Source organism: Gilliamella sp. B14448G11, assembly GCF_016101765.1.
Taxonomy (GTDB): Bacteria; Pseudomonadota; Gammaproteobacteria; order Enterobacterales; family Orbaceae; genus Gilliamella; species Gilliamella apicola_N.
Genome location: NZ_JACFPX010000019.1, coordinates 1 through 57,671, shown reverse-complemented (window position 1 = coordinate 57,671; position 57,671 = coordinate 1). Strand labels below are relative to the sequence as shown.

The 57,671-nt window shown below is 34.4% G+C and carries 47 protein-coding genes and 4 tRNA genes (1 of these 51 running past the window's edge); 14 read left to right on the top strand and 37 right to left on the bottom strand.

Going from position 1 to position 57,671, the window contains the following annotated elements:
• The 10 genes from H3S88_RS11270 to H3S88_RS11225 form a co-directional block, all read right to left on the bottom strand.
• A protein-coding gene (locus H3S88_RS11270) for an integrase arm-type DNA-binding domain-containing protein (protein ID WP_198228869.1) crosses the window boundary here: on the bottom strand, positions 1–42 show its beginning. Its footprint begins 381 nt before the window's first position; 42 of the gene's 423 nt are visible here — the first part of the coding sequence; the start codon lies at positions 40–42; its stop codon lies beyond the left edge, outside the window.
• A 183-nt stretch (positions 43–225) separates the two neighbouring features.
• Positions 226–301, bottom strand: a tRNA-Ala gene (locus H3S88_RS11265).
• Between the two features lie 125 nt (positions 302–426).
• Positions 427–1,425 carry a protein translocase subunit SecF gene (secF, locus tag H3S88_RS11260; RefSeq protein WP_198228906.1) on the bottom strand — a complete coding sequence of 333 codons (999 nt, stop codon included), beginning with the start codon at positions 1,423–1,425 and terminating at the stop codon, positions 427–429.
• A gap of 12 nt (positions 1,426–1,437) precedes the next feature.
• Positions 1,438–3,294 (bottom strand): protein translocase subunit SecD, encoded by a 1,857-nt coding sequence (secD, locus tag H3S88_RS11255; protein WP_198228870.1) that lies wholly within the window; start codon positions 3,292–3,294, stop codon positions 1,438–1,440.
• A 60-nt stretch (positions 3,295–3,354) separates the two neighbouring features.
• On the bottom strand, positions 3,355–3,687 hold the full coding sequence (gene yajC, locus H3S88_RS11250; RefSeq protein WP_065737824.1) for a preprotein translocase subunit YajC: 333 nt from the start codon (positions 3,685–3,687) through the stop codon (positions 3,355–3,357).
• 189 nt (positions 3,688–3,876) lie between these two features.
• Positions 3,877–5,808: an NADH-quinone oxidoreductase subunit N gene (locus H3S88_RS11245; protein ID WP_198228871.1), complete on the bottom strand. Its 1,932-nt coding sequence runs from the start codon at positions 5,806–5,808 to the stop codon at positions 3,877–3,879.
• A gap of 6 nt (positions 5,809–5,814) precedes the next feature.
• Entirely contained in the window at positions 5,815–7,359 is a 1,545-nt protein-coding gene (locus H3S88_RS11240) for a NuoM family protein (protein WP_198228872.1), read from the bottom strand.
• Between the two features lie 17 nt (positions 7,360–7,376).
• Positions 7,377–9,047 carry an NADH-quinone oxidoreductase subunit L gene (locus tag H3S88_RS11235; RefSeq protein WP_198237272.1) on the bottom strand — a complete coding sequence of 557 codons (1,671 nt, stop codon included), beginning with the start codon at positions 9,045–9,047 and terminating at the stop codon, positions 7,377–7,379.
• A 173-nt stretch (positions 9,048–9,220) separates the two neighbouring features.
• The gene (gene nuoK / locus H3S88_RS11230) at positions 9,221–9,523 is read right to left on the bottom strand and encodes an NADH-quinone oxidoreductase subunit NuoK (RefSeq protein ID WP_198228874.1); all 303 of its coding nucleotides are present in this window, start codon (positions 9,521–9,523) and stop codon (positions 9,221–9,223) included.
• Between the two features lies 1 nt (position 9,524).
• Entirely contained in the window at positions 9,525–10,016 is a 492-nt protein-coding gene (locus tag H3S88_RS11225; protein ID WP_065737829.1) for an NADH-quinone oxidoreductase subunit J, read from the bottom strand.
• Between the two features lie 351 nt (positions 10,017–10,367).
• Here H3S88_RS11225 and ppc point away from each other — a divergent pair, with 351 nt between their 5' ends.
• Positions 10,368–13,013 (top strand): phosphoenolpyruvate carboxylase, encoded by a 2,646-nt coding sequence (gene ppc, locus H3S88_RS11220; protein WP_198228875.1) that lies wholly within the window; start codon positions 10,368–10,370, stop codon positions 13,011–13,013.
• Positions 13,014–13,051: 38 nt separating this feature from the next.
• Here ppc and H3S88_RS11215 read toward each other — a convergent pair whose 3' ends face one another.
• The 5 genes from H3S88_RS11215 to aspS all read right to left on the bottom strand — a co-directional run bounded on the left by H3S88_RS11215 (position 13,052) and on the right by aspS (position 18,448).
• A complete protein-coding gene (locus tag H3S88_RS11215; protein ID WP_198228876.1) occupies positions 13,052–14,110 on the bottom strand; it encodes an SEL1-like repeat protein in 1,059 nt (352 codons plus the stop codon).
• 132 nt (positions 14,111–14,242) lie between these two features.
• A complete protein-coding gene (gene ubiD / locus H3S88_RS11210) occupies positions 14,243–15,709 on the bottom strand; it encodes a 4-hydroxy-3-polyprenylbenzoate decarboxylase (protein ID WP_198228877.1) in 1,467 nt (488 codons plus the stop codon).
• 91 nt (positions 15,710–15,800) lie between these two features.
• A complete protein-coding gene (locus tag H3S88_RS11205; protein WP_198228878.1) occupies positions 15,801–16,217 on the bottom strand; it encodes a hypothetical protein in 417 nt (138 codons plus the stop codon).
• Positions 16,218–16,227: 10 nt separating this feature from the next.
• The gene (gene nudB, locus H3S88_RS11200) at positions 16,228–16,680 is read right to left on the bottom strand and encodes a dihydroneopterin triphosphate diphosphatase (protein WP_198228879.1); all 453 of its coding nucleotides are present in this window, start codon (positions 16,678–16,680) and stop codon (positions 16,228–16,230) included.
• Positions 16,681–16,690: 10 nt separating this feature from the next.
• Positions 16,691–18,448, bottom strand: coding sequence for an aspartate--tRNA ligase (gene aspS, locus H3S88_RS11195; protein WP_198228880.1), 1,758 nt, complete (start codon positions 18,446–18,448; stop codon positions 16,691–16,693).
• 286 nt (positions 18,449–18,734) lie between these two features.
• Between aspS and H3S88_RS11190 the strand changes: the two genes are divergently transcribed.
• From H3S88_RS11190 to dusC, 6 genes are all read left to right on the top strand, one after another.
• Positions 18,735–19,280, top strand: a complete 546-nt coding sequence (locus tag H3S88_RS11190) for a cysteine hydrolase family protein (RefSeq protein WP_198228881.1) — start codon at positions 18,735–18,737, stop codon at positions 19,278–19,280.
• 34 nt (positions 19,281–19,314) lie between these two features.
• Complete coding sequence (locus H3S88_RS11185) at positions 19,315–20,091, top strand: DUF3100 domain-containing protein (RefSeq protein WP_198228882.1); 777 nt, start codon at positions 19,315–19,317, stop codon at positions 20,089–20,091.
• Between the two features lie 10 nt (positions 20,092–20,101).
• Positions 20,102–20,551 (top strand): hypothetical protein, encoded by a 450-nt coding sequence (locus H3S88_RS11180; RefSeq protein WP_198228883.1) that lies wholly within the window; start codon positions 20,102–20,104, stop codon positions 20,549–20,551.
• 20 nt (positions 20,552–20,571) lie between these two features.
• Positions 20,572–21,891 carry an amidohydrolase gene (locus H3S88_RS11175; protein ID WP_065737839.1) on the top strand — a complete coding sequence of 440 codons (1,320 nt, stop codon included), beginning with the start codon at positions 20,572–20,574 and terminating at the stop codon, positions 21,889–21,891.
• Positions 21,892–21,970: 79 nt separating this feature from the next.
• On the top strand, positions 21,971–22,735 hold the full coding sequence (locus H3S88_RS11170; RefSeq protein ID WP_039128088.1) for a molybdopterin-synthase adenylyltransferase MoeB: 765 nt from the start codon (positions 21,971–21,973) through the stop codon (positions 22,733–22,735).
• A gap of 5 nt (positions 22,736–22,740) precedes the next feature.
• Positions 22,741–23,706, top strand: coding sequence for a tRNA dihydrouridine(16) synthase DusC (dusC, locus tag H3S88_RS11165; RefSeq protein ID WP_198228884.1), 966 nt, complete (start codon positions 22,741–22,743; stop codon positions 23,704–23,706).
• Here dusC and H3S88_RS11160 read toward each other — a convergent pair.
• The 6 genes from H3S88_RS11160 to H3S88_RS11135 all read right to left on the bottom strand — a co-directional run bounded on the left by H3S88_RS11160 (position 23,701) and on the right by H3S88_RS11135 (position 29,542).
• Entirely contained in the window at positions 23,701–24,663 is a 963-nt protein-coding gene (locus tag H3S88_RS11160; protein ID WP_198228885.1) for a hypothetical protein, read from the bottom strand. The genes dusC and H3S88_RS11160 overlap by 6 nt on opposite strands.
• Positions 24,664–24,995: 332 nt before the next feature.
• Positions 24,996–25,889, bottom strand: coding sequence for an L-ribulose-5-phosphate 3-epimerase (locus H3S88_RS11155; protein WP_198228886.1), 894 nt, complete (start codon positions 25,887–25,889; stop codon positions 24,996–24,998).
• A gap of 67 nt (positions 25,890–25,956) precedes the next feature.
• On the bottom strand, positions 25,957–26,601 hold the full coding sequence (locus H3S88_RS11150; protein WP_198228887.1) for a 3-keto-L-gulonate-6-phosphate decarboxylase UlaD: 645 nt from the start codon (positions 26,599–26,601) through the stop codon (positions 25,957–25,959).
• Between the two features lie 21 nt (positions 26,602–26,622).
• Positions 26,623–27,315 (bottom strand): L-ribulose-5-phosphate 4-epimerase, encoded by a 693-nt coding sequence (locus H3S88_RS11145; protein WP_025316472.1) that lies wholly within the window; start codon positions 27,313–27,315, stop codon positions 26,623–26,625.
• A 4-nt stretch (positions 27,316–27,319) separates the two neighbouring features.
• Positions 27,320–27,793: a PTS sugar transporter subunit IIA gene (locus tag H3S88_RS11140; protein ID WP_039128080.1), complete on the bottom strand. Its 474-nt coding sequence runs from the start codon at positions 27,791–27,793 to the stop codon at positions 27,320–27,322.
• 27 nt (positions 27,794–27,820) lie between these two features.
• Positions 27,821–29,542 (bottom strand): PTS ascorbate-specific subunit IIBC, encoded by a 1,722-nt coding sequence (locus tag H3S88_RS11135; RefSeq protein ID WP_374190650.1) that lies wholly within the window; start codon positions 29,540–29,542, stop codon positions 27,821–27,823.
• 489 nt (positions 29,543–30,031) lie between these two features.
• Between H3S88_RS11135 and ulaR the strand changes: the two genes are divergently transcribed.
• Positions 30,032–30,793 carry an HTH-type transcriptional regulator UlaR gene (ulaR, locus tag H3S88_RS11130; RefSeq protein ID WP_198228889.1) on the top strand — a complete coding sequence of 254 codons (762 nt, stop codon included), beginning with the start codon at positions 30,032–30,034 and terminating at the stop codon, positions 30,791–30,793.
• A 26-nt stretch (positions 30,794–30,819) separates the two neighbouring features.
• Positions 30,820–31,887 carry an L-ascorbate 6-phosphate lactonase gene (ulaG, locus tag H3S88_RS11125; RefSeq protein ID WP_039128071.1) on the top strand — a complete coding sequence of 356 codons (1,068 nt, stop codon included), beginning with the start codon at positions 30,820–30,822 and terminating at the stop codon, positions 31,885–31,887.
• 296 nt (positions 31,888–32,183) lie between these two features.
• Here ulaG and murJ read toward each other — a convergent pair whose 3' ends face one another.
• The 4 genes from murJ to H3S88_RS11105 form a co-directional block, all read right to left on the bottom strand.
• Positions 32,184–33,722 (bottom strand): murein biosynthesis integral membrane protein MurJ, encoded by a 1,539-nt coding sequence (gene murJ, locus H3S88_RS11120; protein ID WP_198228890.1) that lies wholly within the window; start codon positions 33,720–33,722, stop codon positions 32,184–32,186.
• A 129-nt stretch (positions 33,723–33,851) separates the two neighbouring features.
• A complete protein-coding gene (locus H3S88_RS11115; RefSeq protein WP_198228891.1) occupies positions 33,852–35,207 on the bottom strand; it encodes a citrate/2-methylcitrate synthase in 1,356 nt (451 codons plus the stop codon).
• A gap of 19 nt (positions 35,208–35,226) precedes the next feature.
• Positions 35,227–36,489, bottom strand: coding sequence for an NADP-dependent isocitrate dehydrogenase (gene icd / locus H3S88_RS11110; protein ID WP_198228892.1), 1,263 nt, complete (start codon positions 36,487–36,489; stop codon positions 35,227–35,229).
• Between the two features lie 12 nt (positions 36,490–36,501).
• Positions 36,502–38,778, bottom strand: coding sequence for an aconitate hydratase (locus H3S88_RS11105; RefSeq protein WP_198228893.1), 2,277 nt, complete (start codon positions 38,776–38,778; stop codon positions 36,502–36,504).
• A 377-nt stretch (positions 38,779–39,155) separates the two neighbouring features.
• Here H3S88_RS11105 and H3S88_RS11100 point away from each other — a divergent pair, with 377 nt between their 5' ends.
• Positions 39,156–40,715, top strand: coding sequence for an AbgT family transporter (locus tag H3S88_RS11100; protein ID WP_198228894.1), 1,560 nt, complete (start codon positions 39,156–39,158; stop codon positions 40,713–40,715).
• A gap of 24 nt (positions 40,716–40,739) precedes the next feature.
• On the top strand, positions 40,740–41,969 hold the full coding sequence (pepT, locus tag H3S88_RS11095) for a peptidase T (RefSeq protein WP_198228895.1): 1,230 nt from the start codon (positions 40,740–40,742) through the stop codon (positions 41,967–41,969).
• Between the two features lie 125 nt (positions 41,970–42,094).
• Here the strand turns inward: pepT and H3S88_RS11090 are convergent, their stop codons facing one another.
• The 9 genes from H3S88_RS11090 to znuA form a co-directional block, all read right to left on the bottom strand.
• The gene (locus tag H3S88_RS11090; protein WP_198228896.1) at positions 42,095–44,212 is read right to left on the bottom strand and encodes a TonB-dependent siderophore receptor; all 2,118 of its coding nucleotides are present in this window, start codon (positions 44,210–44,212) and stop codon (positions 42,095–42,097) included.
• A gap of 379 nt (positions 44,213–44,591) precedes the next feature.
• Positions 44,592–44,667 (bottom strand) — tRNA-Lys (locus H3S88_RS11085).
• A 131-nt stretch (positions 44,668–44,798) separates the two neighbouring features.
• On the bottom strand, positions 44,799–45,572 hold the full coding sequence (ybgF, locus tag H3S88_RS11080) for a tol-pal system protein YbgF (protein WP_198228897.1): 774 nt from the start codon (positions 45,570–45,572) through the stop codon (positions 44,799–44,801).
• A 22-nt stretch (positions 45,573–45,594) separates the two neighbouring features.
• Positions 45,595–46,080: a peptidoglycan-associated lipoprotein Pal gene (gene pal, locus H3S88_RS11075; RefSeq protein ID WP_198228898.1), complete on the bottom strand. Its 486-nt coding sequence runs from the start codon at positions 46,078–46,080 to the stop codon at positions 45,595–45,597.
• A gap of 170 nt (positions 46,081–46,250) precedes the next feature.
• Entirely contained in the window at positions 46,251–47,546 is a 1,296-nt protein-coding gene (gene tolB / locus H3S88_RS11070) for a Tol-Pal system beta propeller repeat protein TolB (RefSeq protein ID WP_370528607.1), read from the bottom strand.
• 427 nt (positions 47,547–47,973) lie between these two features.
• Positions 47,974–48,783 (bottom strand): bifunctional DNA-formamidopyrimidine glycosylase/DNA-(apurinic or apyrimidinic site) lyase, encoded by an 810-nt coding sequence (mutM, locus tag H3S88_RS11065; protein ID WP_198228900.1) that lies wholly within the window; start codon positions 48,781–48,783, stop codon positions 47,974–47,976.
• Between the two features lie 10 nt (positions 48,784–48,793).
• A complete protein-coding gene (mrcB, locus tag H3S88_RS11060; RefSeq protein WP_198228901.1) occupies positions 48,794–51,127 on the bottom strand; it encodes a bifunctional glycosyl transferase/transpeptidase in 2,334 nt (777 codons plus the stop codon).
• 135 nt (positions 51,128–51,262) lie between these two features.
• Entirely contained in the window at positions 51,263–52,624 is a 1,362-nt protein-coding gene (gene mepM / locus H3S88_RS11055; RefSeq protein ID WP_198228902.1) for a murein DD-endopeptidase MepM, read from the bottom strand.
• A gap of 28 nt (positions 52,625–52,652) precedes the next feature.
• A complete protein-coding gene (znuA, locus tag H3S88_RS11050) occupies positions 52,653–53,612 on the bottom strand; it encodes a zinc ABC transporter substrate-binding protein ZnuA (RefSeq protein ID WP_198228903.1) in 960 nt (319 codons plus the stop codon).
• A 93-nt stretch (positions 53,613–53,705) separates the two neighbouring features.
• Here znuA and znuC point away from each other — a divergent pair, with 93 nt between their 5' ends.
• The 3 genes from znuC to H3S88_RS11035 all read left to right on the top strand — a co-directional run bounded on the left by znuC (position 53,706) and on the right by H3S88_RS11035 (position 56,927).
• A complete protein-coding gene (znuC, locus tag H3S88_RS11045; protein WP_086308806.1) occupies positions 53,706–54,452 on the top strand; it encodes a zinc ABC transporter ATP-binding protein ZnuC in 747 nt (248 codons plus the stop codon).
• Between the two features lie 31 nt (positions 54,453–54,483).
• A complete protein-coding gene (gene znuB / locus H3S88_RS11040; protein WP_198228904.1) occupies positions 54,484–55,284 on the top strand; it encodes a zinc ABC transporter permease subunit ZnuB in 801 nt (266 codons plus the stop codon).
• Positions 55,285–55,403: 119 nt separating this feature from the next.
• Positions 55,404–56,927: a YifB family Mg chelatase-like AAA ATPase gene (locus tag H3S88_RS11035; RefSeq protein ID WP_198228905.1), complete on the top strand. Its 1,524-nt coding sequence runs from the start codon at positions 55,404–55,406 to the stop codon at positions 56,925–56,927.
• A gap of 5 nt (positions 56,928–56,932) precedes the next feature.
• Here H3S88_RS11035 and H3S88_RS11030 read toward each other — a convergent pair whose 3' ends face one another.
• From H3S88_RS11030 to H3S88_RS11020, 3 genes are all read right to left on the bottom strand, one after another.
• Positions 56,933–57,271, bottom strand: coding sequence for a DUF413 domain-containing protein (locus H3S88_RS11030; RefSeq protein WP_039129930.1), 339 nt, complete (start codon positions 57,269–57,271; stop codon positions 56,933–56,935).
• A 132-nt stretch (positions 57,272–57,403) separates the two neighbouring features.
• Positions 57,404–57,479 (bottom strand) — tRNA-Trp (locus tag H3S88_RS11025).
• 8 nt (positions 57,480–57,487) lie between these two features.
• A tRNA-Asp gene (locus H3S88_RS11020) sits at positions 57,488–57,564 on the bottom strand.
• Between the last annotated feature and the right edge of the window lie 107 nt (positions 57,565–57,671).

Genomic DNA, 57,671 nt, shown 5'->3' with positions numbered 1-57,671 from the left:
TTTTATTTGGGTGTCTGTTAATGGATGTGTTTTCCTTGCCATAATTATTTTAGGTATACGGTTTTTAGATATATTGTATTTGTATACCTAAGCATATACCTAAAAATTATGGTTGTAAATGTACCTTACTGATACTTAATGGGCAATAAAATAGACTTTAAGGCTTGTTATTACTGGGTTTGGTGTACTTTGTAGGGTTTTAAAGAATGTTACTGTTTATTGAATTGGTGGAGCCAAGGGGGATCGAACCCCTGACCTCAACGCTGCCAGCGTTGCGCTCTCCCAGCTGAGCTATGGCCCCAATAGAAAGGTAGAAACTGCGGGTAATGATATGCAACTAAAGATTAAGTGTCAATCTATTTGATGTTATTTGTCTGATAATTAATCAAAAAATTTCTGCCACAATAAATGTGGCAGAATATGGGTTTAAGGTAATATTGAAGGTTGATCGGCGCCTTCAGCCTCTACTTTTGGAGGCATAAAGTGCTCACGTTTAACACCTAGTTTAAGTGACATGTACGCAGCCACATAAATCGATGAAATCGTACCAAGTACGATACCAACGCCTAATGTTTCTGAGAAGCCTTTCAACATAGAACCACCAAAAATATAAAGGATAACAACCACAGCAAGCGTTGTACCTGATGTCATTAAGGTTCGATGCAATGTCTGAGTTAAAGAGATGTTAATAACATCGTAAGGTGATGCTCGACGTATTTTTCTAAAGTTTTCACGAATTCGATCGAATACCACAATCGTATCATTAAGTGAATAACCTATTATTGATAGCATCGCCGCAATAATTGTTAGATCTAATTCACGTTCAAACAGTGATAAATACCCAGCAGTTATTACAACATCATGTGCTAATGCAACTACCGCACCAGTACCAAATCGCCATTCAAAACGAAATGCAATATAAATCAGAATACAAACTAATGCTGCACAAATTGCCAAAATACCATCTTGAGCAAGTTCTGCACCAACCGTTGGTCCAACAAATTCAATTCGTTTAATTTGTGCATCTTCATCAATTTCTTTATGTACTAAATTAGAAATTTTTGCACCCAATTCATTATCAATTACTGATGATATACCACCGTCCTCTTGTTTAGCGGAAGGTAATCGAATGATAATATCTTTACTGCTACCATAGTACTGCACAATCGGTTCATGATAACCCTCATTACGCAAACTATTACGTAGATCATCAAGATTAACGTCTTTGGTTACGGTTATTTCAACAGTCGTACCGCCTGTAAAATCTTGTCCAAGATTAAAACCTTTGACAAAGATAATAACAAACGATGCCACTACCAATAACATTGAGATAACAAAAGCAACAAAGCCAAATTTTAAAAAGTCGAGGACTCTGCGGCCATGATTCAATTCTCTTACATCATGATTTTCATTTTTATTAACAATCACAATAAACCTCTAAATTGATAACTTATTAACACGGCGACCGCCATAAATAAGATTGGCTAATGCACGAGTACCTACAATCGATGTAAACATTGATGTAATGATACCTATACCCAATGTTATAGCAAAACCTTTGATTGATCCTGTGCCGACGGCATAAAGGATAACCGCAGTAATTAATGTAGTTAGGTTAGCATCAAAAATACTACTCCAAGCGCCTGCATATCCTTCATTTATTGCATGTTGAACACCACGACCATTACTAAGCTCTTCTTTTATTCGCTCATTAATCAGAACATTGGCATCAACCGCCATACCGACCGTTAACACTATTCCTGCAATACCAGGCATACTTAATGTTGCTCCAGGCAATAGAGACATGATGCCGACAATTAAAATAAGATTAGCGATTAATGCAAGGCTCGCAAATACACCAAACAAACGATACATGATTAACATAAAGATGACAGAAACTAATAAGCCCCATACACAAGATTCTAAACCTTGTGTAATGTTCTCTTGTCCCATTGATGGTCCAACTGTACGTTCTTCAATAATTTGAATTGGTGCAATTAATGCCCCCGCTCTTAATAGTAGGGATAAGTTTCTAGCTTGATCAACGCTGCTTATACCCGTTACTTGGAATCGTTCACTAAAAATACCTTGAATTGTCGCAACGTTAATAACACGTTCTTGTTTTTCAAGAATCGGTTTATCATTTTCATCACGTTTGCCGGTATCTTTATATTCAACAAATAATGTAGCCATTGCTTTATGAATATTTTTTTGAGTGAAGTTTAACATTGCCTTACCGCCTGAACTATCAAGCGTAATGGAAACTTCTGGTTGACCATATTCATTAACTCTAAACGACGAGTCGGTAATATGATCACCCGTTAAAACGATGCGTTTATAGAGTAAAACAGGACGCCCATTTTCCATATATTTGATTTCAGATCCGTAAGGTACACGCATTTCACCTGCAAGCATGGCTGGTAAATTAGCCGTGTTTTCTTCATTTACTTGTCTAAATTCAAGGGTAGCAGTTGCACCTAAAATACTTTTAGCTAATGCTGTATCTTGAATACCAGGTAATTCGACGACAATTCGATCTGCACCCTGGCGTTGGACAATTGGTTCAGCTACACCTAATTGATTTACCCGATTACGTAAAATGGTCGTATTTTGTTGAACTGCATCATTTTTAGCTTGTTGTAATCGTTGTTCACTAACGCTTAAGGTAATACTGTTTTCAGTTTGAGAGATAAGTTTAAAATCTGGAATACCATTGATCTTAGTAATAGCTTTGTTACGATCTTCGGTATTATCAAATTGCATGACAATTTGTTGGTTACCGTCTTTATTAAGAGCTTTATATTTTAATTTACTATTATTAAATTCAAATCTTAAATTTTCAATGGATTGTTCTGTGAGTTTACTTAATGCAGTGGTCATATCAACTTCCATTAAGAAATGAACACCACCTCGTAAGTCTAAACCGAGTTTCATCGGCTCTGCACCTAATACAGTAAGCCATTTTGGTGTTGCTGGGGCCAAATTCAAAGCAACAATATAAGCGTCACCTAGCTCTTTGGAAATCAACTCTTTAGCTTTTAGCTGAGTATCATTATCACCAACACGGATTAAGATAGATTTATTTTCAAAAACAAATGATTTGGTTTCAATGTGATTATCTGCCAAAATTTTTCTGATTTTATCTTGCGTGGTAATATCAATATCAGAAGTATTTGAACCAGAAATCTGTATAGCAGGATCTTCACCATAAATATTTGGAAGTGCGTAAAGAAGGCCGACGCAAATCACGACGACCAACATAATGTACTTCCACAAAGGATAGCGATTTAACACGACGTATTCTCTTGTGGGATTAGGTAATTAACACAATGAACTATAATAGGAAACACACTATTATAGTGATTTCATTGTCCCTTTTGGTAAAACAGATGTGATAAAGTCACGTTTGATCACAACTTGAGTTGAATCATTTAATTCTAACGCAATATAACCATTTTCGTTAACTTTTGCTACTCGACCAATAAGTCCACCATTAGTTAATACTTCATCACCTTTGGAAATAGCAGCCATTAAGTCACGATGAGCTTTAGCACGTTTTTGTTGTGGGCGCATAATCATAAAATAGAAAAACAAACCAAATACAACTAGCATGATAGGTAAGAAATAAGGATTATTTTCAACTGTAGCGCCATCAGCAGCATAAGCATTAGAGATTAAAAAGTCCATACAGGTCCTCTTGATTCAAATATAATATTAAAGGTCAGAATTATAACACAAGAAACAAATCTGTTATTAACTATTTCTTGTCAAGAAGTTTCAGGTTCACTATACATTTAAGTATAAAAAATAGCGTTCTATATTGGATAATACTATGATAATTCCGCCAACATAATAATGAAGGCGGAAACGTATTTATTAGGTTGTTAAGTATTGCGCCATGCTTACCAAGTTGAATAACCATTTTGGATAAATGCCACAAATTAAAATTAATAGTGCAGATAAACCAATAATAAGTTCACTTGTTTTTATATCTTGCCATTTCAATTTAATTACTGGATTGTTTAGCAATTGATCATCGCGATAAGTCGGTCTGATATAAAGATTGATTATCAAACGTGCATAGAAATAGAGTCCTAATGCACTACCTATTACTACAGCGGCTATCAACCACCACAATTCCGCAGTGACGCCTAATAATACCAGTAAAAAACGACCTATAAAGCCTGCTGTAAGCGGAACCCCCGCTAATGATAATAAGCCAATTCCCATGGTTAATGCTAATATTGGTCTACGCCAAAATAGACCTGAGAGGTCAACTTCGTTTTCATGATCTTGTAGCTCGTTTGAATGAGACTCTAGACTAATAACACCCAAAATACAGATGTTTGCCAAAATATAACCGATTAAATAGACGCCAATGGTTTCTAAAGCAAGCACTTGATATTGAACAGAGATTAAAGCGATCAATAAATAACCGAAATGTGCAATTGAGGAGTAAGCAAGCAACCGTTTCAAACTAGTTTGCATTAACGCGACTAAATTACCCCATAAAATAGACAAAAAGGCCATCATGACCAAAATCATACGAATAGTTTCATTATTAACAATCGGTGCCAATAAAAACAATCTTGCAATAGCACAGAATAATGCAACTTTACCAACAGTTGATAATAGTAAAGCCACAACAGTAGGCGCGCCTTGATAAACATCAGGTAACCAAAGCTGAAATGGAACCAATGATAGTTTAAAGCCTATGCCAACGAGTATTAAACAAACTCCCATTAGTAATAAATTACTTGGATAAGACATCGTTGAGAGTTGATAACTTAAACCACTAAAAGTAAGCTCTCCTGTTGATGCATAATAAAAAGCAATTCCCATTAATAAAAATGCACTCGCCACAGCCGATAAAATCATATATTTAACGGCGGCTTCTAAAGAGTGCGTTTGTATATATTGATATCCTATTAATCCGACAAAAGGTATTGAAAGCAATTCAATACCAATAAAAAATGCAATTAAATGGCTAGCATACACAAGCGTTATACCACCTAAGGTCATGAACAATAGAATGACGTAAAAAAGACCATGAGGTAAATGCTCTTGTACAAACCAACGATAAGCCAAACAAGATACGGTAATGGCAATAATTAAAATTAAGCTAGTATATAATAATCCATAACCATCACAGGTAAAAAGCGCAGTGATCTGACGAGCTTTCCAATATTCTACAGAAGAATCTATTTTTGGATTGATATCACTTTTATTGCTATCAACCGTCATAGCCGTCGCATCAATATTAGTATTGCTTCCAGCTGGAGTACTCACTTCAGTATTAGTGTTGGTTCCTGAATTAGTATTAGTTTCTCCATTAGTATTAGTACTAGTTTCAGTATTAGTGTTGGTCCCTGAATTAGTATTAGTTTCGCTATTAATGTTAGTACTAGGTCCAGTATTTGTATTGGTTTCTGAATTAGTATTAATTTCAGTATTATTACCTTCGGTATTGGTATCAATTTGTGTATTAACACTATTTTCATTAGGCGAAACAACAGTTTCAGTTGGAACAGCATCTACGGCAATAGTTTCCTCGTTTGAAGGCACAGCGTCTTGAATCGATGCATCAGAATTGTCTGACATTTGCATATTATCATTACTAATATTAGTAATCATTTGGGTGCTAGATGAAATATTGTATCCAATGATGACGGCACAAGCTAACGCACATCCTAAACCACATATGGTTGTCAAGGCGCATATTTTTGTATTTATTTTTAAGAAAGCTAATAAGATAAGCAAAACAATGATAGTCAAGCTTATTACAAATATAGGCGATAATGCTATCATAAGTTATTACTCTCCTACTCGTTCTGCAGTTATATTTTGCTGTGTTTGATTCACCACAGAATAAGACATATCTAAAACTATTTGCGGATATAAGCCAATAAAGACAAGTACAATAAATACACTAGCAAGTAGCAAAAGATCTCTTTTACCAAGTTGATGTTTTGTTACACAGCTTTTTTCAACAATGCCATAAAATATAGGTTGCATCCGAATAATAAAAGAAATAGACAATAGTAATAAACCAACAACAAGCAAAATTGTATAAGATGAAAAAGATGAATAACTGCCAAGCAACATCATATAATTTCCAACAAAATTAGCTGTGCCCGGGATACCTAAAATTGCTAACATAAAAAATAAGGTAAAAGAAGAGATATAACGTACTTGTTGCTTAAGCCCCGTAAATTGATTAATGTTGCGTGTTGAATAACATTCTACTAACAAGCCACTAATCATGAACATGCCAACGATAACTAAATTAATAGCAATCATTTGTATTACAATGCCTTGATAAGCAATAACAGAACCACTATAGATAATTGCAGTTACAAATCCCATCAAAGCGATATGTACATAAGCAATTAATTTTTTAATGTCGGTTTGAATAAACGTCAGTAATGCTGAGTAGATAACCGTGAGTAATGCCATTATCATAATTAACGGCATAATCATAATTGAAGCATTAGGAAAGAGCGGAATAACAATACGTAACAAACCGAATGTCGAGGTTGTGAGTAATAATCCGCTTATCATCATTGAACCTGTAGTTGATGATTCAATGTGCGCATCAATAAACCAGCTATGAAAAGGTACAAACGGAATACGTATAATAAAGGCAGCTAAAAAACCTAACATTAACATAAATTCAGTGTAACTTGAAATAGGTGTTTTGGTTAGTTCTTGGTAATCAAATGTCCAATGACCAGATAAAGTCCAATTAATTAAAGCTAATGAGACAATTGAAATTAACATCAGTAAACTACTAATTTGTGTATAAATTAAAAATTTACTTGCTCCATTAAAACGTAGTTGAGAATTTGAGTCTCGCCTTCCCCATAAAGAAATTAGGAAATAGATCGGGATTGCCACTGCTTCCCAAAAAAAGAACATTAAAAATAGATCGGTTATGACAAATAACATCATAATGGCAGATGTCATAAATAAAATGCATAAATAAAATAAACCAAAATTATTAGGGCTTTCTTTGCTTGAATAACCAATCGTTAGTAACACAATAAATAGAGTTGAGGTAATTAAAACTAATGATAAGCCATCTAAGACTAGATGAAAGTGAATATTAAGCAAAGGAATCCACTCAATATTAACTTCTTTTTTCCAATTATTGCCTTGTTGTAAAACCGTTATCCCCTCTTGCCATAAACTAAATGATAACAATAAAGTTATAAAAATAGTTATGAAAGCAATAATCATCGGTAATTGATACCAACGCGATACCATTCGAGAGGATCTTACAATCCGCAATAAAAATACATGGCATAACCAACTAATAAATCCACCTATAACAGGTAAAAAAACAAGCCATAACAACATGAATGATTACACCTTTATTAAATAAAAACCAGTAACATTAATATAATAATGCTACCTATAACAATAGATACCATATACCATCGAATATGCCCATTTTCTAAGCTGACAATATATGAGTTTATTTTTTTTATGCCCAACATAATCCAATTGTCCCAAATTCCTAATGGATCTTTTTTAAGCATGTTAGCTAAATACACATAAGGTTTAACAAAAATGATATTCAGTAAATAATCAAATCGCCAATCGCAATTACATAATCTTGCGATAAATTTAACTATTGGCGTATTTAACACCTCTTGTACTTCACTATTTGGGTGAGCATAAAAAATATAAGCAATAACAAAGCTTAATATAGTTACTGCTGCTAACAATAATTGAAACGATAGCAGACTATTAGTATCCAGTTTGGCAATTGGAATAATATTTTGAGACAGTATAGGAAAATAGATAAAAATGGCCGTCGTAAATATCAGTAAGATAAAAATTGGACAATAACTAATCCATTTAGTTTTCGCAAATTCAGCAATTTTTGGTTTATGATAAAAGACCATAAAAATTAGGCGCCAAATACTTAAACTGGATAACAAAATACCTAATAAACCTATCGTTCCTGCCATTAAATGATCTTTTATCATTAATCCCCAAATAATATCACCCTTAATATAAAATGAAGCTGAAATCCAAGGAATCGCACTTAACGATAACATAATAATCAAAAATATGGCATAAAGAACTGGAAATGATTTTGCAAGTCCACCGAGTTTATTAATATTTCGCTCACCTTGACATTTTTTGAGTAATATTGCCGATGCTAAAATTAATAAAGTACTAGTTATAACATAATTAATTAAGCAATTAAGCGATAACCACCAACTTTGAGTTGCAAAAGCATAAAACAAATAACTAATTTGAGCTAAATTAATATAAGTTACAATTCGTTTAACATCACTTTGAACTAAGGCGATTGAGCTTGCAAATAAGATTGTTAGCGAAGCGAAAATAGTCATGATGTCTAACGTATCATTAGACATCATAAACAAGTTACTTAATCTTAAAATTAAGTATACACCAGATAATATGACAGTAGATGATTGCATTAAAGCTACCGCAGGCATTGGCGCTAATGTTGTTTCGACAAACCAAGATTGCATTGGAAAAAGAGCAGACTTACTAATAGCACCTAAAAATAGCATTAATGTGATCCAAAAGATAATATCGGAATCAATCGCTAAATTATCATGAGCTTGGGTTAAAATATCCCCTATATTTAAAGTACCTAAGGTTTGATAAAGTAAAAATACACCAATGATTAAAAAGATATCCGTTAAATGCATAAGCACAAAAGCCTTAACGGCAGCATAACCATTGCGCAATTGTTTATAATAGATGCCAATAAGTAAGTAAGTACTTATACTTACACCCTCCCAACCTATTAACATAACTAATAGATTATCAACCAATATAATGGTTAACATACTAGCGATTAATAAATTACTATAGGCATAAAAAGTATAAACATCTTTTTTTGATGTTAAATAACTTGCTGCAAAGAAATAAATTAGTAATCCCAAAAAAGCAATTATAACTAAAAAAGTTAACGATAAACCGTCTAATGTTAATGATAAAGGTACGACAAAATCCCCAACTGAAAACCAAGTCCATAATGGTCTGGTATACACTAACAACATATCCGGTACTGTGTTTTTTATAAAATCTATACAGGTAAACATAGTAATAAGATTTATTATTAGCATTGTACTAAAACCGATAATCATGACATTAATCGGCCGAAGATGCCTACCCAAGCAAACTAGCAATAGAAAAGACAGCAAGGGAATAATAATAGTTAAGTAAAGTAAATTCATCCTTTCATTTCACTCAGTGAATCAATGTTAAAGATTTTACGGCGATAAATTAATTTCGTAAGCAACGCAAGTCCTACACAAGCTTGAGCTAATACAGTAATCACCGCTAAAATAGCAAGGAGTTCTCCTTCCGATTGTTGCCAATAGCTACCTGCAGAAACTAATGCAACAATAGCACCATTATTCATAATCATAAGGCTTAATAACAAAAAATAGAGATTACGTCGAATCATTACCCCTAATAAACCTATCACAAATAAAATTGAGGCAAGAATAAGACTATATATAAGAGGAATCATATTACTTCTCCGACAAGAGTCGATGCATAAAATGATAAGAGATCACAATTGCACCTAATAATAAAAAGCCAGCGAGTTCAGATATCAAAATGTAAGCATATACTGACATTTCGTGCATCAATTCATGCGATTCGTTGATCTGTGAATAGTCAGTACTAACTACACCATAAATAAGAACAACGAGTAAAATAAATGCTAAAACTAAAGGCCCTAACCAAATTTTAGGGCTGATACCCCTTTTTCTATTTTCAACATTATCTATACGAATTCGCAATACAATGGCAACAGATAGAAACAAAGTCACTGTGCCAGCAATAAATAATAGAATGTATAAAACAACAGAAAAATATGCATCAAGCAAAATAAATATTAAGGCCGAAGAAAAAAGTGAAACCATAAAGTACAAAAGAGCCTTATCAACACGTAAGCAACTAATTGCTTTTATACCGGCAAACACCGCAATAATCGACGCAATATAGAAAACAATAAGCATCAAATAATAATCCAATATGCATTTATAGTTTTGTTAGTATATACCCAAATCATATCAAGATACAGTTTACTGACATTTTGTTAACAGAAAACAAACATAAAAAAATGAAATTTGGTTAAAAAATGATAGAAAATTTTGTTTTTATCAATCAATAAAGTATAACAAATATAATTAAAACCTTAAAAAAAATAAAAATTATAAAATTTTATGATTTAAATTCAATACAGTATTGTTATAAAGTGTATAAGTTAAACACATTAACTAACATTTATCCCAACACCTTTAAATTGTCATGCTCATTAGGCAGCTTAAAGTTTGTTTTGACTTAATAAAGATAAAAACGAGAAGATAATGAACAGTGAATATTCCTCTATGCGAAGCAACGTCAATATGCTAGGTACTTTACTAGGTGATGCAATTAAACGGGCAGCAGGCAATGATACTTTTGATTTAGTTGAACAAATCAGACAATTATCAAAATCAGCTCAACAAGGTAATAAGCAAGCTCATAATAAATTACTTAAACTAATTGAAAATCTTAACGATGAAGATTTATTACATGTGGCTCGTGCATTTAATCAGTTTTTGAATTTAGTTAACACCGCGGCAGAATATTATGGAATATCCCCACATGGTGAAGCATCAAGCAGTCCCAAAAAAATGACAGAACTGTTTAGTACGTTAAAAAATCTTAACTTCTCAAATCAGACGATTACTCAAGCCATTAATGACCTTTCGATTGAACTTGTGTTAACTGCCCACCCTACAGAGATCAATCGTCGAACCATGATAAATACTTATACTGCGATTAATAACTGTTTATCGCAACTTGATCATGACGATTTAGCTGATTATGAAATAGAGCGAATTATGCGCCGTTTAAAACAGTTAGTTTGTCAAGCATGGTACACCGATGAGATTCGTAAAAAAAGACCAACACCACTTGATGAAGCTAAATGGGGCTTTTCGGTTATTGAAGATAGTCTTTGGGAAGGTGTACCGCTTTTCTTGCGTGAATTTAACGATCAGTTAGTCGATGCATTTAATGAACAATTATCTGTTGAGCACGTTCCAATTAAATTTACTTCGTGGATGGGTGGTGATCGCGATGGCAACCCTAATGTAACAGCAAAAGTGACTGAAAAAGTCATGTTGCAAGCCAGATTAAAAGCAATTGAGCTTTTTTTAGCAGATATTCAAATTCTGGTTCGTGAATTATCCATGACTGAGTGCAGTCAATCTGTCATCAATCTATTAGATGAAAATAATAAAACAGCAACTGAACCTTATCGCGCGGTAATGAAACAATTGCGCGCACGTTTAGTAAAAACCCACAGTTTTATAGTGTCATTATTAAATAACGAACAAGTATTACCTCCAGCGGATATTTTAATTAAAAACGAACAATTGTGGATGCCACTCTATACGTGTTATGAATCATTAATCGAAAATGGCATGTCAACGATTGCACACGGACCATTGCTTGATACTTTACGGCGTATAAAAAGTTTCGGTCTGCAACTGGTTAGATTAGACATTCGTCAAGATAGTTCAGTGCACACTGAAGCACTGGATGCATTAACCAAAGAACTTAACTTAGGCAGTTATGCCGAGTGGTCAGAAGAAGAAAAACAAGCTTTTTTGTTAACTGAACTTCAATCAAATCGCCCATTGTTACCTTACCATTGGCAACCAAATGAAATGGTTCAAGAAGTTTTGGATACTTGTCGAGTTATTAAAAAAGCAGGTGAAGAATCCATTGCTTCATATGTGATCTCAATGGCCAAAGCGCCTTCAGATATCTTGGCTGTTTACTTACTATTAAAAATAGTTGACTGCCAAAAAATAATTCCTGTAGCACCATTATTTGAAACCTTAGACGATTTAAATAATGCCAAGACAGTTATGCAAAAACTGCTTGATATTCCATGGTATCGCGAAAAGATTCATGGTAAGCAGATGGTCATGATCGGCTACTCTGATTCAGCTAAAGACGCTGGAACGCTTGCTGCATCATGGGCTCAGTATCGTTCACAAGAAGAGTTAGTCAAATTATTCGAAAAATATAATATTAATTTAGTTTTATTTCATGGTCGTGGTGGCTCAATTGGTCGTGGAGGTGCTCCTGCACATGCTGCATTGCTATCACAACCACCAGGATCATTAAAAGGAGGACTTCGAGTCACTGAACAAGGTGAAATGATTCGTTTTAAACTCGGTTTGCCCGAAGTGGCACTCAGTAGTTTGATGTTATACGCATCAGCCATTTTGCAAGCAAATTTATTACCACCACCTGAACCTAAACAAAACTGGCGAGATATTATGGACGAAATGTCTGATATCTCTTGTCGTTGTTATCGTAGTTACATTCGTGAACGTTCTGAATTTGTCGATTATTTTAGAGCAGTAACGCCAGAAGCTGAATTGGGTAGGTTACCACTCGGTTCTCGTCCACAAAAAAGACGAACAGGTGGCGGTATTGAAAGTTTAAGAGCTATTCCATGGATTTTTGCTTGGACACAAAATCGTTTAATGGTTCCCTCTTGGCTTGGTGCTGGAACAGCACTTAAACAAATTATCGAAGAAGGTAACAAAAATCTACTTAAAGATATGTATCATAATTGGCCTTTCTTTAATGCACGTTTAGGTATGCTCGAAATGGTGTATGCTAAAGCAGCACCAAATATCCATGAATATTATGAACAAAGACTTGTCGATCCAGCCTTGTGGCCGTTGGGAGAAGAGTTAAGAAACTTATTAACTCAAGATATCAATACGGTACTCACTATAACCGATGATATCAGTTTGATGGCTGATCTACCATGGATTGCAGAATCTGTTGCATTACGTAATACCTACATTGAACCTCTAAATCTATTACAGGCTGAATTATTAAGTCGTTCGCGTAATCGAAATGAAGATGAAAATAGTAACGTTGAACAAGGATTAATGATCACTATTTCTGGTATTGCTGCAGGTATGCGTAACTCAGGATAGTTAAAAGCAGGAAAAAATAAAAAGAGCAATTGCTCTTTTTATTTTTCTAATAATTCATCTAAATAAGCTTTAGCATCTTGGTCACCTTGCTCACTCGCTTTAGTAAACCAATATATCGCTTTATTAATATTTTTTTCTGTTCCTTCGCCATCTAAATATTTAATAGCGAGATTATATTGAGCATCAACACTACCCTGTTCAGCCGCTTTGATATACCATTCAATGGCTTTTGTAATATCTTTTGAAACGCCTCCACCTACATCATACATAACCCCAATATTATATTGAGCATCAGCGTTACCTGCTTCAGCAGCTTTAGTAAACCAATTTGCAGCCTGTACATTATCAGGTTTAGTACCCGTCCCCGTTGCGTACATAATACCTAAATTATACATAGCAAGCACATGACCTTGTGTAGCTGCTTGAGTATAAAAATAGATAGCCGCGACATAATCTTTAGTCAACCCATCACCATGCTCTGACATCAATCCCAAATAGTATTGGGCCTCTGGATTGCTTTCTGTCGCAGCTTTACTGAACCAATCTGCAGCCAACATACGATCTTGTTCGACACCATCACCAAAAAAATACATAATACCTAGATTTAGATAAGCATCTAAAACACCTTGGTTACCCGCCTCAACAAAGTAGTTAACCGCACTTGATGGATTTTTGTCGGCACCTTCACCATTTTTATACATTAAGGCTAAATTATATTTGGCCAATGCATAATCTTGATCTGCAGCAAGTTTGTAATATTTGAACGCTTCATAGGGATCAGCAACGATCCCCAAACCTTTTTGATACATATATGCCAAATTATTTTGTGCTTTCGCTAAACCTTGCTCTGCGGCTTTTTTATACCAGAATAGTGCTCTAATATCGCTAATTTCAACACCTAATCCTTGTTTATAAATTGTACCCAGAGAATATTGTGCCTCAGCATTCCCGTTTTCAGCAGATACACGCAAAGAAGGAATCAATGCCCCTGGTTCGGCAACTTGCAAATCCATATCTGATTGCACTTTAGTTTCATTTGCCAAAGCACCATAAGAGATGGATAAAACTAGTACTAATAAGATTTGAAATTTTTTCATAATTTTTTATTACCATACCATGGTCGATAATTATACATAACCATCTTAAAAAAAATAGTTTTTATTTTATTGATTCATTTATCTACAGTACCTAATTTTAACTATAATTATTTTTCACTTGCAATATTTAATTCATAATATTCCAAGTTTGTCCCAAATTTCATCAATACGAGCAACAATTTTGGGATCTTTTTTTATTATTTTCCCCCATTCTCGACTGGTTTCACCTACCCATTTATTGGTTGCATCTAACCCCATTTTAGAACCCAACCCAGAAATAGGTGAAGCAAAATCTAAATAATCAATGGGAGTATTGTCGATAAAAGTCGTATCACGATGTGGATCCATACGTGTTGAAATCGCCCACATGACATCTTTCCAATCTCGTGCATTAATATCATCATCACAGACAATCACAAATTTAGTGTACATAAATTGACGCAAATAAGACCATACCCCCATCATGACACGCTTGGCATGCCCTGGATATTGCTTTCTTATAGTGACAATAGCAATACGATATGAGCATCCTTCCGGTGGCAAATAGAAATCTACAATTTCAGGAAATTGTTTTTGCAAAATTGGAATAAACACTTCATTTAATGCAAGTCCCATGACTGCAGGTTCATCAGGTGGTCGCCCAGTATAAGTTGAATGATAAATCGCATCTTTACGATGTGTTATATGAGTTACAGTAAAGACGGGAAATTGTTCAATTTCATTATAATAACCAGTATGATCACCATAAGGACCTTCCTGTGCTAACTCATTAGGGTCAATGTAACCTTCAAGAATAATTTCAGCCGTTGCTGGTACATCCAAATCGTTGGATAATGATTTAACTACTTCTGTTCGTTTACCCCGTAACAATCCTGCAAAAGCATATTCAGGTAAAGTATCGGGTACTGGTGTAACTGCTGCTAAAATGGTCGCAGGATCAGCGCCAATGGCAACGCTAACTGGAAATTTTTCATTAGGATGTGATTGTTGCCACTCGGCAAAATCCAGCGCACCGCCACGATGTGATAACCAACGCATAATTAATTTATTATTACCTAAGAGCTGTAAGCGATAAATACCGACATTTTGTCGATCTTTATAAGGACCTTTGGTAATAGTCAATCCCCAAGATAATAAAGGTGCGACATCTTCGGGCCAACAGTGCATAATGGGTAAACGCGTTAAATCAACTTCATCATTTTCAAAGACCACCTCTTGACAGGGCGCTGAAGATCGTTGTTTAACTGGCATATTTAAGACTTGTTTATATTTAGGTAATACATTAAAAAATTGGCGAATGCCTTTAGGTGGTTCTGGCTCGCGTAAAAACGCTAACAATTCCCCAATTTCACGCAAAGCCGAAATGTCTTCGCGTCCCATCCCCATAGCTACGCGTTTAGCCGTACCGAATAAATTACACAAGACTGGTATATCATAACCAATCGGATTTTCAAACAATAAGGCTGGCCCTTCATTACGTAATACCCGATCGGCAATTTCTGTCATTTCAAGATAAGGATTAACAGGATAAGTAATTCTTTTTAATTCGCCTTGTTGTTCAAGATAATCTAAAAATTCACGAAAATCAGGAAAGTTCATTTATTATCACTCTCTATTACTTATTGATCTTTTGTAGATCATATCCAAAGGTATCTTTTAATCCTTAAAGTGGTTATCTTTTTAATCGCAATTAGTCTTCATCAAAATTTTCACTGTAAATGGGTGTTTGTTGATTTTGATTACACTCTACAATTTTAGGTAGTAAAGCTTCAAATTGGTTTTTATCAATTTCGATAAATGTGTCGGGTTCAACTTGGTAAAATAGATATTGTTGAGTCTGATCATCAAATTGGAAAGAAGCTAACCAATAATTACGATCATCACTATTTTCATTCGCAAATATTTTGATAATACTACTTTCTCGCTTTTCCGGTTGGTTATGTAGTTTATAATCAATTATTTTTTCAGCAATTTGAGAATCATATTCATCAAAAATAATATAATCACTATCATTTGTTTTACATTTTTCAATTTTAATTTCCGCATAACTACACGTTATTGAAAAAAATAAACAAAAAAATACAATGATATACTGGCTTAATTTCATTTTTTACCTCTTAACTCAATTTAAGAAAGTTGTTAATTTTACAAATAGCCTGACTATTATTAGGCGACGCAGTTAGGTTAACTGCATCTCCCATAGCCAGCCATTGATAAGCTAAGTGCTCGGTTAGAACTGGAATTACTTCTTTAGCAAGAGGCAAATAAAACCAATGTTCTTTATTTATCTTAACTTCTGGCGAATATCTATGTCGAAACTGTGGGAAAATCTCAAATTCAACCGTGTAGTTAGCATCAATTAGTTCAAGATTTTCCTTTATAATATCAATGCCTGTTTCTTCCAAAACTTCACGAATTGCGGTTTGACGTGGCAATTCATCTGTCTCCATGCTACCTGTTACTGATTGCCAAAATAATGGATCATCTTTGCGTTGTAACATAAGGTAACGATTGGTTGTCTGGCAGTAAATCACCACCAGTACCGACTCAGGTTTTTTATATTCTTGCATCAAAATATCGTTATTTTCTAGCTACTTCAATACCAAGTTCTACTAATGCAGCAGAATTTGCTGGACTTGGCGCATCAGTAAGCAAACACGTCGCCGCTGTTGTTTTAGGAAATGCAATCACATCGCGAATATTATCTGTTCCTGTGAGCAACATACTTAATCTATCTAACCCAAAAGCTAAACCTGCATGAGGTGGTGTACCATATTTTAATGCATCGAGTAAGAAACCAAATTTTTCACGTTGATCTTGTTCACCAATTCCTAATATTGAAAATACCGCTTGTTGCATTTCACTGCGATGAATACGTACCGATCCTCCACCGACTTCATAGCCATTGATTACCATATCATAAGCATTCGCCACAGCATTTTGAGGATTGTTAATTAACTCTTCAGGTGTGTAATCTTTTGGTGATGTGAACGGATGATGCATAGCACTTAAACCTTCATCTGTTTCTTCAAACATTGGAAAATCAACAACCCAAAGTACCGCCCATTTGTTTTCATCGGTAAGGCCTAAATCCTTTCCAACTTTCAAACGTAATGCACCTAATGCATCGCTAACAACTTTATAACTATCAGCACCAAATAACAAAATATCACCGTCTTTTGCATTAGCACGGTTTAGCAATGCTTCCATTTGTGACTCATTAAAGAATTTAGAGATTGGGCTTTGTACACCCTCTAAACCTTTGCTGCGTTCATTGACTTTGATCCAAGCCATGCCTTTTGCACCATAAACAGAAATAAACTGCGTATATTCGTCTAACTGTTTACGTGTTAATTGAGTACCATTTGGCACGCAAAGCAACGCTACCCGGCCTTTAGGATCATTTGCTGGAGTTGAAAATACTTTAAAATCGACATCTTTAACCAAATCAGCCACATCAATAATTTCAAGTGGATTACGTAGATCAGGCTTATCACTACCATAACGACGCATTGCCTCGCTAAAAGACATAATCGGGAATTTGCCTAAATCAACATTTTTAACATGCAACCAAAGTTCGCGTATCATTTTTTCCATGATTTCACGCACTTGTTCGGCTGTCATAAATGAAGTTTCAACATCTATCTGTGTAAATTCTGGCTGACGATCGGCTCTTAAATCTTCATCACGAAAACATTTAACAATTTGATAATAACGATCAAACCCAGACATCATAAGCAATTGCTTAAATAATTGTGGTGATTGTGGCAATGCATAAAATTCACCTTTATGGATTCTACTCGGTACCAAATAGTCGCGAGCACCCTCTGGCGTAGCCTTGGTCAACATAGGAGTTTCAATATCTAAAAAACCATTTTCATTCATAAATGAACGAACAAATGCGGTAATTTGTGCACGAGTTTTAAAGATTGAGGTCATTTCTGGACGGCGTAAATCTATATATCGATATTTTAACCGCTGTTCTTCACTATTATTTTGATTAAAATCCAGAGGTAATACATCACTACGATTGAAAATAGTAAGTTCGGTCGCTAAAATTTCAACCTCACCGGTTGCCATATCTTTATTAATTTGACCTTCAGGTCTGGCTCTTACCTTTCCTTTAATTTGAATACAAAATTCATTACGTAAATCGCCAGCTAATTGATATGCTTGCGGATAATCAGGATCAAAAAAAACTTGCACAATTCCTTCACGATCACGCATATCAATAAAAATCATTCCGCCTAAGTCTCGGCGTTTATTAACCCATCCACATAGTGTAACTTCTTGATTAACATAACTTGCGTTTAATTGTCCGCAATAAATTGTTCTCATTAAATATATCCTGTGTACAATTGTCGAAAAATAATAATTATTATAGAGCAATTTATCAGGGTATAAAGACTATGTTTTAAAATAATCGCTATTTATTTTATTTATACTAAGTTTATGATAATAATTTTACTTTATATGTCTTTTTATAATTTCATTTAAATTCAATAAGATAATTAACCTAAACTCGAATTATTTAGTTGCACTTGAAAAATGTTTGTTTTATTAACTTGTAATATCAAATATTTATTAATAAGCTTAAGTATTATTTAAATATTATTAACTTGATATGAAAGCTTTAATTTCAATTGACTACACGAATGATTTTATTGCGGATGATGGCGCTTTAACTACAGGCTCAGCCGGTCAACAAATTGAATCAGAAATGTTAAACATAACTAACTCATTTATTAAAAATAATCAATTTATCGTTTTTGCAATTGATGCCCACGATCCGACGGATGAATATCACCCTGAAAATTCACTTTTTCCTTCTCATAATATTGTTGGAACTGTTGGACAACAATTATTTGGTGACTTACATCAACTTTATCAAAGGCATCAAAATTCAACCAATATATACTGGATCAACAAACGCCACTATTCAGCATTTTGTGGTACTGATCTCGATCTACGTTTACGCGAAAGACATATTACCGAAATCCATTTAATTGGTGTTTGTACGGATATTTGCATTTTACATACAGCCGTAGATGCCTATAACTTAGGTTATAAAATAGTGATTCATCAAAATGCAGTTGCAAGTTTTGATCCTATTGGCCATCAATGGGCTTTAAAACACTTTAAAAATACCTTAGGGGCAACGTTAAGTTAATATAAAAAGATAACAATTAAAAAAAGGAGCAGGAATGGAAGTTTTACGAGACTTTAAATTGCATATAATTGCACTTTTAGTAGTAGTTAGTTGTGAACTTATCGGCAAGCAATCGATATGGATTATTGCCGTTTACCCAATGTTATATGCGATGGTTTTTGGCGGAATCATTAGTTTGCCAAAGCTTAAAATACTTACCAATAAAAATATGCAAAATGCAAGTATCGTTATGATGGTTACATTAATGTTACTTGTTGCAAAACTTGGTGTAGCGGTAGGTCCCCAAATTGATATGATTTTAGAAGATGCTAAATTAGCTCTAATTTTTCAAGAATTAGGTCATTTTGCTGGAACAATTTTACTCGGGTTACCATTAGCAATGCTATTAGGTATGAAACGAGAGGCTGTTGGGGCTACCTATTCCGTTGCTCGCGAACCCAATATAGCCATTGTAGCAGATAAATATGGTTTAGATTCACCAGAAGGCCGTGGTGTAATGGCTATGTATATATGTGGCACTCTCTATGGTGCAATTTGGATGAGTATTCTTGCTAGTCTAATGGCACATTTGAATATTCTTCATCCTTATGCTTTAGCTATGGGGGCAGGCGTAGGAAGTGGAAGTATGATGGCGGCATCACTTGCCCCGATAAGTGATTTATATCCAGATTTATCAGAAAATATTAACGCTTATGCATCAACAGCAAATTTAATGTCTAGTATGGTTGGTATATATATTTATACGCTCTTTTCTTTACCTTTTGCTTCTTTTATGTATAACACGTTAGCCCGTCTTCGACGCAATAAATAAGGATCCAATAATGAAGATTTTAGAAACAATTTTTGTGCTTATTTTAGTCGCCATTATTATGGCTGCTGGAAACAGTGTGGGTTATAAAATTGATATTATTTCATCGTTTGAAGCATTAGCTGTGCTAGCTGTTATCTCTATTGTAGGATTTTTACTAAGTAAGTTACCCGGACTTAAAAAATTTCCAGTGATTTTATGGGTATCGGTTGTTGCAGCCGTAGTTTCCTCACCAATATTTCCATACCATACAGAATTGGTTGCAATTACAGATCAAGTTTCTCTACTTGCAGTCTGTACACCAGTACTTGCTTATGCAGGACTCGCCATAGGTAAAGATCTTGCACTATTCAAAAATATCTCTTGGCGCATTATTCCCGTATCTTTGGCTGTGTTTTCGGGTACGTTTATTTTTGCAGCCTTAATTGCTCAAGTCACTTTACATTGGGAAGGCGTGATCTAATTTAGATAAGGGTTTAATTTATGACTAAAGAAGAACTAAAGAAAAAAGTTTGTGATGCGATTGCAAACCGAAAAGCAGACATCAAGTCGATTGCTGAAGCGATTTGGTCCGAACCAGAGCTTGGCTATAAAGAACACAAAACGGCTAAAAAAGTAGAAGATGCTTTTGAAAAATTGGGTGTTCCTTTTAAAAATAAATTAGCACTCACAGGGGTTAAAGGTCGTCTTAAAGGTGGTAAAGGAAGTAAATACAGCATCGCAGTTATTGGAGAACTTGATGCAATTATTTGTGCCGACCACCCTGCTGCGGATGAGACATCTGGAGCTGCTCACTGTTGTGGTCATAATGCACAAATCGCTAATATGATGGCGGTTACTATGGGATTAATTGACTCAGGTGCAATGCAATTTTTAGCCGGTGATGTGGTACCATTTGCTGTCCCAGCAGAAGAATATGTTGAAATAACCTATCGCAATCGATTAATTGAAGAAGGTAAAATCAAATACATTGGCGGTAAACCAGAATTAATTTCACGTGGTGATTTTGATGATGTTGATATGGCGTTACAGATACATTTAACGAGTGTACCAAATGAACGCCAAGACGGTTTTATAGAAATTTCAACAACAAGTAATGGCTTTATCGGTAAATTAATTAAATATAAAGGTGAAGCAGCCCATGCTGCAGCAGCTCCTCACGCAGGAGTAAATGCTTTAAATGCAGCAATGATGGGAATGATGGGCGTTCATGCTATTCGTGAAACATTTCAAGAAAAAGATTACATTCGATTCCATCCAATTATTACCCAAGGCGGTGATTTGGTGAATGTTGTACCAAGCGATGTAAGAATGGAAAGCTATGTACGAGCGGGCAATGTTCCAGCCATGATTGATGCCAATGAAAGAATTAATCAAGCATTAAAAGCTGGCGCAATGGCTGTTGGCGCAACTTGTGAAATTAAAGATTTACCAGGTTATTTACCGTTACATAATAATTCAACCCTTAATGATCTTTTAAAGCAAAACGCTGAAAATTTAATTGGTGAAGAAAACGTTTCAATCGCACCGCATATGACTGGAAGTACAGATACGGGTGATCTATCACATATTATGCCAGTAAGTCATCCTTGGATTGGTTCGGTTAGAGGGATTTTACATGGTAAAGATTACACCGTATTTGATGAAGAGATGGCTTATATACGCCCCGCTCAAATGATGGCTTGTACTATTATTGATCTACTATATGATGACGCTCAAACCGCTCAAACACTCATGACAAATTACAAACCGCTTATGACAAAAGAGGAATATTTAAAATTCCTATCTGGTTTTGACAAATAAAATTTAAAACTTGGCACAACCTTGTGCCAAGTTTTTGTTATACTACCCACTTCATTATCAACAACAATAATCACTTCATATGTTAACGCTTACCGATCAAGAATTATTTCGTTATGACAGGCAAATAACTTTGCAGGGTTTCGACATTGAAAAGCAGCAAATTTTAAAAAATAGTGCAGTATTAATTATTGGATTAGGGGGATTAGGTTGTTCAGTTTCTCTATATTTAGCTGCATCTGGCATTGGTAAGTTAACTTTAAATGATTTTGATACCATATCGGCTTCAAATTTAAACCGTCAGATTTTATATACCCATAAATCAATTAATCAAAATAAAGTTGATGTGGCTAAACACGCTTTAACCAATATAAATCCCAATATAGTGATTGAAACGGTTAATCAGCAACTAAAGGACAGCGATCTTATTTCACTCATTAAGCAACATAATATTGTTATTGACTGTACAGATAACTTAGTTACCCGTGAACAGATTAATCGCTGTTGTTTTCAAGAAAAGAAACCTTTAGTTTCAGGCGCTGCAATACGAATGGAAGGTTTGCTAAGTGTATTTACTTACCAACCTAACGAACCATGTTATCACTGTTTAAGTCGTCTATTTGGGAATGATCAGCTTACTTGTGTTGAAACCGGTGTTATGGCGCCTTTAGTTGGTATGTTTGGCTCAATGCAAGCCATAGAAGCAATAAAAATCCTTACTCATTATGGTCGCCCGTTATCAGGTCGATTATTGATGATTGATACAATGAACATGCAATTTAATCAATTTACTATATCTAAGCAGGCAAATTGCCCTGTCTGTGGTAATCACCAAACTGACCAATAAACAGTATGAAACAAAATAACCGAATTATTTTAGCTCCAATGGAGGGGGTACTTGATTATCAAGTGAGACAAATTCTAACTGAGATTAATCAATTTGATTATTGTGTAACAGAATTTGTGCGAGTCACGCATCATCAATTATCCAATCGCACCTTTTATCGCCTTTGTCCAGAACTCCATAATGGAGGCAAGACTACTTCAGGTACCCCTATTCGAGTGCAAATTCTTGGTCAATCACCACAATGGATGGCAGAAAATGCAGTAAAAGCGATTGAACTTGGTTCATTTGGTATTGATATTAATTTTGGTTGCCCCGCTAAAACCGTAGTTGGCAGTCAAGGAGGAGCTTATTTATTACAATATCCTGAACAAATTTTTAATATCGTTAGTCAAGTTCGACAAGCTATTGGTCGCTCGGAAATATTATCCGTTAAGATTCGCTTAGGTTGGTCAGATAAATCTCATTGCTATGAAATCGCCAATGCAATTGAATGTGCTGGAGCTAATGAAATTGCAATTCATGGCAGAACCAAAGAGGATGGCTATAAAGCGGATAAAATTGATTGGCAAACAATAGCAAAAATCAAACAAAACCTAACAATTCCTGTAATTGCCAATGGTGAAATTTTCTCTATTGAAGATGCACAAACATGCATTGCTCAAAGTCAAACGCAAGACATTATGTTGGGACGTGGGATTTTAACTATCCCCAATCTAGCCAATATGATCCGCAACAAACAACCAGCCTTAAGTTGGCCGCAAGTATTGGAAATTTTAATCCGCTATGCAAGTTCTTCTATTGATGATGTAAAACCGCTTTATCATTCTGCTCGCATTAAACAATGGCTTACTTATTTAAGGCACTATTATGTAGAAGCATCTGAGATGTTACAAAATATTAGAACACTAAAATCACAACAAGAGATATATACATTCTTAAAACAACAACAAAAGTTAAAACAAATACTATAAATTAATCTGATATTTAACTGATGGATAAAAATAATATTTAGTTAATTTTCGAATCATTAAGCATGATAGAATAAATGATGTAGAGCCTAACAATATGATCACTATGGATGTTAGGGCTGTATTTTGTAATAACGCATGATTAATTAACCAATTGGCCACTCTCCATAAAATAAAATTTAAAATAAAAATAATGATATTTAAGGAGACGGCACACTTAATTATTCTATCCGTTTGTAATACAACAAATATTTGGGTAAACATATTTTTACTAACCAAAATAACAACTAATAAACTAAATAAATAACAAAAAATTGGTAAGAAAATATGCTTCCCAAATGAAATAAAATAGTAACTGTTGTGTACTAAGACATCTAAAATAAAAGAAGGAAAAGCAATTAAAATAAAAAAGAAAAATACTAAAAACAAAATAAAATGAATTTTAGTACTGTTGATTATAGTCAGTTCGAAAGTCTGTTTATTTTTATCAAAATGGTTATTTAATACTTTGATATAGAAATAGGTAAATAATCCTGCAAATAAGTAAAATAGACAGCTGGGGATAATACATAAGACTAAAATAAATAACCATGAAGCCACATTAATCATGTTGATTAATACATTATCAAAAATAGCTTCAGCTATCGCATTGATAAAATAGCTAATTGTACAAACAATAATGACATTACAAATTAACAATGTAATATTTTTAAATGTCACTCGATGAACATTAACTCGATATAAACTGATCGCTGAGATACCGAATAACAATAAACATTCAGGGATTGAACGTAGTAATTGATATGGAGCAAGTTTATATAATATACCCCATAAGAATTTATAATCATGAAAAGTTGATATAAAGGTAATACCAAATTTAATAATAGAAATAAAAGCACTACAGAAAAAAAATAGTACAATAAAAATAAAAGGTAGCTTAAAAAAAGCTAATTTTTCCATTTTGATACTCAAAATCAGTCAATTCTCTCTTTTAAAAAAAACAATTTGATAACAACAAAAATTAAACTCAACGGCAATGTCCTATTGAGCCATTAAAAGGTCATATTGAGCTAAAATATGTTCACAATAATACCAAAGACTTTTTTAATCAACAATGATCATCAGAACTTATATTATTGATAATTAGTATAATACATTATATTTTTTAGATGATTACCTTAATAAGCAGCGCTATTTTTCGACGAATTATTATGTAAAACAGGATTAATGCTTCATCATTTAAAGTATGATGAAGCAAATTATAAGATAAGAATTTATTTGTATGCTTCAATCTAAGCGTTAAAGAGTGGAAAATCGGCTTGACCAGCAATGGATTTTAAACGTTGTTGGGCAGTAATAATATTTTCTCTCCACTGATTATCTTTTGCCCACATTTCAATCACTAATGGCGCACAATAATCAATAGATTTAAGTGTTCTAAATACTGCTGAAAAATCAACTTCACCCTCACCAATCACCAAATCTCTAAACTGTCCTGCATAATTAGGTTTTACTTTATAGGTATCTTTCAAATGAATTTGAACAATATGGTTACGGCTTAACAATAGCTCAGTACTAACATCATAATTCCAACCGGATATGTTTCCCACATCAGGATAGGCCATAAAATAAGGTGAATTTATCTCGGCTTTTAAAATTTCAAACTTACTCAGTGAATTTAGATAGTTAGTATCCATAATTTCAACAGCTAACATAACACCTGCTTTTTCTGCCTGTTTTGCACACCATTGCATACCGGCAATAAAGCGTTGATGGGTTTGTAAGTTAGCTGGCTCATAATAAACATCATACCCAGCAAGTTGAATCACTCTAACACCAAGTTTATAAGCAAGGGTAATAGCCTTACACATAATACTTTTAGCGTGTTCTCTGATCGTTGCATCAGCAGAACCAAACGGATATTTGCGATGTGCACTAAGACATATTGAGTGAAAAAAAACGCCATTTTCTTCACATAGATGACGCAATGTATAGATTTCTTCATCAGACCAATCAAGCCTAGCTTGACGTTCATCAGACTCATCAATAGAAAGTTCGATAAAATCAAATCCTAAAGATTTTGCCTCTAGCATTTTTTGTTGCCAAGAAAGTGTATTAGGTAGTGCCTTTTCATAAATACCCATACATGGAGTTTGTCTGGTTATATTGATTGTATTATTTGTCATAATTTAGATCCGATAATATTAAGGTAAAAAAACTAACAGCCGATTTCCCGACTGTTAGTGCGCACCCCTACCAATATTTAGCAATCTGCTCTCTTAAGTCTTGAGCAGTTTTTTGACCATTTTCATTGGCTAAAGCTCGTCCAGCAATAAAAGCTTTCGTTTTAATACCCGCAAACAGATGAATATCTTCAGGGACAATACCGCCTGTTATTGATAGTTCCAAACCTAAATCAGAAAGTTGTCGCATTTTAGTTAAATCTTCTTCACCCCAACCAACACCAGCTAATTCAGCATCACGAGATCGATGATAAATTGCCTGTTTGATACCCAGTTTTCGCCATGCTTTTGCATCATCAAAAGTCCAACGTCCATAAAGTTCGATTTGAATTTCACGCCCAAATTCATCAGCCACTTTTTTACAAGCTTCAATTGTTGCAATGTGAGCGGCAGCTGAAACAGTTAACCAATCAGCACCTGCCGAAAAAGCCATTTTTGCTAAAATAGCACCTCCATCAGTGGTTTTTAAATCACAAACTAAAATATGGTTTGGATACTTTTCTCTTAAAGTTTTTACGCCATTAATACCTGCGCCAAAGGCAAGAATGGTTCCAACTTCAATAATATCTACAAATCCAGCTACGTTCTTGGCTACTGCTAAAGCTGGATCTAATTCTGTTTGATCTAATGCAATTTGTAATTTTGGTTTTGTCATTTTATTTCTCCCTTATAAATACTATTTTTGTCCGTAATAAGCATTTGCTCCATGCTTACGAAAATAGTGTTTATCAGATAAAGTTTGTTGAATTTTAATTGTTTTATTAAGTTGTCTGGTTGATATTGCCATCATGGCTACTTCTTCAAGAACCACAGCATTATGTACAGCATCCGAAGCGTTTTTTCCCCAACAAAATGGAGCGTGTCCAGAAATAACGGCTGCCGGCATCGCTGTAGGATCAATGCCTCTTCGTTTAAACTCTTCAATGATGACCAAACCAGTGTTTTTTTCGTAATCAGTATTGATTTCGCTATCAGTTAAACGACGAGTACAAGGAACATCACCATAAAAATAGTCGGCATGAGTCGTACCCAAAGCTGGAACATCTAATTCAGCTTGCGCCCAAACTGTTGCGTAGCGAGAATGTGTATGAACAATACCACCAATATTTTCAAAGGCTTTATAAAGTTCTATATGGGTTGCAGTATCACTAGACGGATTTAATTTACCTTCAACAATTTCACCCGTTAATGACACGACCACAATATCGTCAATTTTCATGTTGTTGTATTCAACGCCTGAAGGTTTGATAGCAATAACACCTTTAGCGCGGTCGATTTCAGAAACATTACCCCAAGTAAAAGTGACTAAATGGTATTTAGGTAAGGTTAAGTTAGCCTGTAATACTCTTTCTTTTAATGCTTGATACATAACATTAGTCTCCTAATAAAGCCTTATCAATAACAGCATAAACATCTTCTTTGCTATTACATGCTCTCAACTTATCAAGATCGATACCTGTTGGGCTGTCTTCGTCATCTAATATTTGCGTGACTTCCATTAAGCCTTGCATATGCTCATCTGAGGTACTGCCTGCTAAGGTAACTAACACATCAACAGGTTGCTCTTCACCTTCAAAATAGACTGGAGAATTTAATGTCACTAAAGCAAAAGCAGTGCGATTTACACCATCTTCCGGTCTGGCATGAGGCATCGCAAAATTTGGTGCAATAATAATGTAAGGCCCCATTGTTTTTACACAGTTAATAATCGCATCATAATAAGAAGGGTTAATCGCTTTGGAAGCAACAAGCATATCTGTACCTAATTTGATCGCCTCTTGCCAAGTTGATGCATCCGCTTTTAGTAAAATAGAGTTATTTTCAATTAATGATTCTTTCAATGCCATTGTTGTACTCCTTTTTTAATCAATTCGTTATTGAGCAAGCACTTTTTTAATAAGTTCAATAAGTTCTTCACCAAATGTATTTGGATTTAACATATTTTGGACACCTAAAGCATGTTGTCCTTCATTAACTTCAATCTCGTTAATTAAATGTTTAGACGCCACAATAATGTCAATATTAGGTAACCGTGATTTGTAATCTGTCACCGCGCAAGAATCCATGACATTAGCAATGCCTTTCTTATCTAAATAATTAGCTATTTTCATTTTCATCATCATAGAAGAGCCTTGTCCGCTACCACATACAGCTAAGATTCGCACTGCTCGCCCTTCGCTTATTGCCACTTCATCCAATTTTTCAACAACATTTTCATTAACATCTTGATGAATATTATTTTGTTTTGGTTCAATTTTTGCGTTTGCTTCCTCTTGGCGTAATTGTTTAGCGGCAAAGAACATATACACTAAAGCCAATGCAATAATCAGATAGATAAATAAGTGGGAGTAAGATAAACCTTGTATAATAGGTGGGAATAATATCGCCCAGTCAGCCATCCCCATCCAAGAGTCAATTGGAGTGCCATTTTTTGCAAAGATATGAATGACCCAAGCTGAACCAAATACCTCAATCATTCCCATAACAAAACAGATTTTCATAACGGCTTTCCAACCACCAAAGTGATTAGCAAATACCCCAATTGTTGCGTTAGAGAAAAACATTGGTATAAAACCAGGAATGATCATAATTGGTGATTTAAATATAAGTAACAAGGCAATTGCTAAAAATTGTCCTAATGCCCCCCAAATAAAACCAAATACCATTGCATTTGGTGAAAAAGCATAAATTGCAGCACAATCAATGGCTAATACTGCATTAGGAATTAATTTTTCAGAAATACCTTTAAACGCTTCAGACAATTCAGCCACAAACATTCTGACCCCACCGACGATGACTTGTATTGCGACAGCGAATTTAAGACCTGTTTCTAAAATGTAAATTGTCCAATGGGTTGACCCTGCCATGGTTTGCAAATTATCCAAACCAAATGAAAGAAGGATGATGCCAAAAAAGAATGTCATCACAATCGCTGTTGCAGCGATACTATCGTGAAAAATATGTAACCATTTAGGTAATTTAAGATTATCAACTGAGTCATTTTTATCGCCCAATTTAGGTGCTAATTTAACAGCGATCCAAGACCCCAATTGTTGTTGATGACCAATTGAAAAACCCGCTCCTCCAGTAACAGCTTCTGTAGATTTAAACATCATATTAGAAAATATTCCCCAATATAATGCAGTAATAATGGCGGAGTAGATTATTGTTTCCCACATACTGTAACCAAACAGAAAATAAAACAGGGCAATTAATCCCACTTGTTGGAACATAATATGACCTGTTAGCATAATGGTGCGAATACCTGTGATACGGCGAAAAATGACCAAAAGGATATTGATAGCCAATGCGAGTAATACGGCATAGCCTACCCAAGAATATTTATCACCCATATTATGTTCTACAGTCATCATAGAAGCATAAACATCAATAATCGATCCATTAATACCGTGATACTCAGCCAATTTGGCAATCACTGGCCTAAATGTTGAAACCAGTACACCAGAACCAACTTGTAACAACATAAAACCAACAATGGTTTTGATTGTTCCTTTCAAAATTGTAGTGATATCTTTGCGTAAAAGACAATAACCTAACATTGTTACTAAGCCGAGTAACAATGGTGCTTTAGTCATGACTTGACTATAAAAAATATAAAATACGTTATAGATTACTTCCATATGCCCCTCTCATTGGTTATGGGCTTTTTTAAATTTGAAGTTTATATCGTGCTTACAAAGCGATAATAAAACTTATCCTAATGCCCTTTTTATATAGTTGTTCACTGTCGAGTGAATCTTTGAGCTAAATTAACCCTATACTTTGTTAATCAAATTAAGATTGCTTGATTAACGCTTGTTATATTCTATAATCAAAATAAATCACACAATGATTATTTGTGATTATTTTGATGAAGATCACTTTTCTTTAAAATCAGAAACCATATCTGTGATCAACTTCACATAATAATGAAAAAAAACTACATCAATTTAAACCTATATTTATAATTATCAATAAATTAAATGAATATTGACAAATAAAAACAATAAGATAATTGACAATTTCAATAATGAAAATTATTATCAAAATAATCAAAAATGCTCAAATTGAAATAAGGGATTTTAATGAATGAATTAACGCGACATAACGAGATCGTCGCTTTGGTTAACGAGAAAGGTGAATTAAAAGTGACCGAATTAATCAGTCATTTTTCAATATCACCCGCTACTGCTCGAAGAGATATCACAAAATTAGATCAAGATGGTCGTGTCAAAAAAGTACGTAATGGCATTATACGTCTTGAAGAACAGAAACCAATTTGGGTCCCAATAGGTAATAACAATACTGATCACTATCACGAAAAGGCACGGATTGCGATTCGAGCAGCTAAGTTATGCGGTAGCGATGAAAATATAGTGATTAATTGTGGTTCAACGGCATTTTTATTAGGGCGAGAACTTTGTGGGAAAAAGGTATCAATCATCACTAATTATTTTCCTTTAGCGTGTTATTTGATTGAACATGACCATGAAAATGTGATCATTATGGGTGGATTATATAATAAAACACAAAATATCATACTCAATCCTATTGCAAGTATCACCGATTCTTATGCCGCAAAATGGATGTTTACCAGTGGAAAAACATTAACATCAACAGGTCTTTATAAAAGTGAAATTTTAAGTGCTGTTGCTGAACAACAGATATTAGAAAAAGCAGAAAAATTAGTCGTAGTGGTTGATAGCTCAAAGATCGATACCAAAGCAAACTCTGGCATGCTTTTTTGCCCAGTAAATAAAATTGATATTTTGATTACTGGGGCGCAAGCAAATAAGGAAGTAATTGAATGCATTAAAAAGCAAGGAGTTGAAGTGATATTAGTCTAACTATTAAATAAAAAAAGGAACATAGTATGAGTAAAGTAAATGAAATTACCCGAGATTCTTGGATTTTGAACACTTTTCCTGAATGGGGAACTTGGTTAAATGAAGAGATTGAAAACACCGTTGTGAAACCAAATACTTTCACCATGTGGTGGTTAGCTTGTACCGGGATTTGGTTAAAATCAGCAGGTAATACTAATATCTCTGTCGATTTTTGGTGCGGTACAGGAAAAAAAACACATGCTAACCCATTAATGAACAAACAGCATCAAATGATGCGCATGGGTGGCGTTCGTGAATTGCAACCTAATTTAAGAACCAGTCCATTTGTATTAGATCCATTTGCGATTAAGGAAATTGATGCAGTAATGGCAACCCATGATCATGCCGATCATATTGATGTCAACGTCGCTGCTGCTGTAATTCAAAATTGCTCTCCAAAAGTTAAATTCATTGGTCCAAAAGCTTGTGTTGAATTGTGGAAAAGTTGGGGAGTTCCAGAAGATCGTTGTATCGTTGCTAAAGTTGGCGAAACAATTGAAGTAGGTGATATTACAATTCGCGTTTTAGATTCTTTTGATAGAACATCATTGGTTACTTTACCAAAAGGTGTATCTTCGACCGATAAATCGATTCTAGATGGTATGAATGATCGTGCGGTTAACTATTTATTTGAAACTTCAGGAGGATCACTTTACCATTCAGGGGATTCACATTACTCTAACTACTATGCCAAACATGGTAATGATTATAAAATTGATGTGGCTTTACTTTCTTATGGCGAAAATCCTCGTGGTGTTACCGATAAAATGACTTCGTCAGACATTTTACGTGCGGCTGAATCGCTTAATACCAAAGTGGTGATTCCATTCCATCATGATATATGGTCAAATTTCCAAAGTGATCCTCGTGAAATTGAAGTTCTTTGGGAAATGAAAAAAGATCGTCTTGAATATCAATTTAGACCATTTTTCTGGCAAGTTGGGGGTAAATATACATATCCTACTGATCAACATAAAATGCATTATCAGCATTATCGAGGATTTAGAGATATCTTTACGGATGAACCAGAATTGCCATATCGTTCATTCTTGTAAAAAGAATAGGAGTTATTTAAACCTATCTATTTGATTGAACAATATAATATATCAATTTAAAAAAAATTTTAATAGATTGTTTTCATAAGTAGCTGGACCGATAATTGTATCGGTCCATGATAATTAAATTAGATATTTATAAGAAAATAAAAACTAACATCTAAAATCATAAACGTCTAATTATTCAATAATGTTGAAATACCAAACCTAATCTCTAATTTGATTACATTTTTTACTGAAACGTTATGTTAACCTGAAACTTTTTGACAAAATTTTGTTAACTGTAATAGTTGTTATCAATCAATACGTTTAATAAAATGTTTTATCTTAAAGCCCATTGCGATTAATGATGCAAAATAGATAATAATACCAGCTATGACTAACACCAGTAGTCGCCCAATACGCATTAACATCGATCCCGTTGACCAATCAGGTAATAGTTGCGCGCCAACCCATAAAACAACGGACATTAAAATAACAGCAATAATTACTTTAGCTAAAAAGTTATACCATCCTGGCTGTGGTTGATATAATTGTTTTTTGCGTAATTGCCAGAATAATAACGCTGCATTAAAACAAGCCGCAAGACCAATTGAGAGTGAAAGTCCGGCATGCTGTAATGGACCAATAAAAACAAGATTCATCAGTTGCGTTAAAATTAAGGTAACAATTGCAATTTTGACGGGAGTTTTAATATCTTGTCGTGAATAAAAAGCAGGGGCTAATACTTTAATCAAAATCATACCAAGTAAACCAACAGAATAAGCAACCAATGCTCGCTGAGTCATTAAGGCATCATTTAAGGTAAATTGCCCATATTCAAATAAGGTTGATATAAGTGGACGAGATATAACACCTAAAGCGACAGTACTTGGTAATGCTAAAAGAAAACAGAGTCGCAATCCCCAATCTAGCAACTCTGAATATTGTTTATAATCACCTTTAGAAAAGCTTTTGGATAGTGAAGGTAATAGAATAGTGCCCAGTGCAACCCCTAGTACGCCAGCAGGAAATTCCATAAGTCGGTCGGCATAATACATCCACGATACAGAACCAGAAATAAGAAATGAAGCAAAAATCGTATTAATAATTAACGAAATTTGTCCAACTGATACCCCTAAAATAGCAGGTGCCATCTGTTTTAATACTCGCCAAACGCCACTATCTTTAAAGTTAATTCTTGGTAAAACCAACATTCCAATTTTTTTTAAATAAGGAAGCTGATAAAGTAATTGTAAAATGCCTCCTACCCCAACTGATGCCGCGAGTGCTAATACTGGTGGATTAAAGTAAGGTGTCAAAAATAGCGTAAACGTAATCATGCTAATATTTAACAAGGTTGGAACAAAAGCTGGGACAGAAAAACGATTCCAAGTATTTAATATTGCTCCAACCAATGATGCAAGTGAAATAAAAAAGATATAAGGAAAGGTAATACGCAACATCGTTGTGGCAAGATCAAATTTTTCACTAGATTCTTGCATAAATCCTGGCGCGGTTATCATAATAATAAAAGGAGCACACACTACGCCAATTAAGGTAACAATAGCTAATACTAAAGTTAATAAACCAGCAACATAAGCGACAAAAGTCCGCGTTGCTTCTATTCCTTGTTGATTCTTATATTCAGCTAAAATTGGTACAAAGGCTTGTGAAAATGCACCCTCAGCAAAAATACGCCGCAATAAATTAGGAAGTTTAAAGGCAACAAAAAAGGCATCGGTAGCCATACCGGCACCAAAAAAGCGAGCAATGATAGCATCACGCACAAAACCTAATACGCGAGATACCATGGTCATGGAACTTACTGTAGCTAAAGATTTTAAAAGATTCATTTATATAATACAGAGTCAAAAACCGACAATGTGGGATAGTCTACAAACTATTGCTTTAAATCACCATGCTTTTTTTAATAAAATAAGCTTTTGTGCAAACCGTCAGAATCAAACTGACGGATGATAATTTTAACGATCTTTTAATGGAATAAACGGCATAAGCTCACCAATATTTTTATAGGCCGGTCGAATTATGCGTCGATCATCAAAATTAAGTTCTTCAATTCGATGTGCACACCATCCAACGATTCGAGACATAGCAAATAGTGGTGTATAAACTTCTCTAGGTAAACCAATCATGTCATAAACAAAGCCTGAATAAAAATCAACATTGGCACATACTAGTTTTTTTGTTCTGGCATTTTTTCGATTAACAACCGCATTAATTGCCCTTTCTTCAAGCAGATTTAAGAAGTTATATTCTTTTTCTCGTCCTTTTTCTTTTGCTAGTTCATGTGCCATCTCTTTAAGTAATACGGCTCGAGGATCCGATACAGTATAAACTGCATGGCCGATACCATAAATCAACCCTTTTTTATCGAATACTTCTTTATTCAATATTCGCTGTAGATAGTTGTCAATTTCGTTTACATCCGCCCAGTTTTTTATTTGTTCTGCGAGATGTTTTAACATTTTACCAACTTGCAAATTAGCGCCGCCATGTAACGGTCCTTTTAATGAGCCAATACCTGCTGCAATTGATGAATAGGTATCAGTACCTGTTGAACTCGTGACACGAACGGTAAATGTTGAATTATTACCACCGCCATGTTCAGCATGAATAATCATAGCTAAATCAAGCACACGCACATCTAGTTCAGTATATCCATCCGAGCCTTTCATCATATATAAAAAGTTTTCTGCTATTGAAAAATGTTCATGAGGATGGCGAATGTGCAATGATTTACCTTTAGCACTATGGCTCAACATATTGTAAGCATAAGCAATAATTGCAGGGAATTTAGCAATAAGGTCGATAGATTGACGCATAAGATTATCACGCGAGGTATCATCCGCTTGTGAATCATAAGTGTACATTTCTAGAACCGTTCTGGCCAAAATATTCATTATATCGTGGCCTTCGAGCTCCATAATAGCTATCTTTGTCTGTTTTTCCAATGCCATTGATTCACCAAGTAATCTAGAAAAGTCACAGAGTTCTTCTGCATCCGGTAACCGTCCTGATAAAAGTAGATAGATGGTTTCTTCAAAACCTGTGCGTTGTTCTTCTTGAGCATTGTGAACCAGATCTTCAATATCTATGCCTCGATATAATAATTTCCCTGGTATTGGTTCTAATGTGCCATCATCCAAATGTTGATAACCCAATACATCACCAATTTTAGTTAAGCCGACTAGGACGCCAGTGTGATCGGCATTGCGTAATCCACGTTTTACATTAAATTTTTCAAATAATTGTGATTGAATCTTACTGGTATTTTTGACAGTTTCAGATAGCTTATAAACTAAAAATTTTTCTTTCATTTGTAATTACTCCTTAATTTTATAAGTTATCTATTACTGCTTGAGTAAATTGAGTGGTTGATAAGGATTGTCCATTTTGCATAAAACGAGCTAAATCGTTTGTAGCTTTTCCTTGTTGAAATAAAGTTTCCATGGCTTTAGTGATCAGTTGACCAACTTCATGCCAGCCAAGATAATCAAACATCATAACACCAGAAAGTAATAGCGATGAGGGATTTGCTTGGTTCTGACCCGCTATATTAGGGGCTGTGCCATGTGTTGCTTCAAAAATGGCATGTCCAGTTAAATAATTAATGTTTGCACCGGGCGCTATACCAATACCACCAACCATGGCCGCCAGTTGATCTGATACATAATCACCGTTTAGATTTAATGTAGCGACGACTGAATAGTCTTGCGGATTTAATAAGGTATTTTGTAAAAATGCGTCACAAATCACGTCTTTTACAATCAATTTAGATGCTGATATAGCATCATTTAAAGCTTTATCTGCTGTGGCTTTTCCAACTGCTTTTTGTATCTTCGCATATTGATTCATTGTAAAAACCGCATCAGTAAATTCTTTTTCAGCAAGTTCATATCCCCATTGTTTAAATCCTCCTTCGGTAAACTTCATAATATTCCCTTTATGAACTAAGGTAATTGAAGGCAGATTATGTTGTAATGCGTAGTTTATTGCGGATCTTATTAATCGTTCAGAGCCCTCTATTGAAACAGGTTTAACACCAAAAGATGAAGTTTTAGGGAAACGCACTTTTTTTACCCCCATTTGCTCAGATAAAAACTGATAAAATTTTTCAGCTTCTGGTGTTCCTTGCATCCATTCGATGCCAGCATAAATATCTTCAGTATTTTCTCGAAAAATAGTCATGTTAACTTTTTCTGGATATTTTATAGGTGATTCAACACCTTTAAACCAGCGAACGGGTCGTAAGCATACATAAAGATCTAACTCTTGGCGAAGTGCAACATTAAGAGAACGAATGCCCCCACCAACGGGGGTTGTTAATGGCCCTTTTATGCCAATCAAATATTTTTTAAAAGCATTCATAGTCTCATCGGGCAGCCAATTACCATTCAAATTAAATGATTTTTCACCTGCAAGTACTTCGTGCCATTCAACTTTACGGTTACCTTGATAGGCTTTTTCTATCGCTTTATCAAAGATCTTATTCGCTGCCGCCCAAATTTCTTTACCAATACCATCACCTTCAATAAAAGGAATTATCGGGTTATCAGGTACAATGAGTTGTCCATTTTCAATCAAAACTTGCTGATTCATTTTATATTCCTCTTATTTGTGGTTTTCATTAAATTGTTCTTTCATTTTATTTAGGGCACTACCCGCTTTAAACCAATCTATTTGAGATTGATTATAAGTATGAGCAACAGCAAAAGAGTCAGTTGTACCATCATGATGATGAAGCGTTAATGTTAGATGTTTTTCAGGCACAAAATCAGTTAAACCAGTAATGCTAATCTGATCATCTTCGCGAATTTTGTCATAATCAGACTTATCAACAAATGTCAGTGCTAACATTCCTTGTTTTTTAAGATTGGTTTCATGAATTCGAGCAAATGATTTAACAACTATCGCTTTAACATTCAAGAAACGTGGCTCCATCGCAGCATGTTCTCGCGATGAACCTTCACCATAATTTTCTTCGGCAATTACTATTGAACCAACGCCTTGTGCTTTCAATTTGCGAGCTAATGCTGGAACTTCGATGTAATTTCCTGTTTGAGTATCTAACACTGAGTTACTTTTTTGATTAAAAGCATTAATAGCGCCGATCAACATATTATTTGAAATATTATCTAAATGACCGCGAAATTTTAGCCATTTACCAGCCATTGAAATATGATCTGTGGTACATTTTCCTGTCGCTTTAATTAACAACGGTTGCGATATAATGTCTTTTCCATCCCAAGGTGAAAAAGGTGCAAGTTGCTGTAACCGTTCAGAATTTGTAGCAATATGGACTTCCACTAAACTGCCATCAGCAATTGGAGCAACATAACCTGCATCATCTACCTCAAATCCACGTTTCGGTAATTCATCACCACTTGGCTCTTGAAGTTTGACTTTTTGTCCTTTATCGTTAATTAGGTTATCGGTTAATGGGTTAAAGCTTAATTTTCCAGCAATAGATAATGCCACTACAATTTCAGGAGAGCACACAAAAGCATAAGTGTTTGGGCTGCCGTCATTACGTTTAGCAAAGTTACGATTGAACGAGGTTACTATCGAATTTTTATGTTCATCGGCTACTTCATCACGGCGCCATTGTCCTATACAAGGTCCACAAGCATTTGCCATGATGGCCGCGCCAGCTTGTTCAAAATGATTTAATATACCATCTCGCTTGGAAGTATATTTTACTTGCTCGGATCCAGGATTAATAATTAATTTGGCTTTTACGGTGAGCCCTAATTGGTTAGCATTATTAATCACCGATGCAGCACGCATCATATCTTCATAGGAAGAGTTAGTACATGAACCAATCAATCCAACTTCCATATTATCTGGGTAATTATGTTCTTTAACTGCTGTTGCAAGTTGTGAGATTGGATAAGCCAAATCTGGCGTGAAAGGCCCATTTACATAAGGCTCAAGTTCGGAAAGGTTAATTTCAATTACTTGATCATAGTATTTTTCTGGTTGATCTAAAACAGCAGAATCTGGATTAAAACAGTCAACTAATTTATTCGCTAAATCAACTACCTCTTGGCGACCAGTTATCGCCAAGTAATCGGCAGATTTTTTACTATATGCAAATATGGATGTTGTAGCACCAACCTCTGCCCCCATATTACATATTGTTGCTTTTCCTGTTGCTGATAAAGATTGAGCGCCCTCACCAAAATACTCAATAATTGAATTTGTTGCACCTTTAACCGTTAAAATACCAGCAAGTTTTAAAATAACATCTTTAGGTGAGACCCAACCAGATAATTTACCAATCAATTTTACCCCAATAATTTTAGGCATTTTTAATTCCCATGGCATACCAGCCATGACATCTACAGCATCAGCTCCACCGACGCCAATAGCTATCATTGAAAGGCCTCCTGCATTTGGAGTATGTGAATCCGTACCTATCATCATCCCACCTGGAAAAGCATAATTTTCAAGAACAACTTGGTGAATGATGCCGGCATCAGGCTTCCAAAACCCAATACCATACTTGTTTGATACATCTCGTAGAAATTGATAGACCTCTTGATTATTACTTTCAGCAATAATTAAGTCATCATGAGCATTTTTATACGCTTGAATTAAGTGATCGCAATGAACTGTTGATGGTACAGCAACTCTATTTCTCCCAGAATTCATCAATTGTAAGAGCGCCATTTGGGCCGTTGCATCTTGCATAGCCACTCGGTCTGGCGCAAAATTAACATAATCTTCACCACGTTTATAATTTTTAAGCTCTTCTCCTGGTGCTAGATGTGCATAAAGAATTTTTTCTGTTAAGGTTAATGGTTTTCCGATTCTTTGCCGAATGAGGTCAATTTTTTGTGGATAGTGCTGATAGATATATTTAATTAAATCAATATCGAAAACCATGATAACCCCCACTGCGTGTATTATAATATTTCCTAAAGTGTTACGTTTAACTCGATTGAATATTTATGCTATTTTAGTGACTAAATATTCAATTAATATATCACTAAAAAATTTTTATGCAATTACATTGTTGTTAATAATAATTGAGCATAATTTGCATGAAAGATGAGCGCTGATATAGGCTATACTAACGAAATATGAATTAAGATGCATATCAAAGATATTTTAAAAATAACAAGTTATATAAATTATAGTAATGATGAGAGCGTTCAAATTAACTTAATGAAACAGAATAAAACTTAACTAACACTTGGTTTACCTACCGTATTGATATGTGCTAAATTGTCGGTCCGAACAACATATATACTTATTTTTTTATGAATCAAACTACAAATTCGTCACCGATCAGAACCGGCGGCTTTTTAAATACTATAGAACGAATTGGAAACAAAATCCCCGATGTCACTACACTTTTTTTCTTCGCTTTAATTATCTGTTTTGTTGCTTCATTATTACTTTCCTTTGTAAGCTTCGATTTTATAAATCCAGTAACTAAAGAAAAACTGGTGGTCATTAATATGCTAGCGCCTGATCATTTAGTAACATTTTTTACTAAAATGGTACCCAATTTTGTTAGTTTTCCACCACTAGGCATTACTATTGTTGCCACATTAGGTATAGGAATTGCCGAAAGTAGTGGCTATATTCATGTATTACTTAAAAAATTATTGGCTGTAACTCCCCAAAAATTAGTTACTCCGTCAGTTATCTTTGTCAGTATGGTTTGTCATATTGCGGCTGACTCTGCTTATGTTATTTTAATGCCAGTTTCGGCAATGATGTTTTATGCAACAGGTCGTCATCCTCTTGCAGGTATAGCGGCCTCATTTGCAGGATTAGCAGGTGGTTTTAGTTCAAGTTATACGCCATCAATCATCGATCCGATCATGCAAGGTTTTACTCAAAGTGCGGCACAAATTATCGATCCATCTTATCAAGTTAATGTTTTATGTAACTATTTTTTAAGTTTTGGCGGTACATTCTTTGTGTTAATTGCTTGTTGGTTTATAACAGATAAAATTGTTGAACCTCGCTTAAAAGCAACGATGCCACTAAATAACGATCTTGAACTTAATAATTTGGCTAATTCACCAGCTATTACACCTTTAGAAAATCGCGCTTTTAAAATCGCTTCTTGTGTATTTTTGATTATTGCTATTGGATTAGTATTGTTACTGTTACCTGAAAATTCTTTACTGCGTGCACCCGATAGTAGTTTAACCAGCAATCAAGCACCAATTATGCAAATCATTGTACCTTTATTATTTGTTTTTTTTGCTATTCCTGGTTTAATCCATGGCGTAATCACTGGCGCATTTAAATCATCACGTGATATTGTCAAATCAATGGAAAAGATTACTCAATCTCTTATTCCTTTTATTGTTTTTGCATTCTTTTGTGCACAGTTTTTATATGTCTTTTCACACTCCCAAATAGGGACATTGATTGCTATTGGTGGTGCTGAATTTTTAAAAGCCTTACATTTACCATCGGTTGTCACTATATTTGGTGTGATCATTTTAACTAGCATGTTAAATGTATTAATTACTTCTGCTTCGTCAAAATGGGCTATTTTAGCACCGATCTTTGTTCCTATGCTCATGTCTGTTGGTATTTCACCAGAACTAACACAAGCGGCCTATCGTATTAGCTCAGCAGTCAATGTTAGTACACCAATGTTTGCTTTCTATCCTTTAATCATTGCCTATTGTCAGCAGTATTGTAAAAATACTGGAGTGGGTACTTTAAGCTCTATGATGATCCCATATACTGCGGGCTTACTTATTGCTTTAACAATTAATTTACTGCTATTTTGGTTCCTAGGACTGCCTATCGGCTTTGATAGTGGTTATGTTTATCCACCCGTGAATCATTAGTCATCAATAAGGAGTCAAAATAATATGAACATTACCGAACAATTAGTTGAACGTTTTTTACGTTACGTTAGTATACCAAGTCAAAGTGCGATGGGGTGTGCACATGTTCCCTCTACATCAGGACAAACACAATTAGCCAATTTACTCAAACAAGAGTTAATTGATCTTAATCTACAAGAAGTTCATCTTGATGAGCACAGTATTGTCACTGCTAAGTTATCTGGAAATAACCCAAATGCACCTAAAATTGGTTACGTCGCTCACCTTGATACAGTTGATGTCGCCTTATCGGATAAAATTAACCCACAACGAGTCACTTTTACGGGTGAAGATATTTTATTAAATAAAGATAAAAATATCTGGTTTAAAGTTGCTGAGCATCCTGAATTGAATAAATACATCAATGAAGAATTAATTGTTACTGATGGTACAAGTGTGCTGGGTGCCGATAATAAAGCTGCAATAGCTGTTGTTATGACAATGTTAGATCAATTACAAAAGCAAAATTGTACCTATGGTGATATTTATGTTGCTTTCGTACCTGATGAAGAGGTCGGTTTAAACGGCGCGAAAAAACTTGACTTGAATCGTTTTAAACCTGATTTTGCTTACACAATTGACTGTTGCGAATTAGGTGAAGTCGTTTATGAAACGTTTAATGCAGGTTCAGCAATTATTGAAATTGAAGGTGTAACTGCACACCCAATGTCAGCTAAAAATGTTTTAATCAACCCTATTGGTATTGCTAACGATATTATTAACTGTTTTGATAGTTTCGAAACGCCTGAACATACTGAAAATAAAGAAGGCTATTTCTGGTTTAACGATATTATTGGTAACCAAAGTACAACAACGTTAAAAATGAGTATCCGAGATTTTGATTTAGCTAAATATGAAGCACGTAAAACTTATATTCAAGAAGTGATAAGTTTTATAAGCCGTAAATATCCAAGAGCTAAAATCGAATGTCAAATAACCGATACTTATAGTAATATTGCTAATTATTTAGGTGAAGATAAGCGTTCAATTGATTTAATTTATCAATCATTTGAGAAATTGAATATTAAGGCAAATACAATTGCTATGCGTGGCGGAACAGATGGTTCAGCACTATCGGCAAGAGGCCTGACTACACCAAACTACTTTACTGGTGCACATAACTTTCATTCATGTTTCGAATTTTTACCGTTATCATCATTTGTAAAATCATTTGAAGTAACAATGAAAATTATTGAATTAGCAGCTAAAGTTTAAACATCATAAAAAAGAGGGAATGCTATTCCCTCTTTACTGTAGCAACTTATTATTTATGCTTACTTTTTATGAATACATAAATAGTTAACCGATTATCTTTCAATCCTAAAAACATTAATTAAGTATCATAATTTATAACTTGCAGTTAATAAAAAGGCTCGAGGTGTACCAGGCATACTACTTGAACGCCAATACTCTTTACCGAATAAATTAGTTATCGCTAAAGTCACATCAACGGATTGAGTTTGATAACCAATTGCCGCATTCCATGATGCATAACCAGGACGTTTAATCTGATTGTTCTCATCGTTATACATTGAGCCCTTATAGTTAACTTCCAGTTCAGTAAACCAATTTTCATAAGGCAAATAACGTACGCTTAAATAACCACTATGTTTGGCTGTATTGGATAAATATTTGCCTTTGTTAGCTGGTGTTTTTTTATCTTTATGAACTTTTGCTTGCTGATAGCCAATACCACTATTGATGTACCAATTATTGCTCAATTTTCCTATTACGCTTAATTCTATACCTTGGCTTCTATCACTGCCTCTAACTTGCCAATTATAAGGATCGTTAACTGCATCGGGTTGATAACGAATATTATAAAGCTCAAGGTCGTAAAGCGCGATTTGAGAGGAAAGCTTGTCATTAAGCCAATCGCTTTTGACACCAACTTCATATTGACGAGAATATTGAGGTTTGTCATCGTAAACAGTCTTAGAGTCTGTCGCAAGTGTGATTAAACCACGTCCCCCATATGGCGCAAAATTTTTACTATACGAAGCATAAAAACTTTGGGATTCTATCGGCTGCCAAATTAATCCGAACCGAGGACTTAGAGAGTGTCCATCATATGACCGATTTTGATGATTCAATTTATTATCCGATGCAAACTCATAATTATCATAACGTAATCCTGCAAGTAATTTCCACTGCTCAGTAAAACTGATTAGGTCTTGCCAATATACCCCTTTGGATGTAGCTTTATGATTAGTCTTAGTACTTAATTTATTATATCGAGGTTTTTTTGAGTTCCAATGAGGATGATATGGATCAACTGCTTCCGGATATTGGCTAGTTAAAGCTAATCTCGGTTCTCGTTTTTCAATATTATATTCTAACCCTATTAACATATCATGAGAAATACTCGCCGTATTAAACTTACCCACTAAATCAAGGGTATTACTATAAGTTTTATTCGATGTTTCTTGCCAAGCTCGACGGAATTTTAATTTACCTTTATAATCGCAAGGTGCGCGATTACTAAGTTTACCACTTAAATCACAATAATTACCTGCATAAAGGTGATCGAAATTCTGATCAGCTTTACGATATAGATTAGTTAGCTTGATAGACCAGTCATGATTAAATTCATATCCCATAACTGAACGTAATGAATTAAAATTATCTTTTACATAGTCATCAGGGTGAGCATAAGCTGTTTTAATTGAGACACCTTTAGGTAGGTTATAATAGGCTGGCGCCCTATCTGGCTTACGCCATAATTTATCATGAGTATATTGTACTAACCAATTAAATCCAGCCAAATTATCATACAATATACTTGGTGAAACCATTGTATCGCGTTGTTTTATTCCTTTACGAAAACTCTTTTCTGATTGATGATCAATTGTCATGCGTATAGCAATATTATCATGTAAAACATGATTTATATCTACCATTCCGCCGTATTTATCCCAAGATCCCCCTCTCAAACTTAACGTAGTGGGTGAATCAAAGTTTGCTTGTTTACTAATCATATTTATCATTCCGCCACCTGAGCCTCTGCCATAAAGTACTGAGGCGGGTCCTTTTAACACTTCAATTCGCTCAATGTTAGCGGTGCTTTGTCTAACTTGTCCACTCGCGCGAACACCATCACGATAAATATCACCAGAGCTGGCGGAAAAACCTCGGATTTTGATACCTTCATCTCGCATATCATAAGTTGCATCTACCCCAGGTAATTTATTTACAATGACACTAAGATCATTTTGCCCATAAATTTTCTCTTGTTGAAGATCAACCGAATTAATAGTTTGAGGAATATCCTTTATATAAAAGGATGATTTAGTTGCTGTTGATGATTTTTTTATTCGCTGATCATTATTATCCTTAATTGTTGCGACAACTTTCATAGTTTCAATATCATTATCATCATTAACTTTTTCTTGAGCATAAGCGATAAAAGCGGTAGAGCTTAATAAGCAAGGTAAGAATACTTGATTAACTAATTTCATTATTTTTCCTATTATTTGTTGTGTTATTTGATAAATGCTAAAACAACAACAATAATGATAATGATTATTATTCGCACGCACAACTTATTTTATGTTTTTCAGCTCTGTAAAATAGGTTTTTAATTATATTTTTTTGAAATATATTAATATTATTAATATAAGTAAGGCTATTTTGTTAAATTAAGAAAGGATGAATGAAGATGATAGGAACTAATTTTGATTATTCGATACTTTTTGTACTTAATTAATCTCTGTGGAATTAAAAATATGTGTTATTCAAATTTATTAAAAATAAATTTTGACTAACATTAATGTTTTTTATCAAGTTAAGTGTATTAAGTTGAGACTACTTTTATGATTTCAAAATGAAGAAAGAAAGTGGTGGGTCGTGAGCGATTCGAACGCTCGACAAACGGATTAAAAGTCCGCTGCTCTACCGACTGAGCTAACAACCCATATTGAACGAAATCTTTATTCTTAATAACTAGCGCTACAAGCGATTTCGGGTTGCTATAATACTTATAATTGCTAAGCAGCGCAACCCTTTTATTAGTATTTTAATTCAATAGCTGGTTATTTATACATTTTATTTAAGCGATGCTAATTTTTGCTTCGCAAGATCAACAACCTGTTTATCTTTAGCATATTTACTTATAACTTGTTGAAAAACAGTTTTAGCATTCTTTTTATCACCTTTATCCAATAAGATAGCTCCTACTTTATAAAGGCTATCTGCTGCTTTGGAAGAAGATGGATAATTTTTTACAACAGTAGCATAATAAAATGAAGCCTCATCGTTCTTTCCTTCCTTATAATAAAGTTGACCCAACCAATAATTAGCATTGGCTAAATAAGATGATTTTGGGTAATTCTTTATAAACTTTTGAAAGGCAGCTATTGTATCAGCATTTTGTTTATCATCATTAATAAATTGTACAATGAAATCATAATCAATTTTATCATTACCAGAATTTGTCCAACTTTGTAAATCTGATGGTGGTTGGTCATCAGTAGCAGAAGGTGGTAAAGATATACCCTCTCTGGATGAATTAGTATTAGAAGAGAGTCCTGAACCATTAACCAATTGCTGAAGAATCATTTTTTGACGTTCTATGGTCTGATTAAGCTGGTATTGAGTTTCTTCTAGTTGACCACGAAGTGTATCGACATCAGCTTGTAATTCAGTAATTTTCTGTTGACTTTCAACTAATAATTGACCTTGTGCTTGAATCGTTCTTTCTAAATCTGAACTTCTTGCAGCACAACCATAACTGTTAAATAGAAGAAATAAGAACAATATCAGTGCTTTTTTATACATATTATTATACTCAGCGTGAACTTGATAAATAAACGGCTGCATAAACAGCCGTTAAATAAACTAATTAGAAACCAGAGTATGTTATTACTGCACGACGGTTTCTAGAATAAGCTTCTTCGTCATGTCCTAATACAGCTGGTTTTTCTTTACCATAAGATACGATGTCCATTTGTCCGCCAGGAACACCATTACCTTGTAGATATGATTTAACTGCGCTCGCACGACGTTCACCTAATGCAATATTGTATTCTGGCGTACCACGTTCATCAGCATGACCTTCAATTACGACTTTAATATCTGGATTTGCACGCATGAAAACTGCATGATCATCTAATAATGTTGCAAACTCTTGTTTAACATTATATCTATCAAAATCAAAATATACGATGTTGATTTGTTGTAATTTACGAATTTGCTCTAAAACTCTTTGGGATGCATTAACGGTTGTAGTCCCACCTTGGTCAGTAGTGGTATTGTTTGATGAACATGCAGTAACTGCCATTAGTGGTAAAGCAACCGCAGCTACTTTAAGAAAATTAGAAAATTGCATTGTATTAACTCCTTTGTGTTTTAAAAAATATTACTTATAGATTATATCTCTTACTAATTATAAAAATAACACAATTTATCAATTAGAAATTATAGCGTTATATATTATAACGCTATTACCTTTTGTACAATTTTAATATTCAGAATATAGAATAAATTTCAATCCTTTATTTATAAATATGGTGACCAAGCAGGAAATTTTACTTGCCCATCAGTAGCAGGTAGTCTAGCTTTAAAATTACCATCGGTTGAAACAAGATTCAAAATTGTGCCTAATCCTTGTGTTGAACTATAAATAATCATAGTTCCATTAGGTGCTATGCTTGGTGTTTCATCCAAAAATGAATCCGTCAATCGTTGATAAGTATTTGTTTCTGTATCATAACGTGTAATATGCTGTTCACCGTTATTTGTCGAAATCATTGCAATAAAAGAACCATCAGGAGCAACACGGGCATTTTGATTTTGTGTATTATCCCATGTTAAACGTTGGGTGCTTCCATCATTTATATTAATAGTATAAAGTTGAGGGCGACCAGCTTGGTCAGAAGTATAAACAATTGTTTGGCTATCTGGCATCCATGATGGCTCAGTATCATTGCTACGACCTGATGTAATTTGAGTTAATTTCTTTGAGTTTAAATCCATCATATATAAATTTAAACTTCCATCTTTGGATAATGCAAAAGCTAATTTACTGCCATCAGGAGAAAAAGCAGGGGCACCATTATGTTTTGGGAAAGCAGCAATTGTTTGAACAGCGCCGGTTTCTAATGATTTTACAACTAATGATGAACGACCACCTTCAAAAGTTACATAAGCAAGTTTTTTGCCATCCGGTGACCATGTAGGCGACATTAATGGTTCTTTAGAACGGTGGACAGTCATTTGATCATACCCATCGTAATCAGACACCCTTAATTCGTGTGTAAAAGGTCCCCTAGTAGTTTTAACCACATAAGCAATACGTGTTCTAAAAGCACCTTTTATGCCTGTTAGTGACTCAAAAATTTCATCACTTGCAGTATGCGCTGCATAACGAATCCAACGTTTATCAATCGAATATTGATTTTGTGCTAAAACTGCACCTGGACGAGTAACGGTATCAATTAATTGATAATTAATTAAATATTTCCCGGAAGCATCAGGTTGAATGGAACCAACAACCACAGCTGAAACACCAAGTTGATCCCAAACAGCAGGAGTAACTTCTGAAGCAGTGGTTGGCTTTTGTGGCATATTATTAACATCAATAGGATTAAATTTACCACTATTGCGTAAATCTGAAGCAACTATATCCTCAATATTTTGTGGAGGCTCACCCGATCCTGTCCACTTAAAAGGTACAACTGCTATCGGTTTGGCAGAACTAACGCCATCGGTGATAATAATGCGAACATCTGCATTAGCAATCATTGTATGAAATAAAACAGATAAAGTTATCAAAAAGCGACAAGCAAATTTGATCATCTTAAATTCCTTAATAAAAGCGAAATAAATTACATTAAAATCAATGCAAATTACAAACAACGCGATTGAAATATCTTTGGAGTTTAATATTTTATCACTAATTAATTAGCGCCACATATTAAACTTTATAAAAGATAAATACTTTTATCCCCCCCAAAAAGATATCCGATATCGCGTAACAAGTCTAGTCACTTCAAAGCAAAATATTTCAATTTACTTTTTGCTACATTCCAATAATTAGCTTTTCAGTTGGTAAACACTAATTAATTGAAAAATTGGTATGTACATTTATCTGAGTTGATGATGGTTTAAAGAAAGAAAATAGATGTTATTTATACAAATTTTAACTTAATTGAGCTTTCAATATTATGTTAACTTACATCGACTATTTTAGGTAATTACTCACATAAAAATAAACAATTCATTATTTTTGACATTGTTCACAATAAAACGTATTACGTTGTCCTATTCTTTGTGATTTTATTTCTGCATTACAAATATAGCATTTTTCACCGCCTCTACCATAAACTTGAAGTTCTTGAGCGAAATAGCCTGGTTTTCCATCCGATTGCAGAAAATCTTTAAGCGTGGTACCACCTTGTGTAATTGATTTAGTAAGTACTTGCTTAATAGCATTAACTAATCTCTCAAATTCCACTAATTGTATAGAATTGACTTTTCGATTGGGATTAATTTTTGCCATGAACAATGATTCTGAAGCATAAATATTGCCAACGCCAACCACAATATGATTATCCATAATCCAACTTTTAATGGGTATTTGTCGATTTTTTGCTTTTTCAAATAAATAGTTTGCTGAAAACTCATCACTCAAAGGTTCTGGTCCCAAATTTTGCAATTGGAATACATCATCGAGTGAATTAGCCCAAAGCCAAGATCCAAAACGTCTTGGGTCTGTGTAACGTAATATCACACCATTTTCTAAAACCAAATCAATATGGTCATGTTTTTCAGCTTCTTGATGATTTTTTAAAATGCGTAAACTACCTGACATTCCTAAATGAATTACTATCCAGTTATAAGACAATTGTAACAACAGATATTTCGCACGTCTTTGAATATCTAAAATAACTTGTCCTTGAGCATTCTTAATTGCATCATCAACTGGCCAACGCAATTTAGGCTGTCGAACAATTATTTGTTTAATAGTCTGACCTTTTAAATAAGGTAAAATACCACAACGACTTGTTTCGACTTCTGGTAATTCAGGCATAGAGTCCTACTTAGTTATTTAACATTTCAGATACCCAAGACGGTGCCGATTTATCTGACACCGATTGGTTACCGCCAGAACACAAACCTTGGGGATTAGCGGTCCATACAGGCAAAGTACGAACACCACTTCCACCACATTGCCACTGACCATTGCTATCAATTGGCATCATAAAAATATTTTGTGGCATAGGCAGTACTAATTTCTTAGGTGGATTATTCTGTAAATATTCACTATAAATTTTTAGCGCTCCCGTTGCTCCTGTTAATTTCATAGGAGAATGGTCATCAAGCCCAATCCAGATGACAGCAACATTTTTACCATCAATTCCTGTAAACCAACTATCTCGTGAATCGTTACTTGTCCCAGTTTTAGCAGCGAGTTTAAATGGTCCATATTTGGATTTTAATGAACGCGATGTACCTGATTCAACAACCTGCTGCATTGCATAAGTTGTTAAATAAGCGGACTGTGCTGACACAGCTTGTAGTTGCTGTGGATAACTTTGATAAACCAACTTTCCTTTATCCGTTAATACATATCGGAGAATAGTTAATGGCGAACGTTGGCCATTATTAGTAATAGTTTGAAACATTTGTGCTGTTTCTAATGGCGTTAATTCTAAAGCTCCAAGTAATCTTGATGGTAAATTAGGTATGCGATCTGCTGGTACACCTAATGCTTCTAAAGTATTTTTACTCGCATCAAGTCCTAATTCCATTCCTAGATTAACAGTCGGTACATTAAGTGAGAGCGCTAAAGCATCCACCAACATAACACGATCACGATATTTCCGATCAAAATTTTTCGGTTGCCAATAGCTTCCATTATCGACTTTAATTGACAGTGGATTATCATTAAGCCAACTATTTAGTTGATAATTATCTGGTTGCCCTAACGCAGTCAAATAGGTTGAAGGTTTAGCTAAAGACCCAATTGATCGTCTTGTTAACCATGCTCGATTGTAACCAGGATAACGTGGTTCAGCACTACCTATAATTGACCGTATTTCACCCGTTTCCCGACTAACAATGACCATTGCAGTTTGTAAATCTTTGTTCGTAGATTTACGTAATGATTCTATTTGATTGGTTACTGCTTGTTCGGCAGCTGCCTGAGCAACTGGATCAAAAGTAGTGAAGATCTTCATTCCTGACAGATGATCAGCTTTATCTCCTAACTGCTTTCTCAGTTCACTGCGTACAACTTGCATAAATGCAGGTTGAGGAGAAATGACGCCTCCTTTAGGTAATACAGAGAGTGGGCGCTGACTTAATAAGTTATATAACTCTTCATCAATAATACCTTGTTGTTGAGTAAGTTTTAAAACAATATTACGACGCTCAAGAACTTGTTTTGGTTGTGTCCAAGGATTATAAAGTGATGCGCCTTTTACCATTCCAACTAAAACAGCTTGCTGATCTAATGTAAGCTCATTAACAGGACGTCCAAAATAATACAGGCTAGCCAGCGGAAAACCATGAATCTCTTCACTACCTGCTTGTCCAAAATAGACTTCATTTAGATATAATTCTAAGATTCTTTCTTTGCTATATCGGGCATCTAAAATCAATGCCATATAAGCTTCGCGGATCTTTCTACTTAAGCTACGTTCATTAGTCAAAAAAAGATTTTTTACTGTTTGTTGCGTTAAGGTACTACCACCTTCCGTACGACCAGTCGTTAAATTAACAAAAATCGCACGTCCAATAGAGTATAAACTCACTCCATAATGATTATAAAAACGTTTATCTTCGGTGGCTATTAACGTTTGTATGAGTGAATCAGGAAATTCTTTTAACGGCACAAATAATCGCTGCTCGCCATTAGGAGAATGCAGCATAGTAATTAATTTAGGATCAATGCGTAGTAATCCAAAATCACGACCGGTATCTAAATTAGTGATACGATCAATATGATTTTCATAAAATGAAATTTTGACACGAAACGCTTTTTCTTCACCATCAGGGAAAGTAAAAGGTCGACGATAAATTTGTACTGTATCGTTAGTAACAATAAATTCGCCAGGGCGCGTTGCTTTGGTGTCTTGCTGTCGATATTGAGCCCCAACTAACATAGTGACTACATCACTTAAACTGTATTCACTATCTGGTTCAAGATCAATAATTTGACCATAAACTGCAGCTGGCAGTTCCCAAACATTACCATCAATACGTTCTTTGATTTGCTGGTCAAGATAGATACCATAAATTATAGCTACAGCAGCAAAAACTAGAAAGACTTTAAACAGAAACGACCAAAGCCGTCGCCATAAAGTCTTTTTCTTAACCTTTTTAGCGGATCGTTTTTTATTTGTTTTGGTTGTTTTTGTTGATTTATTCAAGCTACACCTAACATTTATTATTCAATCAAAATTAACCTTATAATAACATAATTTCTTAAGGATACCTTAACCTTCTTTTCGTTAAAAAGTTTCAGGAAATGGGTACGTTTTAGTATAAAATTAACCTTTAATTTTTTAAAAATTTAGCTGCGGGCGAATATCTTTAACTTTTGACAAAAATGCTTTTTTTGATTTACCAGTTAACCCTTCTGAAATAGGTAAACTTGCCGTTAAAGGATTAACAGGTTTATTATTAATATGTAACTCAAAGTGTAGATGAGGGCCTGTCGATCGCCCTGTATTGCCTGATAGGCCAATCTTATCACCTTGCTTAACTTGCTGACCAGGTTTTACCAATATTTTATCCAGATGCATATATGTTGTCATATACTGACGACCATGACGAATAGCAATATAGTTACCCGCAGAACCACTATACTTGGCAATAACCACTTCACCATTACCTACTGATAAAACAGGTGTTCCTCGGGATACGGCAAAGTCAACTCCATTATGAGGTGTAACAACACCAGTAACAGGATTTAAACGACGTGGGTTAAATCCTGACGATACACGAGCCTGTTTTTCAAGAGGATATCGAAAAAAACTTTGTGATAAGCTGCCGCCGTTAATATCATAGTATTGACCATCATCAGCTAAAATAGCATAATAATCTTTGCTACCATTTCTAATGCGAACACCGATTAATTGACTATTAGACAAGCGCTTACCATGTACTTCACGCGATAAAATTACCGAGAATTTATCACCAACTTTTAAACGACGAAAATCTAAGCGCCATTGTAAGGCTCGAGTGATAACACCAATTTCACTACTCGTTAATCCACTTTTACGCGCATCAGCAATGAAACTGTTTTTTATATCCCCCTTTATAACTACTTCCTGTGGTATCACTTCTACAGTTTCAGAGCTTTCGATAAATTTATTGCCTGATTTTTCGTAAATTCTGATATTGTTACTGGATATTATCCAACTAAAACTTTGTAAATTATTGGAATCATCAGTCGTCCAACTAACTTGTTGACCAATTCTTAAATTGGCTAGCTGTTTAAAGTTAGTTGTTAATTGGTAAACATCCCTTCTATTGACGTTATACCTTAGTAAAATATCATGTAGAGTATCACCACGTGCAACAGTATATTGCACAGTATTACCCTTATCTTCAATAATGTCATCTAGCTCATCTTTAACTATTTCATCCTCAGGAACATCTGATGATTCAGTAACTTGATCTGTTTTTGACTTACCGCCAACAACTTCAATTCGACCATCTCCAACAATAACTGGAGAATTAATATTATCTATTACTGTCGTTTCAACTTGAGGAGTCAAAGGAACATATACCGTGCGCTCCAAATTAAGTGGCCGCCATAATACGGTAAATGAGATAACCACAAGAAGAACACCTAATAGTGAAAAATAGGGAAAATTAGATTTATTCTTTTCAATATTAGGGGATTTAATCTTACTTGCCAAAATTAACCTTAACTATTTATTATCTACATTACTTTTTATCTAAACAATCCAACAGTTGCTGTGTTAATCTTAATAAAAATTGTGAATAGGCATTTTTGGATAAAGTGATATCTGTACCCAAGGGATTCAATTCGCCAATACGAACATCTGTTCCATTCACTATTTTTTCAATAACTGCAGGGCTAAACTGTGGCTCTCTAAATACACATACTGCTTGATGTTCTTTTAATTCTCGTTTGATAGCATAAACAGTTTGAACACCTGGCTGTACTGCTGGATTTATGGTAAAACTACCTAGATTTTTTAATCCGAACTGTGATTCAAAATACCCATAGGCATCATGAAAAACAAAATATCCGCTATTTTGTACGTTAATCAGTTTTTTTGCAATGTTTTGTTCTGTTTCAGCTAGTTTAACGGTGAATTCGTTTAAATTTTCATCAATAATATCTTTTTTGTTGGGATATATACTAATAAGTTTATCATGTACTGCTTGAGCAATCTCTTTGGCTATTTTTGGGGAAAGCCAAATATGCTCATCGTATTCACCATGATGATCATGATCAGAATCATTATTATGAGTATGGGTTTCATGTTGATCATGATTATTTGTACTGGTTCGTAGTAAACTTTTAATGGTGGGTATATCCATTAATTCTATTTGTTTGTCCTTATCAATACTTTTTAAAACTGTAGGCATGAATGTTTCTAAGTCCTCACCAACCCAAATAATCAATTCAGCTGTTTTTATTTTAGCTAAATCCGATGGTTTTAAAGAATATGTGTGAGGAGATGTTCCATCAGGCAATAAAATATCAGTATTTGTTATGCCATCAGAAACCGCTTGAGTTATAAAAGCAATAGGTTTTACAGAGGAAATAATGTTTGCATTCGCATCTAAAATAAACCCATTAATAATGAGCAATGGACCTAGCATTTTTAAGAATCGCAATAATCGATTAGATTTAATTTGTGCATTTTTTTTCACATTATTATCCTATAGTTATAAATTATGGTAGAATAGATCACATTATTGTTATAGTATAACATAACATATAGGTGAGCAAGGACTTACGTTAATATGACTCAGCTAATTTCGCTAGATAATGTTTCGGTTGAAATAAAACATCAAAAAATAATACATAATGTTTCGTTATCAATTAGCACAAATCAAATTGTAACGTTACTTGGCCCAAATGGTGCAGGTAAATCAACATTAGTTAAAGTCATTTTGGGATTAATGCCTTATACATCAGGAAAGATAACTCGTTTAACTAACTTAACAATTGGTTATGTTCCACAATCCATCAAACTTAATCCGACCTTACCCATTACTGTAAAGCGTTTTATGTGTTTGAATAAACAATTAAATAGTAAAAATGTTCTAAACATTCTATCTTTGGTAAAAGCAGAATATTTAATTGATAAATCAATGCATCAACTGTCTGGCGGTGAACTGCAAAGAGTTCTACTTGCTCAGGCGTTAGCTAAACGCCCCCAATTATTAATCCTAGATGAACCGACGCAGGGGGTAGATGTTAATGGACAGGTTTTATTATATGATTTAATTAGTAATGCGAAAACACAGTTTAATTGTGGTGTTTTAATGGTTTCACATGATCTACATTTGGTAATGGCTAAAACAGATGAAGTCATCTGCTTAAATCATCATATTTGTTGTTCAGGAACGCCAGCTAGTGTCTCAAATGATCCAGAATTTATTTCTCTTTTTGGTCAACAAGGTGCATCTCAAATCGCTGTTTATAAACATCATCACAATCATCAACATGATCTATGTAAACACACTAATGAACAGCAAAATAATTAAATAATCTTACCTAAAATTGGAAAAAAAGATAATGATTGAGTTACTATTACCATCTTTATTAGCGGGTTTATTTTTAACTACAGTAACAGGTCCGTTAGGTACATTTGTTGTATGGAGAAGAATGTCATATTTTGGTGATACTTTATCACATGCAGCTTTACTCGGTATTGCATTTGGTTTTCTACTCAACATAAATTTGTTTTATGCTGTTATTTTTATAACACTTTTACTTGCTATAGGATTACTTTGGCTGGAATCTCAAAAGCAATTGCCAATTGATACCTTACTTGGTATTTTGGCTCACAGTGCATTATCACTAGGCCTAGTAGTTATTAGCTTAATGAAGAATATACGTATTGACTTGATGGGATACTTATTTGGCGATCTTCTATCTGTAACATATTCTGATCTTTTTCAAATTATTATTTGTGTAATGCTTATTGGCACTTTACTACTTTGGCAATGGAATAATTTTTTATTCATTACTGTTAGTGAAGAATTAGCATTTAGTAACGGTATTAATATACAATTCACAAAATTGTTTTTGACCCTTTTATTAGCATTTACAATAGGAATAGCAATGAAATTTGTAGGTGCACTGATTATCACATCGCTACTTATTATTCCTGCTGCAACAGCCAAATATTATTCAAAAACACCTGAATCTATGGCATTAATAGCAATAGTTATCGGTATGTTATCTATCATTGGAGGATTATTATTTTCATTCATTTACGATACCCCAACAGGCCCATCCGTTGTATTGAGTAACACATGTCTATTTTTTATATCATTATTTATTTCGAGATTCTTGATTAGTGAAAAAGAGTAAATAATAGAAAAAATATCATATTTATTGTGAACAAATACGCATAAATTTAACAGTGAGATTTATGCATGACTTATATATAAATAAAGTGATAATAAATTTAAATGTTAAAGATTAAAATTATGTCACTTGCAACTATTTTCACTCGCGCATCCATTGGAATACAAGCTCCACAAATAAATGTAGAAGTTCATATTAGTAATGGATTACCAGGTTTTGTCCTAGTTGGTCTTCCTGAAGCAACTGTCAAAGAAGCAAAAGATCGTGTTAGAAGTGCAATCATTAATAGTGGATTTACTTTTCCTGCAAAAAAAATAACTGTCAATTTGTCGCCAGCCGATCTTCCAAAAGAAGGCAGTCGTTTTGATTTACCTATTGCTATTGCAATTCTTGCTGCAACACAACAAATTCCCTCTGATAATTTATCTAAATATGAATTTTTAGGAGAGCTTGCTTTATCTGGAGAAATTAGAGCGGTTAAAGGTGCTATACCCGCTGCACTTTCATCCCAAAAAAAGCAGCGTTCGCTAATAATATCTGCAGAGAATCAATCAGAAGTATCTTTAATACACCAAGGAAATACATTAATCACAAATAATTTAGTCGAGGTATGTCAACATTTGACACAAGAAATAAGTTTACCGTTAGTAGCTTATAGAGAATACCATAATGGTAATGATACGTTAACTAATTTGCAGGATATTATTGGGCAAGAGCATGCTAAAAGAGCATTGGAAATAGCGGCAGCTGGAGGCCATAATTTATTATTAATAGGCCCCCCTGGGACAGGTAAAACAATGTTAGCAACTCGGTTAACATCATTATTGCCTCCATTATCTGATGCAGAAGCATTAGAAAGTGCAGCAATTACTAGTTTGGTTAGTTCAAATGGATCAATCCAAAATTGGCGTAAACGCCCTTTCAGATCGCCTCATCATAGTGCTTCAATTGCAGCATTGGTTGGAGGGGGATCAATACCTAAACCCGGTGAAATATCACTAGCTCATAATGGAGTGTTATTTTTAGATGAACTTCCTGAATTTAATCGTAAAGTCCTTGATGCGTTAAGAGAACCTATTGAATCAGGTGAAATCATTATTTCAAGAGCAAATGCTAAAATAAAATTTCCAGCTAGATTTCAACTTATAGCGGCAATGAATCCAAGTCCTACAGGACACTATCAAGGAACACATAACAGAACGACGCCTCAACAAATCATTCGTTACCTAAATCGACTGTCAGGACCATTTTTAGATAGATTTGATATATCTATTGAAGTACCACTTTTACCTAAAGGAGCATTGCGTCAGAGAGCAATAAAGAGCGAATCCACTGAAATGGTAAAAGAAAGAGTTTTACGAGCCAGAAACATTCAAATGGAAAGAAATAAAAAATTAAATAGCCAACTAACCTCTAATGATATTCAACTTTATTGTCAGTTATCTGATGAAGATAATGAGTATTTAGAACAAGCTTTGATAAAATTAGGACTCTCAGCTAGAGCATGGCATAGAATATTGAAAGTGTCCCGAACTATTGCAGATTTAGAGTTATCAAAAAACATAGAACGAAAACATATTTCAGAAGCTTTAAGTTATCGTTCTATGGATAGATTGTTAATTCAATTACACAAAAATATTGGTTAAAAGAATTAGTCATCACTATCTACGAAATCATCATTAACATCAACTTGAGGCTTACCGCCTGATAATGTATGAAAACGTTTCGGCTTATTTATACGGGATAGGTATTTTAACCATGCTTTTTCTAAATCAGTAGAAGGTTCTTTTTTTCCTTTACACACTGCTACAAATGACTTTTCGTCTGCTGTAACAGGCTTTCTTGTTTCTGCATCAAGATCCCTAAAAGCACAACCATATTTTTCTAAAATTTGTGCTTCTTTAATTGTGAAATCTCCGTGGCGAGAGAATCCCCTTGGATAATTTTTATTATCAAAAAAACGTTGTTGACTTACAAAACTTTCAGCCATTTTATATCCTCTAGATTGTAAAAGTATCTGGGCGGGAATTATAATTCACTAACTTAATCTGTAAACAAAAATTTTTTATTTATGTTAGTAAAAATTACTGAACGGCTAAAATTAGAACAAAACCATCATTTTTGGCAGGGGCGGAGAGTCTCGAACTCCCAACACCCGGTTTTGGAGACCGGTGCTCTACCAATTGAACTACGCCCCTAAATAAGGTGGCGGAACGGACGGGGCTCGAACCCGCGACCCCCTGCGTGACAGGCAGGTATTCTAACCAACTGAACTACCGCTCCACCGAATTTGGTGTGTATATAAATTTAAAAGTCTGGCGGCTCCCTACTCTCACATGGGTAATACCCACACTACCATCGGCACTTCGGCGTTTCACTTCTGAGTTCGG

What these genes read in the sequence shown, in the direction of transcription:
- nuoK (WP_198228874.1), bottom strand. Translation starts at nt 9,523, where the DNA reads ATGATTCCTCTTATATATAGTCTTATTCTTGCCTCAATTTTATTTGTG.
- ybgF (WP_198228897.1), bottom strand. Translation starts at nt 45,572, where the DNA reads ATGCAGCCGTTTATTTATCAAGTTCACGCTGAGTATAATAATATGTAT.
- H3S88_RS11090 (WP_198228896.1), bottom strand. Translation starts at nt 44,212, where the DNA reads ATGAAATTAGTTAATCAAGTATTCTTACCTTGCTTATTAAGCTCTACC.
- H3S88_RS11135 (WP_374190650.1), bottom strand. Translation starts at nt 29,542, where the DNA reads ATGACTAAAGCACCATTGTTACTCGGCTTAGTAACAATGTTAGGTTAT.
- nudB (WP_198228879.1), bottom strand. Translation starts at nt 16,680, where the DNA reads ATGCAAGAATATAAAAAACCTGAGTCGGTACTGGTGGTGATTTACTGC.
- murJ (WP_198228890.1), bottom strand. Translation starts at nt 33,722, where the DNA reads ATGAATCTTTTAAAATCTTTAGCTACAGTAAGTTCCATGACCATGGTA.
- ubiD (WP_198228877.1), bottom strand. Translation starts at nt 15,709, where the DNA reads ATGAACTTTCCTGATTTTCGTGAATTTTTAGATTATCTTGAACAACAA.
- ppc (WP_198228875.1), top strand. Translation starts at nt 10,368, where the DNA reads ATGAACAGTGAATATTCCTCTATGCGAAGCAACGTCAATATGCTAGGT.
- H3S88_RS11160 (WP_198228885.1), bottom strand. Translation starts at nt 24,663, where the DNA reads ATGGAAAAATTAGCTTTTTTTAAGCTACCTTTTATTTTTATTGTACTA.
- pepT (WP_198228895.1), top strand. Translation starts at nt 40,740, where the DNA reads ATGAACATTACCGAACAATTAGTTGAACGTTTTTTACGTTACGTTAGT.
- H3S88_RS11205 (WP_198228878.1), bottom strand. Translation starts at nt 16,217, where the DNA reads ATGAAATTAAGCCAGTATATCATTGTATTTTTTTGTTTATTTTTTTCA.
- H3S88_RS11185 (WP_198228882.1), top strand. Translation starts at nt 19,315, where the DNA reads ATGGAAGTTTTACGAGACTTTAAATTGCATATAATTGCACTTTTAGTA.
- H3S88_RS11150 (WP_198228887.1), bottom strand. Translation starts at nt 26,601, where the DNA reads ATGACAAAACCAAAATTACAAATTGCATTAGATCAAACAGAATTAGAT.
- H3S88_RS11140 (WP_039128080.1), bottom strand. Translation starts at nt 27,793, where the DNA reads ATGGCATTGAAAGAATCATTAATTGAAAATAACTCTATTTTACTAAAA.
- mutM (WP_198228900.1), bottom strand. Translation starts at nt 48,783, where the DNA reads ATGCCTGAATTACCAGAAGTCGAAACAAGTCGTTGTGGTATTTTACCT.
- H3S88_RS11035 (WP_198228905.1), top strand. Translation starts at nt 55,404, where the DNA reads ATGTCACTTGCAACTATTTTCACTCGCGCATCCATTGGAATACAAGCT.
- H3S88_RS11145 (WP_025316472.1), bottom strand. Translation starts at nt 27,315, where the DNA reads ATGTATCAAGCATTAAAAGAAAGAGTATTACAGGCTAACTTAACCTTA.
- H3S88_RS11170 (WP_039128088.1), top strand. Translation starts at nt 21,971, where the DNA reads ATGTTAACGCTTACCGATCAAGAATTATTTCGTTATGACAGGCAAATA.
- ulaG (WP_039128071.1), top strand. Translation starts at nt 30,820, where the DNA reads ATGAGTAAAGTAAATGAAATTACCCGAGATTCTTGGATTTTGAACACT.
- znuC (WP_086308806.1), top strand. Translation starts at nt 53,706, where the DNA reads ATGACTCAGCTAATTTCGCTAGATAATGTTTCGGTTGAAATAAAACAT.
- H3S88_RS11180 (WP_198228883.1), top strand. Translation starts at nt 20,102, where the DNA reads ATGAAGATTTTAGAAACAATTTTTGTGCTTATTTTAGTCGCCATTATT.
- yajC (WP_065737824.1), bottom strand. Translation starts at nt 3,687, where the DNA reads ATGGACTTTTTAATCTCTAATGCTTATGCTGCTGATGGCGCTACAGTT.
- H3S88_RS11115 (WP_198228891.1), bottom strand. Translation starts at nt 35,207, where the DNA reads ATGAAAGAAAAATTTTTAGTTTATAAGCTATCTGAAACTGTCAAAAAT.
- ulaR (WP_198228889.1), top strand. Translation starts at nt 30,032, where the DNA reads ATGAATGAATTAACGCGACATAACGAGATCGTCGCTTTGGTTAACGAG.
- pal (WP_198228898.1), bottom strand. Translation starts at nt 46,080, where the DNA reads ATGCAATTTTCTAATTTTCTTAAAGTAGCTGCGGTTGCTTTACCACTA.
- H3S88_RS11100 (WP_198228894.1), top strand. Translation starts at nt 39,156, where the DNA reads ATGAATCAAACTACAAATTCGTCACCGATCAGAACCGGCGGCTTTTTA.
- icd (WP_198228892.1), bottom strand. Translation starts at nt 36,489, where the DNA reads ATGAATCAGCAAGTTTTGATTGAAAATGGACAACTCATTGTACCTGAT.
- dusC (WP_198228884.1), top strand. Translation starts at nt 22,741, where the DNA reads ATGAAACAAAATAACCGAATTATTTTAGCTCCAATGGAGGGGGTACTT.
- H3S88_RS11030 (WP_039129930.1), bottom strand. Translation starts at nt 57,271, where the DNA reads ATGGCTGAAAGTTTTGTAAGTCAACAACGTTTTTTTGATAATAAAAAT.
- H3S88_RS11245 (WP_198228871.1), bottom strand. Translation starts at nt 5,808, where the DNA reads ATGATAGCATTATCGCCTATATTTGTAATAAGCTTGACTATCATTGTT.
- znuB (WP_198228904.1), top strand. Translation starts at nt 54,484, where the DNA reads ATGATTGAGTTACTATTACCATCTTTATTAGCGGGTTTATTTTTAACT.
- H3S88_RS11225 (WP_065737829.1), bottom strand. Translation starts at nt 10,016, where the DNA reads ATGCTTATTGTTTTCTATATTGCGTCGATTATTGCGGTGTTTGCCGGT.
- H3S88_RS11215 (WP_198228876.1), bottom strand. Translation starts at nt 14,110, where the DNA reads ATGAAAAAATTTCAAATCTTATTAGTACTAGTTTTATCCATCTCTTAT.
- H3S88_RS11155 (WP_198228886.1), bottom strand. Translation starts at nt 25,889, where the DNA reads ATGACAAATAATACAATCAATATAACCAGACAAACTCCATGTATGGGT.
- H3S88_RS11175 (WP_065737839.1), top strand. Translation starts at nt 20,572, where the DNA reads ATGACTAAAGAAGAACTAAAGAAAAAAGTTTGTGATGCGATTGCAAAC.
- H3S88_RS11190 (WP_198228881.1), top strand. Translation starts at nt 18,735, where the DNA reads ATGAAAGCTTTAATTTCAATTGACTACACGAATGATTTTATTGCGGAT.
- aspS (WP_198228880.1), bottom strand. Translation starts at nt 18,448, where the DNA reads ATGAGAACAATTTATTGCGGACAATTAAACGCAAGTTATGTTAATCAA.
- H3S88_RS11240 (WP_198228872.1), bottom strand. Translation starts at nt 7,359, where the DNA reads ATGTTGTTATGGCTTGTTTTTTTACCTGTTATAGGTGGATTTATTAGT.
- H3S88_RS11105 (WP_198228893.1), bottom strand. Translation starts at nt 38,778, where the DNA reads ATGGTTTTCGATATTGATTTAATTAAATATATCTATCAGCACTATCCA.
- H3S88_RS11235 (WP_198237272.1), bottom strand. Translation starts at nt 9,047, where the DNA reads ATGTTGTTAGTGTATACCAGACCATTATGGACTTGGTTTTCAGTTGGG.